The following is a 57,442-nucleotide window of genomic DNA, read 5'->3' on the forward strand; positions in this document are numbered from 1 at the left end:
GAGCTGAACATGTCCAGCAGCGAGCCGTGCTTGAGGTACTTGGTGGAGAAGGTCGCGAATGGGCCGAACAGCAGTACCTCCTTGCCATCGATGACCCGGGTGTCCAGGTGCGGGACCGACATCGGCGGCGCGCCTACCGAGGCCTTGCCATACAGCTTGGCCTTGTGGCGAGCCACCAGGTCCGCGTTGTCGGTCATCAGGAACTGACCGCCGACCGGGAAGCCGGCATAGCCCTCGGCTTCCGGGATACCGGACTTCTGCAGCAGCTTGAGCGCGCCACCACCGGCGCCGATGAAGACGAACTTCGCCTTGACCGCGGACTCCTTGCCGCCGTTGGCCAGGTCGGCCACCACCACCTTCCAGCTGCCATCGCCGTTGCGCACGATGTCGCGCACTTCGTGGCTCAGGTGCAGTTGCACGTTAGGGTTGCGGGTCATGGAGGCGAACAACTGGCGGGTGATCTCGCCGAAGTTCACGTCAGTACCGATGGCCATGCGGGTCGCGGCGACCTTCTGTCCAGGGTCACGACCTTCCATCACCAATGGCACCCACTTGCGGATCTGCTCGTGGTCCTCGCTGATTTCCATGCCACGGAACAGCGAGCTGTGCTGCAGGGCCTCGACCCGCTTGTGCAGGAAGGCGACGTTCTCGTCACCCCAGACGAAACTCATGTGCGGCACGTTGTTGATGAACGAACGCGGGTTGCTCAGCACGCCCTGCTCGACCTGGTAGGCCCAGAACTGCTTGGATACCTCGAACTGCTCGTTGACGTTGACCGCCTTGCCGATATCGATGCTGCCGTCCTTGCCGACGCTGGTGTAGTTCAGCTCGCAGAACGCCGAGTGACCGGTGCCGGCGTTGTTCCAGGCATTGGAACTTTCCTCGGCGACCTGGTCCATGCGCTCGTAGACGTCGACCTTCCAGTTCGGCTCCAGCTCGGTGAGGTAGGTCCCCAGGCTGGCACTCATGATGCCACCCCCGATCAGCAGGACGTCGACAGCCTTTTCTGGCTCCGCGGGTTTGGAGCAGCCGATGACGCTCAGGCACAGGAGCGTCAGCAGGATTTTTTTCATTAGCTCAATCCAATTGAAGTGAAGGACTGGCAGCCGTTGCCCCCGGTGTGCACGCCCGGTTGTTGTTGTGGTTGGCAGGGAGTCTCCTGGGATCGGGGCACGATCGCCTCGGGCCGTGGCCCGGGGCGCCCTAAAGCAGGGAGTGTGCCAGCACAGCCCTGACCACGGCCCGTGCCGCGCGCAGAGCATGCAGCCATCGAGGGGATGGCGACAATCCGCCACAGGTGCCTGATGCGGCAGGCGAATATGGCGGATTTCCCACCCTCAAAAGCATCGCGGGGCAAGCCCGCTCCCACGCCATCGCAGGAGCGGGCTTGCCCCGCGATGGCGATTTTCAAGCGCTCAGGCGGGAAGTAACCTCACCCAGCTGCCCCGACAGCCCATGCAGGCGCTGCCCGGCCTGTTCGGTGTGCTGCACCGCCTGCTGGTTGTCGGTGGCGATGCGGGTGATCTCGATCAGGTTGCGCGAAATGTCCTCGGCGACGCTGGTCTGTTCTTCCGCTGCCGTGGCGATCTGCCGGTTCATGTCGCGGATCGCTTCCACCGCCGTGGTGATGCGTTGCAGCATCTGCCCAGCCTGCTGGACCTGCTCGGCACCCTCCTCGCTGCGCTGCTGGCCACTCTCGATGGCCTTGACCGCCTCCAGCGCGCCCGACTGCACCGCTTCGATGATCTGGTGAATCTCAGCGATCGATGCGGCGGTGCGCTGCGCCAGGCTGCGCACCTCGTCGGCCACCACGGCGAAACCACGCCCGGCTTCGCCGGCACGCGCCGCCTCGATGGCGGCATTGAGCGCCAGCAGGTTGGTCTGCTCGGCAATGCCGCGAATCACCTCGAGCACCTTGCCGATCCGCGTGCTGTCGTTCTCCAGGTGGCGAATCACCGTTGCAGTGCCTGCGATCTCGCGGTTGACCACGGCAATGATATCGATGGTCTGCTGCATGACCTTTTCGCCGGCCTGTGCGCTGTGGTCGGCCTCGTCCGCCGCCCGCGCGGCATCCGCGGCGTGGCGCGCCACTTCCTGGGCGGTGGCGGACATCTCGTGCATGGCCGTGGCGACCTGGTCGGTACGCTGGAACTGGTCCTGGGTGCCATGGGCCATGTCGCCGGCGATGCTGCGCAGCTGCCCGCTGGCGTGCTCCAGCTCCTCGGCGTTGTCTTTCAGACGGCCAACCGTATCGGCGAGGAAGTCACGCAGGGTATTGGCAGCCCGCGCCAGACGCCCAAGTTCGTCTTCGCGGCGGCTGTCCACCCGCGCACCGAAACGCCCCTGGCTGAGCTGGGCGACATAATCGATCAGTTGGCGGATCGGCTCGACCAGGCTGCGGTTGACCAGCCACAGGCTGAACAAGCCGACCAGCATGGCGGACGCGAGCATCACCAGCACGCCCAGCCATACGGTGCGCTCGGCCCCCGCGCTGATCTGTTCCGCGCGCCCATGGGCCTCGGCACGCAACTGCTCGACCAGGGCGCTCATCTGGTCGCTGGCGGCACGGTCCACGCCCTTGACGGCCAGGTCGCCGGCCACAGGGTCGCCGCCCGCGGCAAGGAATGCCTGGCGCCCCTGCTCGTAGGCCGTGCCCAGTTGCCGGTGGCTGGCCTTGAGCTGTTCCAGAGGCGTCCTGAGCGCCGGGTCACTGCTGTCGATCAGTTGCCCCAACAACTGCTGCACCTGCCGCTCGCGGGCCTGGAACTGCTGCCAGTACTTGTCCAGCTCGGCCGGCTGGCGACCGCGCAGCAGCACGTTCTTCCACTCCTGCACCTGGACCTTGAACTGCAGGTTGGCCTCGTCGATCAGCTGCGAAGCGCGCAGTGGCCCGTCCACCAGCTCGGCATAGCCGCGCACGCTGGACGACAGGAACTGGAAACACACCAGGGCGATCAGCAGAATCGCCGCCAGGCTGCCGCCAAGCAGGGTGAGGATTTGCACTCTGAGGGATTTACGCAACATCGCGGATCTCGGAACAAGGAGTTGGGGAAACAGCGCAGGGCAGCGCCGCCGACAGACATCCTTGTCCTCGTTCGCAGGCCAAAAAAAAGCTGCCATCGATCGATAGCAGCCAGGTCGAGCACTTGCACAACAGTTGACCCAGATAGTCTCAGGCAAATGCTACAAAATTGTTACAAATCAGCGACGGCGCATGAGTTGCCCAGGATGCCCTGTCAGCCTGGGTTGAACTGCAGCGATGCCAGTCGCGCATAGAGCGGGCTTTGCTCGATCAGCTGTCGATGGGTGCCGAATGCCACGAGCCGGCCTTGGTCGATCACCGCGATACGGTCGGCATGCTGCACGGTGGCCAGGCGGTGGGCGATGACCAGGGTGGTGCGCCCGGCCATCAATTGCGGCAACGCCTGCTGGATCAGGTGCTCGCTCTGCGCATCCAGGGCGCTGGTGGCCTCGTCCAGCAACAGGATCGGCGCGTCCACCAGCAACGCCCGGGCAATCGCCAGGCGTTGACGCTGACCGCCGGACAAACCCACGCCGCCCTCGCCCAAGGGCGTCTGGTAACCCTGGGGCAACTGCACGATGAACTCATGGGCATGAGCGCCGCGAGCCGCCGCCTCGACCTCGGCCAGACCGGCGTCAGGGCGGCCATAGCGGATATTGGCCTCGACCGTGCCACGGAACAGCGCTGGCTGCTGGGCCACCAGGGCGAACTGGCGGCGCAGCTCGCCAGGCTCCAATCCGGTGATCGGTTGACCGTCAAGGCAGATGACACCTTGCTGTGGGTCGTAGAACCGCAGCAGCAGGTCGAACAGCGTCGACTTGCCCGCGCCCGACGGCCCTACCAAGGCCACGGTCTGCCCTGGCTGGACCTGCAGGCTCAAACCATCGATGGCCGGTGTCGCAGGGCGCGACGGGTAGGCGAAGCGCACCTCGCGCAGCTCGATGGCACCGCTGGCCCGCCCGCCCGGCAGGTTGTCCGGCCGCGGCGGCGCCAGGATCGTGGCCTGCGCCGCCAGCAGTTCGGCGATGCGCTCGGCGGCGCCGGCGGCCCGTTGCAACTCGCCGATCACTTCGCTCAGGGTGCCGAAGGCGCTGCCGACGATCAGGCTATAGAACACGAAGGCGGCCAGCTCGCCGCCGGAAATGCGCCCGGCGATCACATCCATGCCGCCGACCCACAACATCACCCCCACCGCCCCGAGCACCAGGACGATCACCAGGGTGATCAGCCAGGCCCGCTGGGCGATGCGTCGTCGCGCCACGCCGAACGCCGCCTCCACGGTCTCGGCGAACAGCGCGCGGTCACGCCCCTGGTGGTTGTACGCCTGCACCGTCTTGATCTGGCCGAGGGTTTCGGCGACGTAACTGCCCACGTCGGCGACCCGGTCCTGGCTCTGTCGCGACAGGCTGCGCACCCGCCGGCCGAACAGCAGGATCGGCGCGAGCACCAAGGGCAGGGCCAACACCACGATACTGGTCAGCTTGGGGTTGGTGACGAACAGCAGGATCACCCCACCCACCACCATCAAGGCGTTACGCAGGAACATCGACAGCGAAGAGCCGATCACCGACTGCAGCAACGTGGTGTCAGCTGTGAGCCGAGACTGGATCTCCGAACTGCGGTTGTCCTCGAAGAATCCTGGGTGCAGCCCGACCAGGTGATCGAACACGGCCTGACGGATATCCGCCACGCAGCGCTCACCGATCCACGACACCAGATAGAAGCGGGCGAACGTTCCCACCGCCAGGGCCATGACCAGCAACAGGAACAGGCCGATGGTCTGGTTGAGCTGGTGCGTCGAGCCGGTCATGAAGCCCTGGTCGACCAGCAGGCGGATACCCTGCCCCATGGACAAGGTGATGGCTGCGGTGACCACCAGTGCCAGCAATGCCAGCATGACCTGGCGACGATAAGGGCGGATGAAGCGCCAGCCCAGGTGCAAGGCTCGGCGCTGACGGGAGGAGACAGGATCAGGCATGGCGACCGTCGTTCGGCAGTGAGGTGAGCCAAGACTACCATTCGTCCCCTGCCTGGAACGCCTGGGAATGCGACGCCATCCCAAGACAGGCCGGGGCAGCAGTGCCTATGCCCATTCGATCTAACCGACGACTGGAGCTTTACCATCGATTCTGGTGGACTGTCCTGGTCGTGAGGCCGAAGGCGTTGTCACAGCCTGGTCACGGCAGCGCGATACCTTGAGCTTGAACCTGAAGAGGAGACAGGACATGAGCTTGCAGCACACCACCAATGCGCCCAAGACCCAGCAACACCCGCAACCTCAGGTCTGCGGCTCGATCATTGACGCGAAGGGCCGCGAGATCCCGATCACCGAGCAGATGATCCAGAAGGCCTGCAAGGACCTTGAAGACAGCCGGGTCGAGAAAGCCAGCAAGGCCTGACTCCAGAATTGCGTGCAACCCGGCGCTTGCGCCGGGTTTTTTATTTGCTTTTCTGCCTGGTGACTGGGCGTGGCAGCGGCGGTGCGCCACACCCACACTGAGGGTGCTTTTGCAGCCCCTCAGACCAGCACCGCACCCAGTGCACTGACCAGCTGCGTCAACTGCGGCACGTCCCCACGTACCCGCACCGGCAGGCCCTCGATCTCACGCCTTACCGGGTAGTGCTTGCGCAGCAGGTCGAACGCCGCGCGCTGTTCGGCCGGATCCTCGCTGAGGCTGCGACGAAATTGCGCATCGTCACGGCGTGGGTCGTAGACCGCCCGGCATAGGGTGGCCAGCACCCACGCCGGATCCGCACCCGCGTCAAACTCGATCTGCGCCAGGCCTGGCGCTGGCAGCAAGTCGGCCAGGTGCACCTGCTCGGGCTCTGCGCGCCAGCGGCAGAACGCCTGGTAGATCTGCGCCGTGCCGCGCTGCTTGCCGTCCAGGCTGTAGCCGGCGATATGCGGCGTGGCCAAGGTGCACAGGTCGGCCAGTTGCAGGTCGACCTGTGGCTCGCCTTCCCACACGTCGAGCACCGCGTGCACATCTTCGCGATCGAGCAGCAGCTCGCGCAGGGCCGCATTGTCCACCACCGGACCACGACTGGCGTTGATCAGCCAGGCCCCGACCCGCAGGCGCGCCAGGCGCGACTGGTCGAGCAGATGCCAGGTTGGATGCTCGCCCCCCCATTGCAGCGGCGTGTGCAGGCTGATCACGTCGCACTGCTCGAGAATCGTCTCGAGGTCGACGAAGTCGCCGCCCTCGCTGGCCTGGCGCACCGGATCGCACACCAACACCTTCCAGCCCAGGCCATGCAGCACCCGCACCAGGCGACCACCGACCTCGCCGGCACCCACCACGCCGTAGACCCGCGTGCCCAGGTCCGCCCCCTCCAGCTCGGCCAGGGTCAGCAGGCTGCCCAGCACATAGTCGACCACGCCACGGGCATTGCAGCCAGGCGCGCTGCTCCAGTGAATACCGGCTTGGGCGAAGTAATCGAGGTCGAGGTGATCGGTGCCGATGGTGCAGGTGCCGACAAAGCGCACCCGGCTACCTTCGAGCAGCTGCCGATCGACGCGGGTCACCGAGCGCACCAGCAGCACATCGGCGTCCTTGACGCAGGCGGCGTCGATGGCCCGGCCAGGGTAACGGCGGACCTCGCCGAAAGCGGCGAAGAAGGCATCGAGCAGCGGAATATTCTCGTCGGCAACTATCAGCATGGCGCTCTCCTGTCAGGGGAGCGCAGTGTAGCGCGATCGCGCACGGCTCAGTCGGCCTTCTTGCGGATCCAGTACAGGTAGGTGCCGGCCTCTTCCTGCTGACCGAGCAGTTCGTGGCCAAGGAAGATGCAAAACTTGGGAATGTCGCGGCGGGTCGACGGGTCGGTGGCGACCACCTTGAGCACACCGCCGGATGCCAGCTCGCGCACGTGCTTGTGCAGCATCATCACCGGCTCCGGGCAGTTCAGGCCGGTGGCGTCGAGGATCGCGTCGTGGGTGAAATCGGTCATGAAAGGCTCCGCAAAATGATCGTCATTGTGGCGCATCGGTCGCCGGGCTCCAAGGGGCTGCGCCGCAGCCCATCGCCGGCAAGCCGGCTCCCACGGCAAATCACAGGGCATTGGGAGCGGGTTTGACTGGCGATGGCCTCAGCGCGGTTTCAGGTCCAACCGGCGCAGATGGCAGGTCACTTCCTCACGGTCGTGGTACAGCTGCTTGCAGGCGATCGACACCTTGACCTTGCGCGCCTTGAATCCGGCCTCGATACGCTCGAGCAGCTTGCGCACCTCGGCATGGCGCTGCTTCATCGGCAGTTTGAGATTGACCACCGCCTCGCGGCACAAGCCTTCACCCAGCCAGGTTTCGATCAGCGAGGCCGTGCGGGCAGGTTTCTCGACGATGTCGCAGACCATCCAGTCCACCGTCTGCTTCGGCTTCCAGGTGAAACCATCCGCCATCAGGTGGGTGACCAGGCCGGTGTCCATCAGGCTCTCGGCCATCGGCCCGTTGTCGATGGCGGTCACCAGCATGCCGCGCTTGACCAGTTGGTAGGTCCAGCCGCCGGGGGCGGCGCCCAGGTCGACGCCGGTCATGTCGTCGTTCAGGCGCTGGTCCCACTGCTCGCGGGGAATGAACTGATGCCACGCTTCCTCGAGCTTGAGGGTCGAGCGGCTGGGTGCCTCGCGGGGAAACTTCAGGCGCGGGATGCCCATCGGCCACAGCGCCGAGTTGTCGGCCTCGGCAAGCCCCAGGAACACCCGCCGACCACTGATGAAGGTCAGCAGCAGGCGTGGCCGCCGGACGTCGTCCACCAGTCGCCCGGCCTTTTCCAGGGCCTTGCGCAGCGGCACCTCGAACTTGCGGCAGAACGTCGACAGCTCCTTGCCTTCATTGCTGTCGAGCACTTCCAGCCACAGGCTGCCGCACACCGGCAGTCCGGCCAGGTGCTCCAGCAACACGCTGATGCGGTCGGTTTCCGGCAGCTCGACGAAGGTGCCGCGCGCCCACTGGCGCGGGAAGATCAACTGCGAGAAACGCAGCGTCTGCATCATGCGCTCGGCACCGTCCGGTTCGCTGCAGACGAACTCGGCGCAGGCGCTCTGCGGCTTGCCCTTGGCGTAGCCGGCCACGCCCAGGTGGGCGGCGTGTTCGCTGATTTCGGCGCAGACCTCGCCCTCGAAGCCGGGCCGGCAATGCATGAACAGGGTATTCATTTCTCACTCCACATCACTGGCGCGGATGGCGCCAGGGCGGCGAATGATAAAGGAAGATCGGAACCTGCGACACGTCCCACCGGTCCAGAAGAGGGTCAGGTGGGCCAAACCGGTCTAACCTGACTGTTCGCCAGGTCCGTGCCGTGCGGACCGATCCAGAGCGGTGACACCGGCGAGCCAAGCGCAGTCGTCGGGCACCGGAGCACAAGGAGTTGTAAATGCCCTCGCTCGATAGCCTGAAAACCCTCAAGACTCTCCAGGTGGCCGACCGCGCCTACCACTATTTCAGCCTGCCCGACGCCGCCCGCCAGCTCGGCGACCTGCAGCGCCTGCCCATGTCGCTGAAGGTGCTGTTGGAAAACCTGCTGCGCTGGGAGGACGGCAAGACCGTCACCGGCGACGACCTGCGCGCCCTGGCCCAGTGGCTGCAGGAGCGCCGTTCCGACCGCGAGATCCAGTACCGCCCGGCGCGCGTGCTGATGCAGGACTTCACCGGCGTGCCGGCGGTGGTCGACCTGGCCGCCATGCGCGCGGCCATGGCCAAGGCCGGCGGCGACCCGCAGCGGATCAACCCGCTGTCGCCGGTCGACCTGGTGATCGACCACTCGGTGATGGTCGACCGCTACGCCAGCCCCGCCGCCTTCGCCCAGAACGTCGACATCGAGATGCAGCGCAACGGCGAACGCTACGCCTTCCTGCGCTGGGGCCAGAGCGCCTTCGACAACTTCCGCGTGGTGCCGCCGGGCACCGGCATCTGCCACCAGGTCAACCTCGAGTACCTGGGCCGCACGGTCTGGACCCGCGAAGAAGACGGGCGCACCTACGCCTTCCCTGACACCCTGGTCGGCACCGACTCGCATACCACCATGATCAACGGCCTGGGCGTGCTCGGCTGGGGCGTGGGTGGCATCGAGGCCGAGGCGGCCATGCTCGGCCAGCCGGTGTCGATGCTGATCCCCGAAGTGATCGGCTTCAAGCTCACCGGCAAGCTGCGCGAAGGCATCACCGCCACCGACCTGGTGCTGACGGTGACGCAGATGCTGCGCAAGAAGGGCGTGGTGGGCAAATTCGTCGAGTTCTATGGTGACGGCCTGGCCGACCTGCCGCTGGCCGACCGCGCCACCATCGCCAACATGGCCCCCGAGTATGGCGCCACCTGCGGCTTCTTCCCGGTGGACCAGGTGACCCTGGACTACCTGCGCCTGTCCGGACGCCCCGAAGAGACCGTGCAACTGGTCGAGGCCTACTGCAAAGCCCAGGGTCTGTGGCGTCTGCAGGGCCAGGAGCCGCTGTTCAGCGATACCCTGGCGCTGGACATGAACGACGTCGAAGCCAGCCTCGCCGGGCCCAAGCGTCCGCAGGACCGGGTCGCCCTGGGCCAGGTCGCCCAGGCCTTCGACCACTTCATCGAGTTGCAGCCCAAGCCGCTGGCCAAGGAGGTCGGCCGCCTGGAAAGCGAGGGCGGCGGCGGTGTGGCGGTGGGCAATGCCGACCAGGCCGGCGAGATCGACTACACCCACGAAAACCAGACTCACACCCTGCGCGACGGCGCCGTGGTGATCGCCGCCATCACCTCCTGCACCAATACCTCGAACCCCAGCGTGATGATGGCCGCCGGACTGGTGGCGAAAAAAGCCGTGGAGAAAGGCCTGCAGCGCAAGCCTTGGGTGAAGAGTTCGCTCGCCCCCGGTTCCAAGGTGGTCACCGACTACTACAAGGCCGCGGGCCTGACACCTTACCTCGACCAGCTCGGCTTCGACCTGGTCGGCTATGGCTGCACCACCTGCATCGGCAACTCCGGCCCCCTGGACGAAGCGATCGAGAAAGCCATCGGCAGTGCCGACCTCACCGTGGCTTCGGTGCTGTCGGGCAACCGCAACTTCGAAGGCCGGGTGCACCCGCTGGTCAAGACCAACTGGCTGGCCTCGCCGCCGCTGGTGGTGGCCTATGCCCTGGCCGGCAGTGTGCGTCTGGACCTGACCAAGGACGCCCTGGGTACCGGCAAGGACGGCAAGCCCGTGTACCTGAGCGATATCTGGCCAAGCCAGCAGGAGATCGCCGAGGCCGTACGCAATGTCGACACCCGCATGTTCCACAAGGAATACGCCGAGGTGTTCGCCGGCGATGCCCAGTGGCAGGCCATCGAAGTACCCCAGGCGGCCACCTATGTCTGGCAGGACGATTCCACCTATATCCAGCACCCGCCGTTCTTCGACGACATCGGTGGTCCACTGCCGGAAATCGGCGATATCCACGGCGCGCGCATACTTGCCCTGCTCGGCGACTCGGTGACCACCGACCATATTTCCCCGGCCGGCAACATCAAGGCCGACAGCCCGGCCGGGCGCTACCTGCGCGGCAAGGGCGTGGAACCGCGGGACTTCAACTCCTACGGCTCACGGCGCGGCAACCATGAGGTGATGATGCGCGGCACCTTCGCCAACATCCGCATCCGCAACGAGATGCTCGGTGGCGAGGAAGGCGGCAACACCCTGTACGTGCCCACGGGGGAAAAACTGTCGATCTACGATGCCGCCATGCGCTACCAGCAAGACGGCACGCCCCTGGTGGTGATTGCCGGGCAGGAATACGGTACCGGCTCCAGCCGCGACTGGGCGGCCAAGGGCACCAACCTGCTCGGGGTCAAGGCCGTGCTGGCGGAGAGTTTCGAGCGCATCCACCGCTCCAACCTGGTGGGCATGGGCGTGCTGCCGCTGCAGTTCAAGGCCGGGGACGACCGCAAGCGTCTCGGTTTGACCGGCAAGGAGCGCATCGATGTGCTGGGGCTCACCGATGCGCGGATCCGCCCGGGCATGAGCCTGCCGGTGCGCATCACCCGCGAGGACGGGCGCCAGGAGCAGATCGAGGTGCTGTGCCGGATCGACACCCTCAATGAGGTGGAGTACTTCAAGTCGGGGGGGATCCTGCATTATGTGCTGCGGCAATTGATCGCAGGGTAAGCCCCATCGCGGGGCAAGCCCGCTCCCACAATGCCTGATTTGCGAGCCCTGTGGGAGCCGGCTTGCCGGCGCTGGGCTGCGGAGCAGCCCCGGTAACCCTGACGGGCTTGCCCCGTGTTGGTGGTTTCAGGTGTCCCGAAGGCCAGACGAGGAGTCCTACCCTCCTCGGATTCACCGGCACTAAGGAAATGTCATGCCTCTTCCCCACTGGATCGCCCTGCTCCTGCTCGCCGTCGGCTATGCAATCGCCCTGGCCTACGGCAGCCTCGGCCTCGCCGCCCTGCCCGCCTTGCTCGCCCTGCTGGGCAGCGCCTTGCTCGTTCGGCGCCCGGTACGCTGGCAACAAAGCCTCGGCCATCTGCTGTTCATCCTGCTCGCCATCGCCCTCGCCCTGCACTGGCTGCCGGGCTTCAACGGCGCCAAGGTGATCGACAAGGCGGTGTTCAGCGAAGGCGCCGCGCCGTTTTCCATGTACCTCAACCTCGACAAGCCACTGATCGGCGTCTGGCTGCTGCTGGCTTGCCCCTGGCTGGTCCTGCTGCGCGGTCGTGGCCTGCTGCCGAGCCTCGCACTGATCCTGCCACTGACCCTGCTTGCCTGTCTGGGCGGCGCATGGGCTCTCGGCATGGTGGCCTGGGCTCCGAAGTGGCCCGACCAGGCGTGGCTGTGGCTGCTGAACAACCTGCTGCTGGTAAGCCTGACCGAGGAGCTGCTGTTCCGTGGCTACATCCAGGGCGGCCTGCAACGCCTGTTCAGGCATGAAGGCCTGGCGTTGCTGGCAGCCGCCCTGTTGTTCGGCCTGGCGCACCTGGGCGGTGGCTGGCAGTGGTTCTACCTGGCCACCCTGGCCGGCGTGGGGTATGGTCTGGCCTATCGCCATGGCGGACTGGCGGCGGCCGTGCTGTGCCATGTGTGCGTCAACCTGGCGCACTTCGCGGCTTTCACCTATCCGATGCTGGCCCATCCTTGAACAATCGGTCATGATCCGACCTATTCGTCATCATTCATAAATAAAACTGCAATATGGGTGGCAACGTCTGCGATCAGGCAGCCTTGCGTTAACCCAGTCAACCTGAGCGCACCTTGCGCCAGATCAACGCAGTCAAATATCCATTCAATAAAACCAGAGGCTTGCCGATACCTATCGAAAGCCTTGCGGATTGAACAGCCAATGCGTAACAACCAGCCGATTACCCAGAGAGAACGGACTTTCCCTGCCCAGCAGCGGTTGATCTCCACCACCAACGCCAAAGGCGTGATCACCTACTGCAACGATGCCTTCATCGAGATCAGCGGTTTCTCCCGCGAGGAACTGATGGGCGCACCGCACAATCTGGTGCGCCACCCCGACGTACCGCCGGCGGTGTTCGCCCACATGTGGCAGACCCTCAAGCAGGGCCTGCCGTGGATGGGCATCGTCAAGAACCGCTGCAGGTCGGGCGACCATTACTGGGTCAACGCCTACGTCACGCCGATCTTCGACAACAACCAGGTGGTCGGCTACGAGTCGGTCCGGGTCAAGCCCACCGCCGAGCAGATCCGCCGCGCCGAAGGCCTGTACCAGCGCATCAACCAGGGCAAGTCGGCCATCCCGAAACGTGACAAGTGGCTACCGGTGCTGCAGGACTGGCTGCCGTTCATCCTCGTCAGTCAGATCGGCTTCCTCATCGGCAACTGGCTCGGCCACTCCTGGGGCTTCGCCCTGGCCGCCGGCCTGTCGGTGCCGCTCGGCCTGCTCGGGCTGAGCTGGCAGCAGCGCGGCCTCAAGCGCCTGCTGCGCCTGGCCGAGCAGACCACCTCCGACCCGCTGATCGCGCAGATGTACACCGACAGCCGCGGCGTCCAGGCACGCCTGGAAATGGCCATGCTCAGCCAGGATGCACGGATGAAGACCTGCCTGACCCGCCTGCAGGACAGCGCCGAGCAGCTCAGCGACCAGGCCCGCCAGTCCGATGCCCTCGCCCACCAGAGCTCATCCGGCCTGGAGCGTCAGCGCGTGGAAACCGAACAGGTCGCCGCGGCCGTCAACCAGATGGCCGCCACCACGCAGGAAGTGGCCAATCACGTCCAGCGCACCGCCGACGCCACCCAGGAAGCCAATCGCCTGACCAGCCAGGGCCGCAACATCGCCGGTGAAACCCGCGATGCCATCGAGCGACTGTCCGCCGCCGTGGGCGAGACCGGGCTGACCGTCACCCAACTGGCCAAGGACAGCGACGAGATCGGTGGCGTGGTCGATGTGATCAAAGGCATCGCCGACCAGACCAACCTGCTGGCGCTCAACGCTGCGATCGAAGCGGCGCGCGCCGGCGAAATGGGCCGAGGCTTTGCCGTGGTCGCCGACGAGGTACGTCAGCTGGCCCAGCGCACCGCTGAATCCACCGGGCAGATCCACACCCTGATCGCCAAGCTGCAACAAACCGCCAACAACGCGGTGCAGACCATGGAGACCGGTCACCGCCAGGCCCAGGAGGGCGTCGAGCGGGTCATGGAGGCCGACCAGGCGCTGGTGGGCATCAGCGAGGCCGTGGCCAACATCACCGACATGGCGACCCAGATCGCCGCCGCCACCGAAGAGCAGAGCGCGGTGGCCGAGGAGATCAGCCGCAACATCAGCACCATCGCCGACCTCGCCGACCAGACCTCTGGCCAGGCCCAACGCTCGGCGCTGCTCAGCGAAGAGCTGACCAGCACGGCGGGCACCCAATACTCGCTGGTCGAGCGCTTCAACCGCTGAAATCTACGGACGCTATCGCGGGGCAAGCCCGCTGCCACAGGTCCAACGTACCGGCCCTGTGGCAGCGGGCTTGCCCCGCGATGCCTTTTACCAGTCGAGCTTCAGGCGGCTCTCGAAATAGCGCGCCTCGCCCGTCAACGGGTCGTCAAAACGCAGGCTGTGGGCCAACAGCTTCAGTGGCCGCGCGTAATCGTCCTGCTCATCGAGCAGTTGCGGATAGAACGGGTCGTTGCAGATCCCCGCGCCCAGCGCCGCCATGTGCACACGCAGTTGGTGGGTCTTGCCGGTAATCGGTGACAGGCCATAGCGCCACAGCCCGCCCTTCTTCTCCAGCACGCAAGCGTGGGTTTCGCTGTTGTCGGCCCCGTCCACCTCCTGCATGCGAAAGAACGGCTCGCCATGGGCCAGGCGGCTGCGGTGCACCAGCGGATAGTCATGCTGCGGCATGGCGGCGGCGATCGCCTGGTAGTGTTTGTCGATGCGCCGCTCGGGGAACAGGCGCTGATAGGCACCGCGGCTCTGCGGGTTGGCAGAGAACAGCACCAGCCCGGCGGTGTGTCGATCGATGCGGTGCAGCGGCACCAGATGCGGGTTGTCCAGGCGCCGGATCAACCGACGCAGCAGCGTCTGCTCGACGTACTCGCCGGTGGGCGTGACCGGCAGGAAGTGCGGCTTGTCCGCCACCACCAGGTGCTCGTCGACATGCAGGATCTCTTCCTGCACAGGGATCACTTTTTCATTGGGCACTTCACGGAAGTAGTGCAGGCGCATGCCCTGGCGATAGCGGGTGTCCGCCGCAATGGGCTGACCCTCGGCATTCAGTACCCGCCCTCGGGCGAAGCGATCGAGCCACTGCTCACGACCGATACCCTTGAAATGGTCGCACAGGCAGTCGAGCACGGTCGCCCAGGGCCCCGGTGGCAGGCATACGGTACTGGCTTGCTGGCGGGCGGGGTCGAAAGGCGTGGTCATCATCGGGCTCGATTCTGCGGGGCAGGCATTATCCCCTACCCCGCGCCCCTCAACCAGCCTCGCTGGCCGGTTCGCAGCGCGCCTTCAGCCAACGCAACACCTGCACCGCATCCCAGCGGCCCGGATCGTAGAGCGCGTAGCTCAGCCCCTGGTACCCCACCACATCCAGAGGGCGGTGGAAGCCGGCGCGCTGGAACAACGCCTCGATCTCGGCGAAGCAGGTGTTGAAATGGACTTTGCCGAACGGGGTTCGCTCATCGGTGACGATGCCATCGAGGCGCAGTTCCAGCACCGCCTCGCACACACGCTCGGGCGGCATGTGGTTGATGCTGTACTTGAGTTGCTCGACATTGAGCATGGCTTCACCTCGGATACTGTATTTATATACAGCATACGGAGCGAGCCGTCCCGCCGTCAATGCGCGGCTCAACCCAGGAAGGCCACCACCTGCTCGGCATCGAACGGCCAGGCCAGCTCGGCCCCGGTGTCACAACGGCGCAGCACCGGGATACTCAGGCCGTAGCGCTCGAACAGCGCCTCGCTGTCAGCGATATCGATCAGCTCGACCATCAGGCCATGCTCGACGAACGGCATGAGCAAGGCCTCGGCCACTTCACACAGGTGACACCCGACGGTGCCGAACAGTTGGGTTTCAGGGAGCATGCAGGCATCCGCAAATCGCATGAATGGATGCTCATTCTAGGTCCCTGTCCGCCACCGCGCACCTGACCTGGCTCAATCCTGACTGGTGGCGCCGATCCGATGCAGCGAGAGATCCGCGCCCTGGAACTCCTGCTCGTGGCTCAGGCGCAGGCCATGCAGCGCCTTGATCAGGCCGTACACGGCAAACCCACCGACCAGCGCCACCGCCACTCCTGCCAGACTGCCCAGCAACTGGCTGACCAGGCTGACCCCGCCCAGCCCACCCAGGGCTACCTGCCCGAACGCACCACAGGCGATGCCACCCCACACGCCGCACACACCATGCAGCGGCCATACCCCGAGCACGTCATCGATCTTCCAGCGGTTCTGCGCCGCCGTGAAACACCAGACAAACAGACCTCCCGCCACCAGTCCGGTGACCAGCGCCCCCACCGGGTGCATCAGGTCGGACCCGGCGCACACCGCCACCAGGCCCGCCAACGGGCCGTTGTGCAGGAACCCGGGGTCGTTGCGCCCGGCCAGCAACGCCGACAGCGTGCCACCCACCATGGCCATCAGCGAATTGATCGCCACCAGCCCGCTCACCCCCTGCAGGGTCTGCGCACTCATGACGTTGAAGCCGAACCAGCCGATGATCAGGATCCACGATCCCAGTGCCAGGAACGGAATGCTCGACGGCGCGAACGCCACCAGACGCCCGTCGCGGTAGCGGCCACGGCGCGCGCCCAGCAACAGTACCGCCGCCAGCGCCAGCCAACCGCCCATGGCATGCACCACCACGGAGCCGGCGAAGTCATGGAACGGTGCGCCGAAGCGCGCCTGCAACCAGGCCTGGAAACCCAGGTTGCCGTTCCACACCACCCCTTCGAAGAACGGATAGATGAACGCCACGATCAACGCCGTCGCGCACAACTGCGGCACGAAACGCGCCCGCTCGGCGATTCCGCCGGAAACGATCGCCGGGATGGCCGCGGCGAAGGTCAGCAGGAAGAAGCATTTGACCAGCGCATAGCCGTGATCGCTGGCCAGCACCGCCGCAGGCTGAAGAAAGCTCACGCCATAGGCGATCCAGTAGCCGATGAAGAAGTACACCAGCGCCGAGACGGCGAAGTCGCTGAGAATCTTCGACAAGGCGTTGACCTGGTTCTTGTGGCGCACGGTGCCGACCTCGAGGAAGGCGAACCCCGCGTGCATGGCCAGGACCAGGATCGCGCCCATGAGGATGAACAGAGTGTTGGAGCCATGGACCAGAGAGTCCATCGCGCTGTGCATGTTTTCCATGAAGTGGCAGACCTGCAAAAAGGCACCAGGACAGTTCAAGAACCGGCATCCCTGCACCTGATCGGTGCCAGGCCCCTGCCCTGTTTCGATGACCGGGCGGTACCTGCGTGGTTTTTTCTTGGGTTTGTCGTGGATTGGGTTAAGGTTTATCGGTATCTGCACTGGCAGCGCATGGTTTCGGCGCAAACCCTGGCGGACACGCACCGCTTTTTAGCAAGCGCCGTACCAACACATTCCGCTGAACCTTCCGCGCCCTTGATCACTCGAAATAGCCACATACATCCACAGGGAGAGGCCCACTCATGGCCAGCAAATCGGCAAAGACTGCACAAGACATATTGATGGCTGACTTCCAGGCCCTGGTCCGCGACACCGAAAAGCTGCTCGCCGACACTGCCAACCTGGCCGGCGACCAGGCCGATGAGCTGCGTGAGCAGATCCACGAGCGCCTGGTCCAGGCCCGCGAGACCCTGCAGCTGACTCAGGACTCGGTACGTCAAAGAGGCCAGGCCGCCCTCGGCAACGCCGAGCAGTATGTGCAGGAGAACCCCTGGCAGGCGATCGGCATCGCCGCAGGTGTTGGCCTGCTGATCGGTCTGCTGGCCAAGCGCTGAGGAACCTTCATGGACAACGACGCCATCGGCGCCAGCGCTTCCGGCAGGCGCCTGGGCGCGGCCGTGCTGGGGCTGCTGCACAGCCACATCGAACTGTTCGGCATCGAATTGCAGGAACAGAAGGCCCGGACCCTCAGCCTGCTGCTGTTCGCCGGCCTGGCGCTGGTGTTCGCCCTGCTGCTGCTGACCGCCTTGTCGGGATTGGTTCTGGTGCTGCTGTGGGACAGTTATCGGCTGGCCGGGATCATCGGCCTGTGCGTGTTCTACGGGATCGCCGCGCTGTATTGCGGCCTGCGCCTGAAGGCCGCGGTGTTCGACGAATCGTCGCCGTTCCACGCCACCCTCGAGGAACTGGCCAAGGATCGGGAGCGCCTGCTATGAGCCTGCCTGAACTGCCCGATACCCGTAACCCGCGGGAGCTGCGCAAGGCGTTGTTGCGCCTGCGCATGGAGATGCATCGCCAGCAGATCCGCCACGAATCAGGCCAACTGCTGGAACCGGTCCGCCGCCTGCGCGGCATGGGCAGCTCGTTCGGCGAAGGCATGGGGGTCAAGCATGGCTCGCTGTGGGGAATCGTCGGCGTCGTCGCGCTGGGGTTCCTCACCGGCAAAGGCGTGCGCAGCGGCAACCTGGTACGCCTGGTGCGCCTTGGCAGCAGTCTGGTGCCCTTGATCCGCCTGCTCCTTGGCAACACCCGCCGCCCTTGAAGCCTGGGTGCGTCCGGCGCTTGCGCCGGCGCGCCAGACACCGGAAGCTATCCCGATTCTACGATGGGAGAACAAGCCTTGGACTGGCAAACCCTGCTGACCCGCGAACGCCTGGGCAAGGCCCTCTACAGCCCTGAAGAGCTCGGCCGCAGCCCGTTTCACAAAGACCACGACCGCATCATCTTCTCGGGCGCCTTCCGCCGCCTCGGACGCAAGACCCAGGTGCATCCGGTTTCCAGCAACGACCATATCCACACCCGCCTCACCCACTCCCTGGAAGTCAGCTGCGTCGGCCGCTCGCTCGGAATGCGGGTCGGCGAAACCCTGCGTGGCCAATTACCGGATTGGTGTGAGCCCAGCGATCTGGGCATGATCGTGCAGTCCGCCTGCCTGGCCCATGACATCGGCAATCCGCCGTTCGGCCACTCGGGAGAAGATGCAATTCGCCACTGGTTCCAGCAGGCCGCGGGGCGAGGCTGGCTGGACGACATGAGCGACGACCAGCGCGCCGATTTCCTCAACTTCGAAGGCAATGCCCAGGGCTTTCGCGTCCTCACCCAGCTCGAATACCACCAGTTCGACGGTGGCACGCGCCTGACCTACGCCACCCTCGGCGCCTATCTCAAGTATCCCTGGACCTCGCGCCACGCCGATGCACTGGGCTACAAGAAACACAAGTTCGGCTGCTACCAGAGCGAACTGGGCCTGCTCGAACAGATTGCCGGCAAACTTGGCCTGCCACAGCTCGAGGACCAGCGCTGGGCGCGCCATCCGCTGGTGTACCTGATGGAGGCTGCCGATGACATCTGCTACGCCCTGATCGACCTCGAGGACGGCCTGGAAATGGACCTGCTGCAGTACGCCGAAGTCGAGGCGCTGCTGCTGGACCTGGTCGGTGACGACCTGCCGGAAACCTACCGCCAGCTCGGCCCCGGCGAATCGCGTCGACGCAAGCTGGCGATCCTGCGCGGCAAGGCCATCGAGCACCTGACCAATGCCGCCGCCCAGGCCTTCGTCGAGCAGCAGGATGCCCTGCTGGCCGGTCGCCTGCCGGGCGACCTGGTCGAACACATGCACGGCCCCGCGCAACATTGCGTTCTCCAGGCCAAGGACATGGCGCGCAAGAAGATCTTCCAGGACAAACGCAAGACCCTCCATGAGATCGGTGCCTACACCACCCTGGAGATTCTGCTCAATACCTTCTGCAGCGCGGCACTGGAGCAGCACGGTGGGCGTACACCGTCCTTCAAGAGTCGGCGCGTGCTGGACCTGATCGGCAACAATGCCCCCGACCCACAGGGCTCGTTGCATGCCGCCTTCTTGCGCATGATCGACTTCATTGCCGGCATGACCGACAGCTATGCCAGCGAAATGGCGCTGGAAATGACCGGGCGCTCCAGTTCCAAATGAACCTGTGGCGACGGCAGATCGATGTTTGCCGTCGCCCCACTATCTTGCAGGATTTTTCCCACAAACAGCTTCATTATCTAAACGAACAAGCATTCATCAGTTCGCAAAGTTACAAAAGCCTCATCTACCGTACATACTTTCCACACTCTTCGTAGCAGTATTTATCGCCAACCGTAAGCAAATTCCTATATCTGGTATTTGGCATAACCTTCCCTGCAAACCGCTATCCAACTGAGCTAATGTGCCGACTGCCTTAGCCTTGTTGCATGGAATGTTGAATATGTACTCAGTATTTATCGTTGACGACCACCCCGTTATCCGATTGGCCATCCGGATGCTGCTGGAAAATCAGGGCTACACGATTGTCGGTGAATCGGACAATGGCGTGGATGCCATGCAGATGATTCGCGAGGCCCGCCCTGACCTGGTCATTTATTTTTTCTAGACACAGGTACATGACACTGATTATTTTTCATATTTAACAATGAGATACTAAATTCCTTGACACCGCAATTTGACACCACACAATGATGGTCTAGCCTGAAGTGGGACTTAACTCGCAGAGGCTAGGGCTATGCTGACCTGCCAAATCACAGACAAGTCCCTCATATTCGAGTGGCCATCCGACTCTGCGGTCAAAGGCACAAAGACCCATACTTGCGCCCACTATGAAAAATACACCCCGGCACAACTTCGAGCTTTAGCTGAAAGCACAAAGTCCGTCTGCGCCAGAGCTTCAGCAAATAGCTATAATATTTTCTTCAAGGGACTGAGTGTTATCCTTAGCAAGTTAAACACTCACCAATGGCCAGCCCACAACAATCTGCCTGCCTGGCAAAACATCATCGTCACATTATTCGAAAAAACGATCCAGAACAAAAAAATCAAACTTGAATCTAGGGTTTCATACTGGAACGCTGCCGCCAAGATAATCAAAGAGCTATCCCGCTCTGGTGTAATACCAGTCTCTGTAGTTATTCCACATGCCAAAAACAACATACGGAGCAATGAAAACCCTGTTCCGCCTCTCGGATTTAAAAGTGAAAAGATTCCACTCACAAAGGCAATTGAGGATGTTCTGCCCAAAAAGTTTTTGATTGAACCTGACCTTGACAAGCCAGACGACTTATACTTAACCCAATTTAAGCAAGAGCTCGAAGCTAGTATTTCTCAAGTGACCAATGCCCTCACAGGCTATTGGAAAGAAATGGTCATCACGCAAAACATTGGAAAGGCCCTTATTGACAGTCTTCCCAATGAAGGTCGTGCCGAGATTGTTAAGGCCAACGGTATAGGGGCAGATGGAGTTCATGTATGCTCACCCTCTACCCCCAAATATATCGCGATAGCGTGGTTCCTGCTGCTGCTAAAGCATAATTATGAAACAGGACTAATCAACTCGGTTACAGCTCAAGAGGTTTTCAGAACTTCAACTGGCCTGAAAATGGGTCGCATCAACAAGTTATTCCAGATGCTGAAGAAAATTTGCCCTCAGCAGTACATGAAAGCAAAAGTATCCAACGAATACGCCAGTCGCCTCATCGGCCTTTTAAGTGTAGTGGATTGCAACGCAGCAATAGCCATACTTGTCATCAACAACCCAGTATTCACCTCAGAATCAATCGCAGAAGCCGACCTATATATGGAAAATGGTGACTGCTATGCTCAGATTGATACAGAGCAAGGATTAGTCCGATTCTCAATTTCGAAGCCAAGGGCCCTGAGCCGGAAAGTCGCCTATTTAAATAAAACCAGTCGGGAAATTCTTGCTAAGGTTGTTGAATGCACAAGCGCGACCAGGCAACTACTGAAGGCGAGGAAGCGCCCTACCTGGAAACGTTTATTTATATATTTATCATCAAGAGGCCCAGCTAGCAGGCCAAGCCAAATCAGCAACAACAACGAACATAAAAACTCGCTTAAGATACGGCTTGCTGCAGACCTGGTTTCTATCAGAGGAAAAGTTGACCTATCACCCACGGTTCTCAGGGCAACACAGGGCATTATCACTTTCTTAAGGACGGGCAGCCTCGCCATGACGTCTATGGTATTGGGTAATACCATTGCCGTCACCGAGTCCAATTACATTCCTAAATGGTTGGTTAAGCGATTCGCAAACCGGACACTTCGCATCTTAGCTCAGAAGATCATTGTAGTCGCAACACACGGCCATCCTTGGGCCTTAGCGGCAACAGATTTCACGACCACAGAACAACTCCACCGCTTCATTGTAAGAATTCTCACTGAAGCTACGGGAAATGATCCGTTCGCTGTAATCGCTCGTCGCCGTCTGCCGGATATTCAAAACAGCAAGTTGACCCCAACCACTAAGAGCGGCGACCTTCACTTACACATAGATAATAACATTTTAGCTGCGCTATATTCCTATGAAGCGAAAGTCGCACGCATGCCACTAGATGAACAAATAAGAATTGACTCTACAACCGGGCTCAGCCATCAAGCTGCCTGCAACATTCCTCGCCTAGCTAGGCTAACGGCAGAGCTGGATATAGATAATGCAAGCGAATCAGATTTCCAAATAGCAAATAGCTTTTGCGGGGATGCGCTGGATGAACTGAGAGCAGAGCACCAGCTAGCACTCGACCAGATAGCGTATTACGATTCATTATTTATTAATATCCAGCCCTCTCGATAAGTTAAAGGCATAAATCAGGAGACCTTCAATGCCAAGGAAAAAGCCCCCACACCTCACCGATGACGAGCACGTTGAAAACTTAATTAACAGAGCGCAAAAGCTAACACTCTCGGGTAATGAGCAGTTCGAAGCGGACTGGCTAGTATCTGGTGGCATAGGTAGCAACCAGTGGGTTGTGGTCGAAGACCACAATTCAAACTCAACATTGACCGTAAGGTTTGATGACTACCTACCGGACGGCAGCTTACTAACCGCCCCCCAAAACTCCCTTTTGTTAGAGCCAATTCAGAAAGCCGCGTTTCACCTAAGGATGGGTAACCTCCAATACTTCCATGGCTGGCATAAGCAGTGGCTGCGAGTCATCGACACTTCTGTGAATCTCGCAAGGTGGATGGTACTTAACTCATCAGTCTTTCAAACGCAACAGTTCGGATTCCAATTACTCACAGACGACCATCTCAAAGCTTATTTCCACGAGTTTGCCAGTGGAGGCATAGCGAATACACTTAAGCTCGATGATAGGCTCTTGGCAATCTTGCACGAGAAAACAAACAGCACCCTACCTCTATCAACAATATTTGCCAACAAGAATTGTCTAGATGAAAACTTTATTCAAGAATCGGCTGAGTGGCTGAACAGCCAAGGAGCCTACATCTACTCCAACCAGGTGAAAGCAAAAGTAGTCTCTAGGAAATACTTGGAGATCCTGCTGGGTTGCTCATCTCAGCTATTTGATCGCTACCCCATTGTAGCCAACGTTATCAACCAATTTGACATCCAGCATGACCGGTCGTCACCAGAAGCTGTAGTGCCAGTACCTGCAAACAAGCGCCGCATTGTGGCTACATCGTCGATAGTCAGAAAAACGATGTATACCCACCGAAAGGAAATTCGAATATTCACATCCGCTCATAACCTCGTAAGCGAAATTCCTTACATTTCCGACGCTGCATTCAAGGAACAGCACTTAGACAAGCTAGGACTCGACGGCCACACCAAGCTCTTACCACTTGAAATCGGGTTAGGTGCCGTTAATAGCGCAGCAGAAATGATCATATGTTATGGCGAGCAAATAGTTGAAGCCGCAGCAGCTTTTGCCGATGAGTACACGTATTTGAGGCAGGAGTATCACCAACCCCCATGCAACATAAAGATCAAAGATTTTTTCCAGAAAAAGAAGCTCGACTGGCCGTCAAACCCAGAGTTTGGCGGCATTCCCCTAATGGTACGGTACAACGTAGTTTCATTCACATCAAACAACCGCAATACCGTCAACGGGGAGATCACGTTTCTTACTCTGCAGGAAGCCTTCTATGGGGCTTGTGCCCTTTTGATTGGCATGTGCAAGCCGGTGCGCGATGGCGAACTACATCGACTGCCCCTTGAATGTTTGGATTGGGAGTTTGAAGGTGGTGGAGCTCTATTAGTACAGGAACTGGAAAAAAGTGGACTCTTAGAGCAGCGTCAGCAGATCAGCCGACCTATACCATCCCTGGTTGCATATGCCATCCAGCTACTTCAAGCACTCTCGACCAAGCTCAGAGCAATTTATCAAGACGTCAATGGCCCCCTCGTAGACCATCTTTTTTACATACCAAAACGATGCCTCTCCACACCAGTTGGGAAGGCTCTTGGCGAAACCCTGAACGCCGCGATTGACACTTTCTGCCTTATTAGCAATCTACCCAGAACCAAGGATGGCGAACCTACAAAAATAAGAATTCATCAAATGCGAAAATTTTTCTTGATCGTGATGTACAAACATCACGACAGCGCACTTCGCCGAACGCTTGGCTATGGAGCGGGTCATATCAAAGAAGGAAGCATTGATGAGTATACCACTTTCTCACACGATGACCCCGAAAGCGTGAAATACGAAAGCCAGTGCGTTAGTGACAGGCTGGTTGCCTTTGAGCTTGGCCAAATTTCACCAGAGGGCCACAGCGGGCTAAGTGCTCTGTACAGCCATGTTTGCACCCATTTTAACGTTCATACTCTTCAGGTTTTGAACAATCAAAGCTTTATTAATCTCCTTAATCATTTGCAGCGACACAATACATACAAAAGCACTGTATACACAATTGAAATAACTGGCCCAGATGGCGTACTTACAACTCTTGAATTCGCCATAAAATTTGAAGGGGAACAAGATGACGAATTCAACTGAAATGAATATTGATGCCCGGATTGACTGGCTTCGAAAGATCATACTTCATGAGTTAATAGCTACCGATGCTGAGGCAGCCATGCTATCCGACATGCGCAAATTCCTCGCATTAGAAATCAAGGGGTTATTCTCACAAAAAGCGTACAACACTATCAAATCGCATGCAGTTAAAAATAGAAGCATTACAACCCCCCACCACCATGCCAATACATGGGAATACATTAAGGAACTCCGCACTCAAGCACATCAAGAAAGTTTAGCTAAGGAAAGGCTTATAGAGGGAGAGAAGCACATAAAAGATCTAGAGAACCTTGCACTTCTTGAAGCTCATCTATGCGGAATGGCCTACATAGAGGCTTACGAATTTCTTAGATCACTGCTGAAAGAGCCCTCACTCTCCAACCTCGCCGAAGCAAAGATTAAAAATTTTATCTCAATCAGCCAAGCCAAATATTCACATATAACCTCCCATGGAACACGCGAGGGCGCCACGCTGCAGGTCATCCAAGGGGGTAAGAAGTAAATGGCACAGCTATATAGATTACTTACCAACGTAGAGTTACCTAGCGGCGCATCCCCCCTAACACGCACAAACCAGCACTACATAACCTACACAAAGCATACATCACTACCTCTAATGTTTTGGCCAAACGGTACTCCATGCCACCTTGTAAACTTATGGCTAACGGATATCGCAAAAGCAACAACTGGCAAAGAATCGACCAAAACCAGTGCAGCGCTCATAACTCATCTCGTCCGCTTTTGTTTCACCAGAGACATCTCATTTTACGATTTTAATGATTCATATTTTAAAATATTTACAAACGACCTTAAAAACGAACTAAAAACCAATAAGTTCGAAATCGATAGCCCTGCCCGCACTGGAACTCAAGTATTATCAATTCAGCACACTTGCCTGAAATTCTTACTATGGATTCAGAAAATTCATCCAGCATATGAACAGCTGCCTCTTATTGGCTTAGCGTTAGACCAGCCTCGCATAGTTATCGAATGGCGCTATACCCCTTATAGAAATAGCCCTTACATCTGGCACCCCGAGCTTGTCCAGCCTACTGCACCTCTCAACGACAAGTTTCCCATGCCTGAAAAACACATTGCAAAGCTGAGAAGCGCAGTCTATGCACGCTATCAAAATACATTAAAGACGCCGGGGCGATCACTAAGCCCTCACGCTATGGCAACCATTAAATATCTTTACAGCAGAAGAGTGTTCACCATCAACATGATGACAAATTTCGGCTTGCGACCTGAAGAATTACAGGAAATGTCAGTCGAAGAAAACTCCAACATTGTCTTTACACTTACAGTTATCTTACCAACAAAAAAAACCAGAGCCCCACAAGCCTCGCGCAGACTCAAGATCAATATGGGACTAGCAGTAAGCCTGCAGACCTACTTTGATGATAGAGCTGAATTCATAAAACACTTAGATGAACATGGATATACTACTTCACAAGCCAGCCAGATGCTATTAGGAAAGAACGGCCAACCGTTAGAAAAATCCTCACTAACAAAAGAATTTGATAGACTTTGCGAAGATGCCGGACTGAACAACAAAAAAGTATGCCTATCCATGTTTCGACACAGATTTATTAGTAGAGAGGTGAAAACCGAGCTACTACTACGATTCAAAAAAAAACCCGAACTTATGAAAGAAATCACCCCAGCACTTAGAGATACTGTTGCCAGAGAGGTAATTACAAAAACTGGACACCGCGACCCGAAATCCATCTGGACATATGTCGACGAGCAATACAAGCTCCTCACTACCCCAGACTCGCACGAATCCTTCCAAAGCATAAAAAACGACATTGAACAGACCAAGAACACACTCGAAGACTTGTTGTTCCGCCAGAACTTTAGTTCACAAGAACAGATTAGCGACGAGCTTAAAATCCTGCGTGAATACATCCAAGGATTAGAGGAACGACTTTATGCAGCCGAGAGAAAAATAAGTGACGATTAAAGAAAACTCACTCGTGGCTAAAGCGCATGGTTATGTCTACAGTCCTAATTGGTCACTTAAATCCCGCCCCTCCCAAAACATTAGTACTGGAGCGAGAACGTGCGCTGACCGGTTCGAAGCATGTAATTATCGCGAAAGCTGATGATCTCTCACCTCGCCCTCCTACAACCCGATGAGCCTGGCAATTACTGGAAGCAGCCCCATTAGGCCCTACGGGCTACCAATGAGAGGATCACATCAATCTCCATGCTCTACACGGGGCAGGCCCAGACCTTCCCGTCACTCAGCGCTCGCTCAGTCCTCTCTTCGCCCGCCACGATACCTGGAAACCCAAGGTTCAGACCATCAGGTACTCATACTTCAACGCGTCAATACTTGCGGCAGGTGATGCCACCACCTCCGTGCCAACATCTTTGGCCAGCGGCTGCAGTACGCCACTCATGTATCGATCTGCCCGGAAATAAGAGACGTAAGGGATGTAGAGGGCATGGATCAAGTCTACAAAATCACTGGCCTTAAGCTCTCGTCCATTCTCCCCCAGCGACTTTTGTAGCGAGGCGTAGAAGGCGCTGATGCAGACAAATAGGCCTGGACAGTAGCGCTCAATAAGTGAGGCGTCTTCACACAAAGGTGCCTCGGGCAACAGGCTCTTTAACAGGCGGTTCACGATGTCGAGCATCCCTGATCTCTTCAGCTTCGTCCAACGCTCGCCCCTGCCTCCCATCATTGCCTCGGCACGTTCAGCCTTCGGCAGTTGAATCATCTGATTGTTTAGGTCGTCAAGTGCGTGCTGGCAGCTGGCGAGAAACTGCTGCGCGGGTTTTCTTAGCCATTCCACAACCGATCCCAGCTGATGGTGGTTGTCCTTGTCATGTGGCGCTCGCATGATCAGCCGCTAAGGCCAGGTTCTCGTCACGTCGACCCCAAGCGCCCCGTCCGATGATCTGATCAATGAGGATAGGAACGCAGATTTCCTATGGGATTTCGACTCTGACCATGGAACATCGGAAGACGAACTGCACTTTGGTAAGAATCAACGTGGTGCATAACCACCTCGGGCCAACCCACCCTGCAGCTTTGCCACAGCGGCACAGATCAAATGGGCTTCGTCATCATTTACTGCGCACCCACGTACCTCATTCCAGCTGAGTCGCTTAAAGAATTGGGCAAGTGCCAACGTTTCCACATGACTCAACTCGGCATCCGCCTGTTGGCCGTCGATATCGAAAATCACGGTGACATCTGTGTACTGGGTCAACTTGCTCATGAGGAAGCTCCATTGTTGGCTTGCGCCAGTTTGGCGATTTTGGCTAACGAGGTTGCTCACTAGCTTAGATGACCATTTCCAGAGCCCGTAGACCAAGAGTATCTGCAGGGGTTGGAGAGTCACCCCGTTCACTGCCGCCGGGATGGGGCCGAATTCTTGTCCAGAAAGACTAGCAGCGACACGTCTCACGATTTTTTCCAAACGGAATTTGCGGGCCAGCAAACCTTGATCTACGGTCAATGTCACTGAAGTGCATGTTGACTGAGGATCAAGCCCGTGATCAATGCTGTCCTGCTCAAACGAGCCATGAACTACCTGCAACTCAGCGGCGTGGCCTTGGCCGACAAGGTGAGCGCGCTGCGTGAGGATGGCAAGCGCACAGCGCCGGAGACCATCAGCCGATGGCTGAACGGCACACGGCCAGTTGATCCTTTTCTCATGGGTTGGATAGCCGAGTTGGTGCGCTCCAAGATGATGAGCGAAGAGCGATCACGAGTCGTTCTACCCAACGGTAAGGTCGTGATTGCTGTAGCCAATCTAAAAGGCGGCGTCGGCAAGACAACACTGGCGAGGAATCTTGCTGCCATCGCGAAGTCCCTTCACCTCAAAAGCACCTTTTTGTACGCGGAATATCCCGAAGCCCGCCGCCGTGCTGGCTACGTGTTCTACGACCTCAAGCCACTCAACATTAACTGTCCTGAGCTGAGCCCGGAGGAAATCCTCGCTTACGAACCAGCCGAGGGTGAGGTGGTGGTCGTTGATGTCTGCAACAGCATCGCCCAAGACTCATTCTTCACCGCCCGTGAACGGGACGAGCCTTTGGAGCCAAATCCCAAAGGTTTCCTCACGCGCTTTACGCCGGACATCTATGTGATTCCCGGCGAGTTTGCCAGCAGCTTGGACAATTGGGGGGCGCACCGATTGATCGAGAGTAACGTCCTCCAGGCACCTGTGCAGCTCCTCCATCGACCGAGCTTGATGTGTATGGATTTCGCTAGCACAGCTAGCAAAGATGGCTTTGACGTTACTAGCGACATGTTCTGCCCTTTCTTCATCCCCCAGTCCGTGTCGACAAGCTCGCCCCTTCCCCGTGACTTCTTGAGCGATTGGCAAAACCTAGACCAGAAGCACCACCACCTCAGGCTCTTCGAACACCTGTTATCGCAGGTAGGCGGCGAGCTCATTGAAAGTTATCAAATGGAGCAAGAAATGAAGGGAGCGGGGCTGGAGGCACTGCTCGAATGGGCTGAGGCGTCTTAGCTTCAGTAGCGACGCAGGGAAGGTTTTCGAGCCGTGACGCAAGGGATGATCTAGAGCCATTCCAATGAACACGGTCTTTGCAGATGCAGTTTGCGATTATTTCCTCATGCGCACTGGCTGAATCAAGTACACCGGGCTACCGCTCTTCGGAAAGATGGCAGATAGCCATGTGATTCCCTTATTATTGAGAGCTGCGTAGGGAAACGCCAGCGTTCGCCAATTGGCCTCCCTACCCTCGCAAATTTTTGGTGATGGTGCTGGAGATTGTCTGATGGCTTTCGATGCTTCACCCTCCTGGAGCGGTTTCAACTACCAGGGCAAAGTCGCTCTGCATTATGCGCTGACGTTGATCAATGCTCAGCCAGTCGCTCATGATTTCTCAACAACAGAATTGATGCTCGAAGCCAACGAGGACTTTGAGATCGTGGTGAATGGAGCATCCGTCTCTTTTCACCAGGTCAAGGCATACAACTCCAGTACGTTTGAAGAATACTCAGATGCTCTATTTGGCCTAACAATTGAACTTCACAAGAAACCTGGCGTGCTAGGATACATCCACACCTGGAAACAAATTAATGACCGCCCGAAATTTACTGGCCTCCTAGCCTCGGTTAAAAATGACTTCACCGTCGTGCTAAATGAGTACATCGGCAGTAATCCCAAGACGGGGATCACCCTACTTGAAACCGCTGCCGCAGGTGGAACCAAGCTCAAGAAAAAAGCGTCAATTCTCAAAGCATCTTTACCAGGCTTAGATGCAGACGCATTAGCTAAAGTTATTGAAAACATTTCCAGCCAGAAAAGTGACGCCCTTAACCGGTTAGCAAGTTTCATTTATGACGGCAACGCATTCTGCGACCTCAGCGACATCAACAACAAAATAAAACATCAACTTTCCATCGCGCTAGCAAACCGGCAAATCGCAATAACCAATGACCAACTGGAAAAAGCATTCGACTACTTCCTAGGCGTCATCGACAACTATATTATTGAACGCCATAAGACCAAAACAGGCGCACTCGCCAGGCCTATAAAATTCGAAGAAATAATCAATATCCTTAGTTTTGACCATGAGGATGTGAGCAAACACTACATCGCTTGTCGGTTCAAGGATCGCTTTTCACGTTTGATCGACGAGTACTTGGGCGATCAATATGATTATCCGCAGCCAGCCCCAGAACCTTGCAATTTAAAGGCTGCGCAGAAGCTGCTCCTGTCGCTACCCCCATTGGAGCTATGGGAGCACTACAGGCATTTTTCGCCACAGCTTCATTTGGACAGTGGAAACAACACTGACAATGCTTTCAACGCATCCGACGAGGGCATTCGTTTCTGCTTATTGAAAATCCTACATGAAATAGATTTTTCACGACTGGCGCAAGAGGCAGAGCGCTATAGATTCTCATATAAATGCACAACTATCCCGCCACAAGGGTATCTTCCGACGACCATAACCAACGTTGGCAGAATCAGCAACACAATCCGGCAACTGAACACTAACCCATGCCTTGGCGAGCTACTCTACGAGGTTCGTAATCTCATCTATTGTGGCCAAGAGGCGCATCCATTCGCGCCGGATTTTGACAAAAGTACTACTGCACCACGGGCCGCAGGTGAAGATTCACGTGCCAAGCGTGACGACATATTGCCCTTGATTACCCTCCTCCCCCTGGAACAAGCTAAAGGTACGCTTGCAAAATGATAACAATCCTTAATAACATCATGGCAAGCAACCGATTCACTCTGGTGGATGTCGACCTGCCCAACCCATTACTTGATTTTAGTTTGTTCAAAGCCGAGAGCCGCCACAGAGAAGAGTACTTCTTAACCATTTACCTCGATAACAACAGCGACGAAACGCTACAAAATTTTCTTGATAATACTGCGCAAGAAATTTTTGAAGAGATCCAAAGCACGGGCAAGGTTGAACTGTACTTTGAAAAAAATTGCACCATGATCATTTGCCTTGACTCCCTAAATTTGAATCAGGATTTAGTACTAGCTCTCGAAGAAGACCCTTACAACTTCAAGAAAAATGTAATCAAGTACTCTTCGTCAGAGTTGGCAGCACTCAATGCTTACCTGGCCAGCAATGCCATCGAGGCGCTAACGAGCGATATCATCAACGATATTTTAAACGCCAACAACGGCGCAGATTTCTTGGCATTCAAGTACCAACATAGAAATCGACACCGCTTGTATGACCTGATCGTACGGGTAATGCTCAAACTATCTTTTCTTTCCTACAATCCTAAAGAGCAAAAGTTAGAGAACCTCACAGGGCAAATTGACGCTGCCTTACCCCCTGCCTTGACCGAAACGTTTGAGCGAATTTTAGCAGTCGAATGGGCAGACGATACGGTCATCGGGAACGTCGAATCGATCTGGGGAAATAAAGCATGATCACATTGAGCAAGGTGACGCTAAAAAATTTCAAGATCTATGGGGGCGAGCCTTTCACGATCAACTTCGAAAATAACCGCCTGGTACTACTGGACGGCCCGAATGGATATGGAAAAACAACGGTATTCGACGCCATTGAGCTTGCAATTACTGGTAGTCTTCGCAGGCTGATCGTGCTGGAAGGACGACAAAATCCTGCTGACATCGTTGTAGCCCATAATGGCCAGAGTGATGTCGAGATCACCATAGAGTTTCTGGGTGAAGATGGCAAAAGACGAACATTTCTCAGGAAACTAAAACGAAATATTGCAAACGCAGCAAGGCGTATCGGCAACTTTTCATCTCTCTGGGAAATCCACGAGATTGTTGAATCACAAACAAAACCTGTCGACAAAAGTGAGTTCGACCATCTATTCAACAGCAAAGACTTTGCGCGCGACTTTCTACTATTTCACTATATAGAACAGGAAGATACTTCTCGCTTCCTTAAGTCTAACAATGAGGCGCAGCGGGCTGAAAAATTAGCCAACCTATTTGGCGATACTTATGAGGCAGAACAGAAACTTCAAAAGCTTACGGACGTCAAGAAACGGCTTTTTACAGCTCGCAGAGACATCAACACCAAGATAGACAACATTCGAACCCTGCACAACCTGGAAGCCATCAATGATCTCTCGGCAGGAGAAACCGAGCAACACGTCTATGCTCTGCCTTGGCTGACCGGTGAAAATTCCCCATTCTGGGATCGCCCGACTATCACCCAGCTCAACGAAGATCGCATGACCAAGGCGATTGCTGAACTGCAAAAGATATCCAGTCTTTTTACGCATCGGGACTTTTTCCTGCGCTCACGACGGTATCAGCGGGCAGCACAAGAACGTGAGCTCATGGAGCAGTACGTGGGCTATGCAGGCACTTACCAAAATTACCAGCAAATCGAAACGGACTTTGGAGTTTACCAGTATGTCAAGCGATCACGCGACATACTCAATAGTGGTGACTTCAAAGTCATACAACAAAATCTGGAAACGACTAAGCTATTTCAGATTCTGAATCTCGACTCCGCTGACGCCTTCATCAATGACGTAGGCTTATTGATCGGCCTCGCAGAAAAGTTCAGGGGACTGACGTCCATTTATACTGAACTGATGAAACATCATACGGCAATGCATGAAAGTATGCAGGCACACCCGACCGAGACTAAGTGCGGTCTTTGTGGCCATGACTATTCAGCCCATGATGCTTTGGACAGAGCAATTACCGACCATGGGCATCTTTTGCGCAGTCAGCTGGGCGACCAAGACCGGGAATTGGTTACAGCGCGGGAAAGATTCGAGAACAATCAACTTAAGCCTCTGCTCAAGGTGTGCGACGATTTCCTACAATTGCGACAGCCTCCGTCACAAGACGAACTGTCGAGGATCGCGAAAGCTGCGGCCAACAAAGACCGAGTGGAACGTCTGCGCGGCTGGCTGGCAAGCGAAGGTATTGATGACTTAGACCTCATTGCGCCGGCATTCCCTGTACCTGGCGGACAGACCTATATTTCAGAGAAATCTGACTTACTATCTGAACGAATCCGAGGCCGGATTGGCCCATCACCCGATGGTTACACGGAGTCATTTAGCAGTGACATTTACGAGCGGATTTACTTAGATTACTTCCAGCGTGAAAGTGACAAACTTCGCAGCTTCGACATAACTCAGCTTGATAGAAAAGAGCGCTTCATTAAATCTCTATATTTCAGCTCGCTCACTGAGGTCGCAGCGCGACTTCTTAAACTCGAAGGTCAAAATACGCTTCTTGACCTGGCACTGCTTGACACCGGAAAACTCATAGATGTTATTGGCACCCAAATAGGACAATATCGAAAAAAACTGATTACCGACATTGAGATTCCTTTCTTCATATACTCGGGCAAAATACTTCAAAGCCATCAAGCTGGGGATGGGCAAGGTGTATTTATCAAAGACCCCCAGGGCAATGATGTACTCAAGAATGTGCGCTTGGTGTCAGATTGGTCAACAGATCACGACATTATAAATACCATGAGCTCTGGCCAAATCTCAGCGGTGGTCATCGCGCTCACTCTCGCCCTAAACCGCGTCTACGCCCGGCGATTCTCTACCATACTCATAGATGACCCAGTGCAGACAATGGATGACATCAATATGTCGTCGCTCGTGGAACTTCTGCGCAACGATTTCAGCGACAAACAAATCATCATGTCCACGCATGAAGATAAGGTTGCGCGATACTTTACATACAAGTACATCAAGCACAGTGGAAAGGTTAAAATAATCAATCTTATGCAGCGCAAAGAATATGAGCCGACCAACAGCTATGTGTACCGTGCGCTCGTAAAACCTCAAACCTCTAACCAGGCCCCGCAACCGAGGCGAGACTGATGCCGGTGAGAAGATTCGCTTGGACTGAAAGGAATTAAGCCGTTATCAGAACTCAGGAGACCCTGGTTAGTCAGCGCTTCCACTGAGATTCCAGCGAAGCGATCCCCATCCCGCCCAATGGGGCGGGATGGTCTAGTGCTCCTTTCTTGGCGTAGTCGATTAGCGCCTGTCCAGCCACAGCCTTCCACTCTGATGTTTGATGCCAACTCGTAACTGCAGGCGGAGAACTCTAGTGAATGCCCACGAGTGCGCCATAATTCCTACAACCCAGCCAAAAGCTCAGCAGTGAAAGATGCCCTAGTGTTAGCGACAGCACCACAATAGAGAATGCAATGGCGTTCGTCCCCTTCAAATGAATCAAGTGGTAAAAGACTCAAGCACCCTTTCGCGAATAATGCTAGACGTCTCCGGATCAGGTAATGGCATGTCAACCACCTCTCCAAAACTGTCAGGCAATAGACCCAGAGCTCTGGAGGTTAAGATCCACGTAACCTTAGGGTACTTTTCACTCAGTTCAAAGTGTTCCGCTTTGACCTGCGAACCGAAATCGGGGAGCTCGTCGAAACCGTCGAGAAGGACGGTCACCATTCCCGAAGAGAGAAGCCTCTTAAACGTCCGCGATGAACACCCCGAGGCCTTGTACACATGTTCATATATGGTTTGCAGGAGGCTTATATCGTATTTCCACTTCGCGAGGCGTAGTAGTACGACTACGCCCCCAGCAGTGTGGGCTTCCAAGTAACGCCTCGACATGTCTGAAGCATAGAGCTGGGCCCAGGTAGTTTTTCCCGAACCTGCTAAACCTCTGAGTAAAAAGCCCTGCCGCGCTCGACGTTCCAGCTCATCAAATCCAGGTAACCTGATTACATGGCCCAAATTCATTTCTAGTGAGGCGACAAGCGACTCACAGTACCGATATGCGGCTCTTCGATTTGGCATCAAAGCCGTCCTGACTCGAAAGGCCCCTAACGTTGGCAGGCGCGATAGGGCAGAGAGCTCGTTTGATCTTAACCTGCGGTCAACGAATATCAGTATGACCACACTGCCTATCAAGCCAGATCCGAGATTGAGCAGTAACCCTGCCCAGTCTGGGGTTGTTTGTAAAGAAAACCCAGTTGCAACCATCCCAATGGCTATGAGTGTCAATGTCAGGTAAAGCAAAAGGGATGGGTGCGACTCCTGAACGACGGCGAGCTCAGCATCTCGCTGCTTGGGCAATGGCGGTAAAGACATACCTGGACAACCTTATATATGATTTTCTCTGAATCGTTTCATGGTGACGCTGCACCACTATCACCTGACGTCCATTGTTAAGGCGGTTTGGAACCACCTGCTACATGGATTTAACTGACACCACCTCGACGTACCGGAGTTTCTTCCTGGCGGCTTTGACAGCATCTAGCTCAACCTGCAATTTGCTGAGCGTGTCAGCTTCGTGGATCAGCTCAAACGTTTTGCCTTCAAATTCATTGCCATCACGGGCGGTTACGCGGAGCCGGGGCGTGAAGGGCTTGGCTACTTTTTCTTGGGGGCCGGTGTCTTCGGCTTCTCGAATACGATCTTAGGAACGGGCTCTGCAGTTGGTGGAGCGGTGACTTGGGACGCGGGCGAAGGGATACCGAAGAGCGCTTGGCGCATTTCTTTTTCAGTGGGATCAGGGATCATGCAATTTCTCAGGGGAAGCTGTCCGCTACCGAATGCATTCTACTAGCACTGTTGCCTAGCGGTAACTTGTAGGTCACCGATAGGCCCTTGGCTGCCCCTTCCCTCGCAACCATCCAGGACAAAGCCATGAACAGCGTCGAGAAGGATTTGGAAGACATCAGAAGGTTGACCAGGATCGCCCTGCCGTCAAGCCATCGCTATGTGTGCAGCCTGGGCGTGGTGGTCTACGCCTTCGCCTCGGTCAGCGGGTTTATGGCTGAAGTGCTCTGCTACATCGATCCACTGCTGGATCGAAAATCTCTGGAGGCCAAGACAGGCGGGCAGCTCGCGGGAGCATTCAAGCAAGGTCTTGAAAAGATCGAACACTCGGCACCCGAAGCCCATGCAGCTGGACTGATCGCGCACGCGCTGTTCTCCACATTGAACGATGAGCGATCGGACGTCATCCATGCTTACCCCATCACTAACGGTTACAACCAGCAGATCCTGCATCGCCGCCTAGACGAGGCCCAAAGCCGGGGTAAACCACCGAAGTATTTTGAGGTCACTCATGAGTTCATGGATAACTTCATCGCTCGGCTGCACCAGGTGAACGACCATCTGTACTGTATCCGTTCGATTCTCAAACCCGAGATAAAAGCTCCAGGATCAGCCCCGCCCCCTCGGCCCAGCTAGGCAGCCCCGCCCCACACAACCAGCCAGCCCAGCAGCCCAGCTACATTGCGCCACAGTCAGAGTTGGCGCATCAGCTCCCGCACCAATCGCTCAAACTCGTCCACGGAAGAGGCCTTGGCATTCAAAGGGCGAATGCGAATGAGCTTCGTATTGGCGGCTCTGAAGATGGCGTCCTTCAGTTGGTCATTGACCTGCGCCTGTGGGTCATCATGAAAGCTACTATCCAGCTCAATGAAGTACTGAGGCACGTATCCACTGGCCACGTCGAACAGAACGTTGTCGACGATGCCCCGGAAGAAATAGGACTTGGCCTGCTCTGACAGCTGATCCTTGATGGCCTGGTAATCGAGGACACAGCTCAAGGCAACGTTCGGGTATGGATGGTGGGTAGGGAAAACCCGGCGTACCGCCTCGTAGAAATTCTGTTCCTGCTTGGATTTGAACAAGCTGATGGTCTTGGGCTTTCCGGGCTTCACCTCTGTGGCACGGACAGTCATGTTTTCCCTCAGACTTGCTGCAACCACTTCAGGCTTGGCATGCAGGAAGGACTGAATGATTTCCTTGGCAAGTGGACGGTGCTGGTGCGTCTGTGCATAGTTGAGGAGCGCCGAATGCTTGGTTGCTTGCATCAGCTTCAGCCGCTCATCAACAAATTGATCGACGAAACTCTGACTGAATCCATGCTGATTCAGCTCGATGATCAGATTGGTAGACTCAAACTGCCTGGAGCGCTCTGCAGGAGGAAGGGGTTCTGCGAAGGTAAAAAACTCGGTCTCAAAGTACCCGGTCATTAGTGTCAGATAGGGATCCTGCACCTTGGCCTTCTTCTTTTAATAAAGCAGCTTGCCAATCGCCTCCCAGTCCTTTTGCGCCAACAACGAAAACCAATGCTCTCTGTCTTCCATGACCGCGCTCCACGGTTACTGCCGTATGTCGCGCTAGCATAGGGCGCAGAAGGAAAATCGTGCAAGGTTAGGTGGAGGTTAAAGCCCCATGCCATGCGCCGTGGATACCCATCTCCTGCCCCTTTACCGACCTGCGACATCGCTAGATGAAACAGCCCTGACAGTCTCGGCCCTGCTCACTCGTTGTCCTCATCTGGCGTTGCCGTGATGAAGTATCCTCCGCCCCAAATCCTGCCAGCGTAGGCTGGATCATCATCGGGGGAATACGAATATTTCACACTGAAATAACTGCTCTTGACCCCGTATTTCTCACGCAGTTGCTCTGATAACGCCAACACGATCTCTTGGCGTTCACGTAGATCCCGCTTCCTGTCAAGTTCGTCCAGCGAGGCGAGGTAACGCCCCTTGTTGTTCGGCTTTACACGGCCAGCCCGCACCAATTTCCTGACGTACGGGTGGCTGTTGTCCTCGAACCAGAGCCAGCAGCCTCCATGTTCTCGCTCAGGTGCCCTGGCGGTCGAGTCCTCAAGCACAATAAGGTGGGTGGAGAAATCCATTGCAGCCAGGCCTGCCTTGAACGCCGGGACAGCCATACAGGATTTGAAGTCAAAGCATGCGCCAGAGAAAGCCGCATGCAACGCTTCCTCATCCAGCCCCTCTAGTGTTGCTGGCAACTGGTCGCAGACGAGGATGTGATCGAACTGCTCTTCGGATACCAATCCCTGATCGATCAAGGTCAGTACGTCGTATTGAAGTCTGCGGGCCGTCGCCATATCGGGCACCACGATACCCAGCCCAGACCACTTTTTCTGAGTGATCTTCAGCCCAGGGATGACATTGCCCTCAAAACCGTTCGCTTCGATCTTCTCGATGTTGCGGCGGTAGTTCCTGGGATATCGCCACCGCCATTCAGGGTGCATAGTCGGCTGGCTGGCCGCAGTCCCTTGATCATTGATGTACCGGTACTGATTGTCGACATCATCTCGCATCATTCCCTCAAGCGAAGACCCATCCAGCAGGCTAGCCTGGCCATTCGACCATTGGACGACCGGCTGAATACCACCCTTCAGAGCAGTCGATAGAGGGAACGTGATGGCGTACTGGGTGACCGCACCATTCTGAGTGGTGAAGCCATCGCGCACGGCGATGAGGTCAGACACACTGAAAGCTGTAAAACACACTGCGGGGTGCTCGCCTTGGATGGTTCGAATGCCGTCTCGAACTCCGTACGTAGGCCAGAGGTGATGCATCCGCACTGCGAGCCTGAGCAGGAGCTCACCCGACCACTCTTCATCATCGCAGTAGGAAGGGAATGATTCAGGGACAAACTCTGGGCACGATGTGCCTACTAGGTCGACAGCACGGAAGTAATGAGCGATACGAGGCACTGTGAAAGTATCATTTTTCTTCTTTGGCATTTCGATGTCTCCTACTCCACGTACTAGGTCGTTTCACCCATCAGAACTTGCCACTGGGAGTGAATAAAAAGCAACCATAGACACAGTTCCAAAACAATGCAAATAGCCTGAACACCTAATGAGCATACCAAAAATTGCATTAATAGATTTATTGACCCAGAAACAATATACAGCACCACACCCGAAACCCCCGCAAAAACCACCCAAAAAAAGCCACACAAAAAAATTATGCTGACTGCAGGGTCAACCAAATCGCAACATATTGATTAACCATTCAATAACACACTGTTTTTTCAGAGCTTTTTGCCAGAGCTAACCAGCGATTCAAAATTATTAAATTACTTTCCTAAGAATTGCTGAATAGTCAATTTTAGAACGCATCACAAATGAAGAACGACAAATCCACCACCACTATCTTGACACCTCACCAAACCTGACCTTCAGTACATAAGACAATCAATAGCCACATGATGAGCAGAAATGATCTACTCCAAGGTTCTTCGCGTCATACATGAGCAGCCCATGAATGAACATGGCCAAGAGGCGTACACTGTGTTCATTACTACTCACAACTTCAATCTAGATTTACAGCCTGGGGCCAGAGTATTAATTCAGAAATTCGCGGTGCTTTGGAACGACTGCGTCGACATGCGCATTGTTGCGATGATCGAGAGAGGCCTTATTCAAGGTGTGCTTCCCCCCCTCAAACTACTGGGCGTCACGGGGAGCTTCTTGAACGTTGTGTACGACTCCTCGATCAATGCGACAGCCTATATGCGCTTCGAACAAGCCTGGCGGGAGATTGCCTATAACGCGTGGGGTGACTCTTGGGTTGCGAACTTCGTTCGGGAGACGCAGATTCATGACACGAACGCTCGCGACCGTAGCTTCTGCATCGATGCTGACGGCATTATCTGGGGCCATGGACTTGGCATCTGGGAATTCGATGGAGACAGGCTGCACCACTTCAATGGTTACAGGCTAGCAAACTCACAGGCTTCAGCAGCTTGCGATGCCCTGCCTCAATCAGGCCCAGACCTAGATTTCAAGTTTGACGACGAACCGCCCTTCTAGGGCGCTCATCTGGAGGGTGCACTGCCCTCGCGGAAGACTCGCCACTTAGGACGGGTAATGAGATCACTGAAGCGTTGGCGATGATGCCCCAGCATGCGTAGCTGGTATTCAGAGAAAGCCTTCCAGAGTGACTCCCATTCTAGCCTCAAGCGCTCAATTTCTTCCTCGGGCCGGTTCGCCGCCATCGCCTCGTAGTAGAGCTTCAACGCCTCCAAGGCGCTGGCCGTCAGCGGGTCTTGGGCATCTAAAATCGGTAACAACGTCTTCGCCATCCTCTTGTCCTTCGATCCTCAGGGTCAGCTCGCCGTATCACGGGCGACCGTGATCACCGATTGGAACTGCCGGTGGTAGGTTTTCAAGAGCCGTGGCAAACAGGCTTTGCAAGCCATGCGGAAACACGTCCTCCTGAATGGATGCGAGTTCCGCTTCTGACCACCACCTTGCCTCATGAACGGCCTCCCGCTCCTGAACAGACCACAACCCCCTCGAACACAGCTCTGCTTGGACGCGAACCACGAAGTATTGCTCTGACGCGATCACCTGCTCACCATCCGGCATCTGCCAAGGAAACTCACGGAGAGCTACACATTGACCGACTGACTGAATCTGTATCCCCGTTTCTTCGTACAGTTCGCGAATAGCAGCTGTCTCAAATGTTTCGTCGTCCCGCAACTGCCCACCCGGTGTAGCCCAGTAGCATCTGCCTGCCAACACGCCGCTGCAATACCGTATGTTGAAAAGCAATAGCCGGTTTGCCTCGCTGATCAGCAAAATACGGGAGGCTAAACGGCGTCGTACCATATGCCAGCCCCTATCCAATCACGCCTAGTACTTCACTGCCCTGCATTCGCCGTACCTCCACTACGAAGTCAGCAATGTTCGGGACGGCGTAGTCGACCACCAGCTCAACAACCTTTTTCACTGGTTTGCCTGAACGGTTCACAGGGTAATCGGGAATTCTGCAGAAAATATCCCTACCGCGCCGATGCGGCATGGGCCAGGTGTTGCCTGAATTCATGTGGCATAGCCATATGCTTCGCGCATACGCCGGGATGAAAGACGCCGAGTCTAATGTCAGGACATCGTGCTCAAGCTTCCGGTAGTCACGCGCCCCCAAGAGATTGTGCAACCTAGTCTCTTCGGCCCAAAAAAATACCTTGTTGTTGATCAACTCATACCATTCTCGCGGCGTCGTCCCATCTGTGAGCGCCTGCAGCAACCGCCCTTCCGGCATAGGCTTCTGATCTCGAAGCACAATGTCCGAAGGATCGCCATGCCTCACATTCATCTTCTGGCCTCGGTGCTCGCTCTCGAACTGTGAACGCTCAACTCCCGTAACATCGAGGTGATCCAGGACTGCTGTAGCGCTCATCAGCCCGCGCTTGCGAATACTGTCCCAGGCGCCGCGCTCTGCCATGTGATAGACCCGAGGGTAAAGTTCGATTAGCTTGTTTACATCCATGTCTTACCTCCGCCCTGAGCGCCCAGTCCAATTGCGTCGATCGATCAAGGATCTCAGATCGCTGTGATCCGGCTCGCGGGGAAACCGGGTGTTTATCAAGGACACAGGCGCTTGCGCAACGCGCTCTAGCTCCTCAACGAATTTAATTGTGTCGGCATCAAGCTGTTCGAACCGCCTTGCATTACCATTGGTCGATTTGAGGTAATCAGCAAAGGTCAAGACGATGTCGGTTGGTGCATTTAGCGCGCATGCCTTTCGAAACTGATCCCACTCGAACCAGCCGACGCGCCGGTATCTGCGGGTAGTTGACGTCTTCTCCGCTTCGTTCAAGGCCTTTGCATCAAGGCCTGCCCGCTGTGCAATAACATCAAAAGTCGTCGCATGCTTCAGCGTTCCAGAGGTGTGACCTTTGTTCCCGTCAGGATCGCCCACACGGATAGGCATAGGACGGATAACCATCAATATTTTCCGTATCCTGCTGGGTGATATGCCTGCCTCTGCAATGCAACCCGCGACGTTAGTGTCTCTCGATGTCACGTGGGGGTAATCGCCGTGAAAAATGCTGAGCCCACTACCCTGGGTACCTTCGAGCAGAATGGACTGTCCGCTTCGATAGGATTCTTCCAGGCGATCTGAGGTGCAACCGTGGTAATTTCCGGGTATCCCGACGTAGGGTTCAAGCTCTTTCACATCCCGAGCGAACCTGATCTCCTTTCCTCTGTTCAAAATGCGCCGAGCAGCCGCTGCTCCACTTCCGCTACCAGTGGAGGCAATGGTAGAGACTAGATGCCCTCCCTTTTCTGTCTCGATATCCTGATCCTCAATAATGATGGCTTGAGGATCGATGAACAGCCTGTCTGCACCGATTGAGCATTCTTTGATCTCCGTCAGAAGTCCCGGCAGGTGGATTGTCATGCCAGGGCCCAGCAACAGACGCGCGCTTACATCACGCGCTCCCGAGGGTAAGTGGTGGTACGTGTAGGCGCCGGCAGAACTGGCCACTGTATGCCCCGCGTTTGGCCCACCTACGCGGACGATAACGTCATACTCACGGGCCAGGTAGGAGACAATGTTGCCTTTACCCTCGCTTCCATATTGACCACCGATGAGGACATCAACACATCTAATTTCGGGCGGGGTGTATAGATGTAGTCGAGCAGCAACGCGTACGAGCGTATCTTTCGCGTCGGAGCGGTCGGTGAAGATACGTACATCGGCATCTGCCTTCAGCGCGCTGATTTGCGCCTGATCCTTGAGTTGGTTGACTTCATCGTACGACAGGGTAGGAGCAGCATCAGGAGCGCGTGCCGCGAAACGTTCTCGCAGAGTGGGTTCACTGGCGTAAAGATGGACATGAATCAGGTTTCCGCCAAACGCCTGGCGGAACTGAATCACCTGTTCTAGTGAGTCCAGATGATCAACCACCAATGGCCGACCATCATGGCCATCCGCACAAATTGCTTTGGTGGCTTCCAGCATCCATTGCGTTTGTTCGCTTTCCCCCAGCTCCCGCCGCCGATCAATCAAACTGGTTTGAGGCGTGCTGAGGCTCCACTCGGCTGCTTGTGACACGCGACGTTCGCAAATCACCTCAAAACCAAATTCTTTTTCAAGCAAGCGTGCAAGGCCGCTTTTGCCGCTACACGCTTTGCCAGTGATCACAACGATCTGACGACTTTCCATGCGCTAATGCTCCCAGAGTTCCAGTATCTGATTGGCGATGTCAAAAAGATTGAGTTCCTCGGTGTTCACCACCTTGTCAGCGATACATTCGAGCGACCGCGCGCTCTGCTCATTGGGGTGGTTAACGCTGGATTGATACAGCGCAAGCTGATCGGCTCCGCGCTCAGCGTATCTACGCTGAAGAACCGACTCGGGTGCAGTCACGTGAACATGCCTTACCGCGTTTCTGAAGTGCAGCCTAAACAGCTCCACCTGACGGGCCTTGCGCACTGCATCCAGCAACCAACTCTCGGTATTTGGACGCGCGTCGATTGCTGGTCTGGCGACCGATTCAATTAGCCAGGAAAAATCTGTGGCGCTATCCAGTGCATCGCCAAGCTCCTGGAGGTTATGGCGGTCATTGGGCTCATCTCGGGCGGCCAGCTGCGCCCGAAGAAAGCTGCCGCTGCTTATTGCTTCGAACCCATGGTGTGCTTTCAAGCATTCGGAAACGGAGGTTTTGCCGCTAGCCATCGGGCCACTTAAAAGAAGTAGACGCTTCACCTGCGGGGATCCCTCTCCATAACACGCAATTTTTTGCTAAAGCGTAGCTGCTTTCTCACCTCACGATGGCTTTTTGACATGAAGTGCGAGCGGTGAGCGGTGACCTGGCTTCTCCCCGGATGGAAACAGCCATAAAAGCACCGCGCAGCCTACTGAGCCAGATCGGTATTTGCCTTAGGACTCCAAGGATATTGGAACAGTCAGCTTCGACCTCGCTGGCTGGAAAACTCACGGTGGCTTCCACCACCGCTCGGGGCAAAGCAACTTGGAGAATTCAACGCGTTTGCCTTCTAATTCAGTTGGAGCACCATACCCGGCAGCTCGTCCACTTCACTGACAACCTCGCCATCCAGCCCTGGCAAAAAATTGCTTTGGCCCCCTCCTTCCGTTGCAGAAGCAAACGGGGTCTGCAGCGTCACCGCCATGACGACGACCAAATTGCTTTTCGGCATTGCCACCAACAGCGCATGCCAATGCGTTTGGTCGCCCATCACCCTCGCCTCCGGCGCAACCTACCGTGCCATCTCGACGCAAAATGCTTTGCTTTAGCACCCTGAATTTGCATTGGATCGCAGCAAAAGGCGAGAAACACAACGTTATCCAATTAGCTTGGCAGCAGGCTCTGCCTCAATTGGTTACCAAACCGGTGCGACGTATAACGGAGCACCGGTTCGCGCGACCGTTTGCAACACTGCGAACCGTGCACGCTTGCCAAATCAATTGCCTAACTATTAATACTGGCGTAGCAAATTTCATTTCACAATGAACGCTGTGGCACGCATGGCGAGAATCAATAACCCATTTGGACGGCGGTCATGCATCGTGAGGCTGGCAGAATCGACGCATAGGCAATGACGCATACCACCTGTGACAACAGAAAATGTGTATCGCTTGGAATATACTTGGACGCGCAACAATCCAATTGGGTTTTTAGCATCTCAGCAAAAATCCGATTGAATGTTCAGAATTGTAAATGACAGCGCGCAAAATCAATTCGCAGCTAATAACAAAGATATTTCTTGCCCAGTGGTAGTAATTACCATCCCAAGCTGACGCTCTATTAATGGCCCGGGCGGGCGCACCACATCAATGAACGAAAATAAAGAAATAAATGCCCTTCGCCCGGGCGCGCCACACCTACAACGCATAACAATTATTTGCAAGCTCACTGACAGTGGATGGCTCGCCACAAAATGTGAGGAAACACCATCAAAAAGTGTACTTTTACACAATAAGTGGATCCGAGCCCTTGAAACTCGCGGCCTCTACCGATTTCTTGAAATTAGTGCTTGCCGAGCAGAGTTTTCTCGCTAGGATATTGTTCAAACAGCGTTCAATGGTTAGCCGACAGGCAGGCCTCGTCGCACCGGTAAAAAACTAATTGGGGAGTACTGCTAGTGGGTGAATGGTCGAAAAGTGTGGGGGAGCACGGTGAGGACATTGTCTCAGCGTTCTTGAACCTGATCGGTTGGAAGGCAGCGATTCAGAACATGGATGTGGCTTGCATCCGACCTACCCCACACCAGGTTTCAAGCTCCGCACGGTCTTCCCATGGAATCGACTTCGTGTACTCAGACCGCTCACCTCTGGAGGATGGAGTCTTCAAGCATTTTTGCATCTCGTCGAAGTTTTCAACACAAGCCTACCCCGCCTCTCCTACAAATCAGTTTAAAAGCCATTTCATCGACCTGGCCATGGCCATGGAATGTTTCAAGCGCTCACAGCAACGCAGGGATATCAACACTGGTAGGACAGGCATCAGCACCGAGGTGATATCAGGCGTCTTGTTCTGGATCAACGACAAAAACGCCAAGGATCACGACGTGGTATCTGAGGTGGCCAGCTGCCGGATGCTCGACGAATTCAATTACGGCACTATCTACGTGGTAGATAACAAGCGGGCCAGCTTCCTATACGAAGCCATCACCTTCATGCGCAATGCCTACGGTGCCGCCAGCGTCAAATTCCTGTACCCCGCGACAGGCAAGAATGTCGACCCATCCCAGCGGGTAACCTCGGGTGATGTGCTACCTGCTGAATATCTCACCAGCGGAATCATTCCCTTCTTCATCACCGATGGCGCCGCCAAGAAACTGGCTGTGTGCTGTGACGACACCTTCAGTGAGGAGGGTATGCGCCGGCTGATCGGGTATCTCAGCTCTGTTGCACTGGATTACCCACAGCAGGTGCTGATCTGCTTCCCTGACTACAACTTCAGCCAACACAGTCGCCAAGCCGCTTTGGCTAAAGCGTCGATTGCTAACAAAGACTTCGCCGACCTGGTGGAAGTGATCAGCTACCGTTCCGATTTCCGGAGTATTGTGTAATGCAGATTGATGATGAAAACGCCATCCTGCCCCAAGGGGAAAGCTTGCGCAGCTACTTGGTTCAGCCATTCGTATCCAAAGGTGATCTGAAAACCCTGCTCCGCCGACGTGGCGTTTTTACCTCGCTGCAGGACAAGGAGCAGAGCATTCCTGCATTGACGCTGTCGCTGCTCAAGCCTAGCGAATTTGTCGAGCTCCAGCAGCTTTACACCGCTAAGGAAGACAACCCGAAGATCACCACCCAGATAATCGAGTGGGCCGGTACTGAAACGTTGATTAGCAGCATCCCGGACGACCTTGACGTGAACAAGGTCTTGGATTTGGACTTCGAGAATTTCAAAGTTTTGAACGCCCCAAGCTTCTATCCGGTACCTGGCAGCCTAGATGCGATTCGGATGGATTTTGAAATTGAGCGTCTCGACCGCTCCAAAAGCTGGGCAGATTCACGCAAGCGGTTCAAGGCTTCGATCGAGATTCAAAAAAACAAGTCCAAGGACGAGCTGATCGTGATCAGCACCCACACAGCCCCTGAGACCAAACAGACGAACCGCGCCGTTACCAAGCATCTCATCAGCCACTTCAAGGAACACGGCCAGATCGCCCAAAAAGCCAAGGTTCGCCAGATTCGATTCTGCGATTTCACTAACGCCAAACGATTTGACTATCTATTGGGCCTGACCAGGGACAGCCGCTATGCAACCGTCTCGTTCGTGGAGGTTGTAGACATCGGCTTGGTGCCCGATGAGGAACAATCGTTACCTGAAACGCTGGGTTGGATGGAAGAGCGCATACGCGGCCTCGATCTGCGCGGGGTAGGCCTAGAGGACTCTGATTTCTTGGCCAACGCAAAATACCGGACGTGCTTGCTCATTCACCGCCTAGACGCCAAATTTCGCTTTAGCCTCCTCGGTTTAGATGGGAATTGCGTTATTTCATTGAGCTTCCCTGAATTCAACAACGGTCAAAACCGCGACAGCGAAATTGAACTGAGAATTAAAAACATCGATTTTGATGACCCCCGTCGAGGCTTAGACAAAAATGAGGCGAAGCAGATGATTTTGAAGGAGCTGGAGTTCGAGAAAATCGAGACGTTCAAAGCGCTATCAAAGCTCGAAGAATCCGCTTGAACGCGAAGGTTAGTCAATCCTTGAGCTGTGTTGGGCGTGCTGAATGCAGTCAAGCGGGTTGCGCTGACGCGTAACGCGCTTTGCCTGGCGTATCGCAGAAAAGCCCCGCTAAGCGGGGCTGTGAACGCTAATTATTGAATCCAGGATTCGACTTTGGCAACGCCGTACTTCGCTTTCCACTCTTTCAGAATTTTGTGATTACCACCCTTGGTTTGAATCACTTCACCGCTTTCTGGATTTTTATACTGCTTGACCTGGCGAGCCCGGCGCTGCGACTTCTCTGGAACAACAGCAGAAGCTGCATCACGTCGTCCCGACTGAGGATCCAGGATGTTAATGATGTCACGTAGGCTGTAACCATATTTACTCAACAGGTCACGTAGTTTGGTCTCAAACTCGATCTCTTTCTGAAGCTCACTGCTGCCTTTCAAAGCCTCCAGTTCAGCCAGCTGGGCGGCCAATTTTTGCTCAAGTTGACGAAACTCTGCAAGACGCGACATGTGAATGCTCCATAATGTGTAGATGGTCTTGAGAGAATCCTAACGCAGTTAAAGTTCAAACCCAAATGAAAATTCACGGCCACCAGTCATCGACTTGCTTACTGCTGCTCCAGTAGCCGTATTCTGAGTTTGGCAATTCAACGGACAGCTCAATGACTTTAGAAATATCCACTTTTAATGGATCAAGCAGCTCAACTTGTTGTGTAGCCCAGCTAACCCACATCGCCATTGCCATCTGAGTTGCTTCGTCCGGAGGCGAGCCTTCGACTGTCGCCCGGATGAACGCTCGCAGCCGCTGAGCGCGCTCCCAGCTTTCTAGATTTTTCATCAAATTCTGGCGCAGTTTGTCCAAGCGACGCTGCTGATCAATACCCTCTTTGCGCACCCGCTCCTCTTCGGCCCATCGGCGGCGACTTGCCTCATCGGATAATCGTTGGGCTTTCACGGAAGAGGCAATACGAACTAGACCTGTCAGGATTTGACCGAGCTTCGACTCAAGCTTTCCTGTCTTGCTGTCAGTCCAAGTTTTTTGAATCAGAACCTCAGATCGTGCATCGACGATGACGGAAAATATACCAGTTGGCTCCCACCCGAAGCGAGCGGCTCTCATCGCGGCAAAGTCAGGCTCCCATAGCTGTCCAGGCTTGAGAGGTTTGGGAGGGGGCGGTGGAATATCGAAGCGTTTTATGCGCTCCTGGATTGTGATCAGTAGCTCCTCCCCGTCGACTCGCACGAAACTACCTTTATTACCAACACCCCAGGAGTACCCCAACGACTCGCTGGCTTTGATCAAGCTGTCATAGAGAAGCGCGCAGCGATCCACCTCATTCCGGGATATGTGCGAGCTCAATACCTTTGTTTTGTCAAACACCAGTGCACCGTTGATGTCCTTGGCCTTGCTCGCTGCACCAAGCCATTTTTTTACCAACGGATGGGGGGCGGATAACTCCGTTGGCACGATCAACATCTTAGGGTCTTTGACTACATTCTCTGGCTTCAGCCTGGCAGCCTTCTCGACATTTAGAACATGAAACGTGATTGCCGTGGTAGAGGCTGGGGGCTTTGGACGACGCGGGCGTTTCGAGGCTGGCTTGGCCCAGTGGCCCCGGGTGGGCAACGTAATCCCCGCTTTGCGGCAGGCCTTCGAAAAGCCCACATCTGAAACACCAATTTCCTTAGCGATGATGAGGACAGGTCGCTCCCACACCATTTCAAAAAGCTGTTGAGGTGTGAAGGTCTTTTCGACGTACATTACTCATCCCTTGTGGCATCCAAAGCGTTGTACCAATCAGCGTATGGCGAAAGGTCTACCCGACATCGATTGTAGTCAGGGCTGCCGTCGTCCCACCAAACGGGCCCCCGCTCGCCCAGTTCCACTTTGGCGGCATTCACTCGCGCACGCGCAGATTTGAACATGCTCGAATCGTCAGCGCGCTTAGCCCTTTTGACATCTCGTCGAGCATCCATCAGGTCATGGACAAGGCGCTGCCGCTCGCATTCACTCAACGAAGGGTTCGTGCAGCGCCAGAGCTGACCTTTGACAACAAAATAGCGTCCGTCTGGTGTCGTTGGATGCATAGATTAGATCTCGTGAGCATTACACCAAGGACACCAGAGATGACTCAAAGGCTGCACGCTAGATGAATTCGGGCCGCTACTGCATCACATCTGGGGGGGGGAAACAAACGTTATGGCGTATAGCATCGCTAATGGTTGGGCTTGGCTGGGCCACCAAGGACGCGAAGCTGATAGTCAGTAACGGCCTGAAACTGATGTTCAGCGAGCAGCCGTAAACGCTCAAGCTCCGCCCCGGTAATACCTTCGGCTTGTGCTTGGTGATACCGTTTCAAAGCCTTTATAGCGTCCGAGTACATTGGATGGTCAGGAGGCAGAACGCTGTTGAGATCCTTCGCCATCATGATAGGCCTCTGCGTCTACGGGATTAGCTGTACCACAGCCTTAAATACATTAGCTACTGCGGCGGCGGTACGGGCTTACGGAGGTGAGATCTAACTAAGAACTGCCTCGCAATCGGGATTGCTAGGCGAACGGCCTGACGACGGCAATTTCCGGATTAGTGCACTGGTTCGCCTAGAGTACCGGCCTTGTGCAGTTGATAGTCAATCACGGTCTGGTACAGGTGATCCGCCTCAATGCGAAGGCGCTCAAGATCGGCGTCGTCTCGGCCTTGGGCCATTGCCTCGTTGTAGACCCTGATGGCCTCCAGCGCCTGCTTCAGTAGAGGTTCACCTGCCTCCGCCATTCCCAGCAGTGTTCGTTTCATCTGCTTGCCTCCGCACTCACTCAATGCCGCGCTCTAAGGTACAGCTTACAGCCCCTTCGGGGGGTTATGCGATGTGAAGCAGGCGAATGTACCCAATCGCTTCGCGCGCAGAAATTGGAAGAGCATCATTTACAGTAAACAGTCCAAAGCTCATCCACCCGGGTAGTGAAGCTCTGGCTCATCATCTCCCGGCGCATACCCCAGCCCGGATCGATAGGCACGCTCGCCAGCCGCATCGTACCCCTTCCCCACCTGTCATTCACTGCATCAAGCACGCCCATGTAGGCAAGGTTTGCTTGCCGCCCTCCCTGTTGATAGGACTACCGGGCATAGCTTGCTGAATGCGGCAAGGTAAGCGCCTACCACTTAGCTCGGCCTGCCCTTATCACCCGATTCAGCAGTAGAAGTGCCAGTAGTTTTTCCCTCAATTTTCCTTTCCCTCTTTTCCAGCGCAGGAATCAACTCAGGCTTCATTCCTCCACACTCCACAATTTGACGAGCCTCCTCAGGGTGGCCAAGATAACTCGTAAGGCTTCCGCCAATGAGCACCTCTCGCTCACGCAACGCCTCAACTTCTGATGAAGCACCTGATTTATCAACCAGGCCGGCATAAGGTGATGACATCATCTTCACGGCAGATAGCGTGAATGGATAGGTTACTTCTTCAAGATGATAGGCTTGATTTTGCGAAAGAAGATCATTGAGCTCGTTAGCTTCGGCCATCACACTAGGTGCGACCTTATGCCGACGCATGATCAGTGCCGAGGCAATAACTTGTGCTTTCATTGCCGATAAGCTTGGATAGATATAGCTACTTAGCGAATGGTAATACTCAAGCTGCTGGACAGCGGCAGACTTAAGGAGCTGCCTAAGGTTATCGGTAATGAGATGGTCACTCTGCTTTTTGCAGAAATTGAGCATATCTTTTCTATATACATCTTCATACGCAGCAGTTAGCGCACTAGCACGGCGCCCTTGGTGGTAATACGACCCAAGAATATCCACCATGCTCGTCATTTTTTCGAAAACCTCTGGATCTATGTCCAGAACAATCTTCTGCAGGTTTTCCCGCATGGCCAACAACTGCTTTCCCACTGGCATCGTGCAATAGTGGTCAAACTCGAAAGAGGACAAGAAAATATCTTTATCCATCTCATTCTGGCAGTTCGAGTAAGCTTCGCTTAAGCGATCATTTTGTTGAATAAATCTTTGCACCCCAACGCCAGTATCACCGTGAATTCGATTCGTTGCGGCGCGCTGATTTACGTATTCAAAGCCTCCGTAGCCACCCATTAAAATCAGGCTGAATAGGGCACCCGCCCGAAAGACCCAGTGCCAAGTGCTTGTCTTGGTGGCAGTATGAGGGTAATAGGATCTCTGGATCGTTTCATGCCTGCGAATGACATCTTCTATGGATTGCCATCCCCAGACCTCCACAGCAAATTCGCCTTTGGCCTGATGGGCTTGCGTGATTTCAAGAGCCCGGTCGCTAAGTCTTGTGTCGTCAGGTGAGCTCGTGAGGATCACAAAAAGATCAATTTTGAATTTAAAATCACGCGCTTTGTTTACCGCCTTGGTGACGTCGCCTGGGCTCAGGGCGGCACCGTATCCCCCATCCTTGCTTTTACTCTGAATGGCTATGAGTCGGCCATCGAGCGTGTAGGCGTAGGAGTCGATACCCCCCTGCCCTTGGCCGTTGCGCCCGTAGCTGTGGAAATCAATGCCGAAGTGAGCGCTTGCGACCGCTACGGATAGACGCTGAAATTGCTGCCAGTCGGCAGGGATACTGTACTGGGCAGCATGGTGGGCGGTCATACAACTCTCTTAACTGTACGCGGGCATTGGAACTGCGGCAGGGGGTCATCGTGAGCAGTGCTCAGGTGGCCAGAGCGGGCGATCCGATAGTTCAAACCTGCACCGGCTCGATTGAAGCAACTTCAAAATAGCGAAATTTCTTTTTTTTCGCCGCAGCTTTTGCCTCCGCTTCAGCGATCAAAGTGCTAAGGGTGTTGGCATCGTGGACGAAGACCTCTTCAGGGCCTTCAAATACTTTTGCTACGCGGAGTTTAACCCGTAGTCGCGTAGACAGCGGTTTTGACACAGCGGCTTTGGTAAGGGGTGATAGCGATGCCGCCGGTTGAACCCCTTGTCTTGAAGCCGCCCCAGCACTGCCGAAGAGCGCCAGGCGCATCTCTTGTTCACTCAGTGTCTCGCTCATTCCATTCATCTCTACGTTCACTGGGGACTAACAACGAGGGGGCACTGGGACGTCTTTCTCAGACACCAACATCACCCGCAAAAAGAGCATCCCTTAGATCGGGGGTTTCCTGCCGCTCCAGCACGATCCTGCGAAGCAGGTATTCGTGCAAGTGGGAACGAAGGCGAGCGCGGATCTCGACATACAAGTCAGATTGCCCTCCGCTATTGCTCGGCCAGCGACGACCTAAGGCCTGGGTCAACAACTGTAACCCCTCACGACCAACCGTGTTGTAGTGCACCCGCGTCAGCTCATCGAAGCCGGGTGATCGGTTGTAGCCAGCAAGTGCATCATCCAATACAAGGGCCAGGGAATCGCCGTAAACCTCCCAGGCCCTCTCCCATACGCGTTCTTCCACAGAACCGCCCACTCACAAACCTCAAACCGTTGGGAACAATTGGCCACAATCGCGCTCAGGATGCTGAAAGCGAACCAGGCGACGCCGTTGACCAGGATCTTCAGGTGAATTAGCCAACCTTACGGGCCAGTGCCAGAGCCTGAATCCTGCTGATCACCAGCGAGTCAATATACCGAAAAAGCCACCGCGTATGACTCGCCTGGCTCAAACTAAAATGCCGGCCACGTTCATCCACGCCTGTGTTGTACGAGGTTGGCAAAATCTAGGCGCACTGACCCTCCTCAAAATTTTCGTAAGTCAGTTCGCTTTTTGTGATCAAAGGCAAAGCAGTGGCCTCCGGCCCAAAAGACGATCTCCCGGCAGAGCCCTCGCCTCGCCTTTCGGCAAGGCGACTCAGGAGCGAAAAGCTTGAAAATCAAAGGCGACAAGCGAGGCCATTGCATCACATCAGAACCAGGCATTGCGGGGGGCCTGAGTGCGTAGCTTTTTTCTTGTCTTCAAATACAAGAACTCCGTCTCGCTTAAAAATTTTCAAGAGGGGGGGGTAGCCAAAATGGCGCGATTGAACAAACAGTGTCGCAAATAAACATTCTTTGTCTGAGCTTGTCCCGCGATCTCGGCTTCAGCGTTACGTTTGGCTCACGTAAGTGCTACCGCCAGGCCTGCACTCCTTCACTCCAATCAGGCCCCAATGCGCATGACAGATTCGCAGCCATATCCCGATCGACCTCATCATGAGTCAATCAAGTTAATGGTCAACACGACGTTGAGCTTGACCAGGACGCAGCCCAAGACAAGGTCGGAGATCCGAGACCTCTTCGTCCCATGGTGGACAGTTTGATGGCACACTGTGGTATTACTAAGAATGGTTTACCGGGGAAGATATGGACATTTGGGCAGCCGATAAGCTGATCCTGTTTATCGCATTTGTCATTCCGGGCTTCATCAGCATCAAGTGCTATCAGCTCTTCCACCCAGGGGTGATACGCAATGCGGCAGACCAGGTGGTCGATGCCATTGCGTACAGCTGCATCAACTACGCGCTGTTCCTCTGGTTGATTTTCGCGGTAGAGGAAAGCGCGCTGCGTACTGCACACCCAATGCTTTACGGGATGTTCTACGTGGTGGTTCTGCTGGTAGGCCCCGTGATCTGGGCGGTCATGTGGCGGTGGATGCGATCCTGGGAGGTGTTTCAGAGGAATGCCCCTCACCCTACTGCCAAGCCTTGGGATTTTGTTTTTCAACAGCGCAAGCCCTACTGGGTGATCGTGCATCTCAAGGGCGGCGGTACGATCGGCGGGCTTTACGGCGGACAGTCGTTTGCATCCAGCGCCCCGGCGACCGAGCAGATTTACCTTGAGCAAGAATGGATAGTTGAGGATGGTGGCCTGATCCGTGCTGTAGAATCCAGCGCAGGTGTCCTGGTCAGTGGTTCAGAGATATCTCACATCGAATTTCGACAATTCTGAGGGCAATAGCATGAGCGAGAACCGGCAGAGAATTGGTAATGGGTATCAGCCTGAACTCTTGAAAAAGGGTTACCAACCTATAGAGCATGCGCCGCTGAACCGCCCAGAGCCAGGGGCCGGGTACCAGCCGACTAGCCAAGGCGATAACCCTTCGAATACCCCTACTCCACCTAAAGGTCGCTGAGAATTGTAATTGTTCAAAGGATAAGTCGACGTCGATTCGAGGCCCATGGACGGGCACACGCTCGCTGAAAACTAAGCTAAAGCTTAGATTTCCTCGCGTCTCGCCTCTGCAACCGCCAAATCTAAGCTTTAGTTTAGTTTTCACAGGTGAAGCATGGAAATTACTGAAGTAGACGAGACCCATTGCGAGGGGCGCCAGCCATCCTGTGAGGACGTTACAGCAACAGCTCGACATGATTTGCCTCTATGTCCAAATCGGATGATCACTGCACTTGAAGCTGTCCGAGGCACAGGCTCTGCGCTAGAGCTGCTGCGCGAGCACCTGCACGTTCAAGGTCGGCCCGTCACTGGGCTGGCTCGTTTGACCGTTGATCTTGGCTTGAAGGAGTTCAGATGCTCATTTTGCTCGATCTAAACGTAAACGACGCCGAGGCTCTCTTGCGCCACTGTAAAGAGCACCAACCAAACAGTGACGATTTTCGAGAGGACGCCCGGGTCAGAGAGGCGCTGGAGACGCTCGAAACCGCGTTGGACAATGCGATGCGTTCGTCGCTGGGAAATGGCGAGTTGAAAGAAGCGATCGCCCCCCGCCTGCTTGATGCAGCAGCTGAGTTGTTTGGTGATCAGAACCTCGCGATTGATTGGCTATCGCGACCTTTGCGAGTCCTGGGCCAAAAACGCCCGATTGATCTGCCCGTCCAAGACGCCATCGAGCTGATTGGGCGCTTGGAAAATGGTTATGGCGCCTGAAAAACCTTCGGTCTTGATTGATCCACTAGTGAGAGACCGATGATACATCGACCAGACTGAGCCGAACCCAGCGTTGCGCCCCAAGGCTCTGGTCACACACTGTTAGCCCGGCCACCACTTGATCGCTTGAAATTTACCAGGGCATCAAAGGCCTCTTTGCTCGACATACCATCTTTCAACCGCGCCGCTAAAAATTCTGCATCCAGCGCAGCGGGGTCAAATTGCTCGCGGGCAAACCTTACAAGGTCAAGCCAGAGCCCCTGCGGTAGAGCTGTCCGCTGGCTGTCACAACACCCATAAGCAGGGAGACTGATCAGACGAGGCTCCAGGTTAGTTATCTCGTCACAAGCACGGCTTAAGACGCTGAAGAGTACATCGCTCATCTCGACTGGGGAATGATGCGGACAGCGCATGAAAATTTGGATGGGCGCATCAATATCGACCTTGTGAAGAGCGGTCAGGCGCTGCACTTCAATCTCAAAGGCCCCAGCCCCAACGGTTGCTACCAGCCGTTCAACAACTTCCAATTGGGATCGCTCACGATCCTCAAATCCACTAATCTGCTGCTCCATCAATATTGGCTCCAACCATCACGAATGCACATTGTAGTGGCCACCTTCTCAGTCGAGCACAGCCTTCTGGCTGGACTTCCGTCCCACCCTGGTAAATCGCAGCCCTTCGCTTTCACATGAGGCAACAGTCCACTTTCATCAGACATACATGCTCACGTTCATGCGCGTGAGCCGCCGTTGCCCCGGGAAGCGCATTCAGTCATCACCATAGGCATCATAGGCCTGTTTATCATCGTTGCAGAAACCCATGGTTGCGCTAACTTCGGTTGCTGATAGAAGCGCAAGCGACTCCCCCATGGGCAGCGGAGGAACGGTTGTACTTGCGTTTACGCGCTTTAACTTCAACTGCTCAAGCATCCACTGACCAGCTGCATCGAATTCAACCATCATGGTCGTGAACTCTTCTTCAGTCAGGGCCTTGAATGATTTGCCACCCATCATAGAGCCTCCGTTGGTGAGTCGGCCTCATCGCCTACCGCTCGCTGGACTGCCGCAGTTCGACGCACGATTTCTAATCTTTTACAGTGACATTCATTTAGCACTGGCAATGCTGGAGAGATCGCAAAAATCTTTACCCTTGAATCTATAGCCCGTCGGGCAAAACGGACGCTGGGCGGTGGACGCAAAGCCACACCCCCAAGCGCTGAACCACCCCGTATCCAAACCCTAAATGGACATTTCCGGCATGGCTAATCTACGTAACTCACTCCCTCCAGGACGAGAAACCTTCGCCCAAGACCCTTTTGCACACAGCGCACTAGGTGCGATGAAGTGGGAAACCGCGAGCTTGTATGCTGGCTATCCTCTCGATCCATCCATCACACCCTTGAGTGAGCAATTGAAGAACCCTGTGCTCTGGATGACCCAGGCGCATGCTATGTCTGAGGCGGCATCAGCAGTGCTTCTCAAGGAACAGCGATTTTCAGAGATGCCTCTTTCCGTCCGAGCGGTCTGTGAGAGCCAGTACTGCGCGATTGCTATGATGCTCATTGGCTACAGCCTTGAAGTGAGTCTCAAGGCGATGATCATCGTCGAGAAGGGGATCGAGGGTTACACCCAGATGGGCAAGAAAACTCTGCATCACCGGCTAGATGACCTTGCCTCGTTCCTGCCCGACCTCTCAAAGAAAGATAGAGCCATTCTTCGGGGGCTCAGCCACTTCGTCAGCTGGGCTGGTCGATATCCAGATCCAGGTACGGGGAAGGAGCATAAGCTTGAGGAAATTTTCGACTTGGGCGAAAAGCACCAAGTGACAGCTTTCGACCTCTTCAACGTGTCCAGTCGAGTGATGAGGCACGCGCAGACAGTTGTGAGTCAAGCCCTGGATTAAGAGCTGTGTGAGGCATCACATGGCTCTCGGCTGCGGCTCATCGGCTAAAATTTGTGCCATCTCAAGCAACGCATCACGCACGCGGTTTGGCGTTTGCTGGCCAAGAATGCGGTCGATGGAACGGAATGCGCGATCGCCAAAGGGGTTATGGGCGCGTTCGGTTAATCGATCAGCAGCTCGTTGACGGATTTCCTGAGAGGGTGCTCCGTCGCTAGCAAGCATCGCCCTGAGCTCGACCTGGAGGTTGGTCAGACTGTCCTCGCCTCCTTCGGCAAGCGCCAATGCTGTCAACCCCTTCACAGCGCTGTTCAGAATGTCCCATCCGGTTTCATGCCTGCCACCTTTCTTCCCCCACCCCATCAACAGCTTTCGGGACTGAGTGTAGAGCTCATCACCACCACGCCTAAAGCTGTTCCACGCAGACTCAAACAAGCATTCGGTAAGCGCGAAGTTTTCAACGAAGGTCACCGTCTCCCTGTCATCTGGAATCCACGAAAGCGTGGCCAGGAGCCAGTCAGCGTGGCGGATTAGTTCGTCTTGCAGATGTTCCGGGCAGGCCGGGGCTTCGGACAGGGCACTCAAGAGTGCCGAAATGTCGATAGCCCAGCCGATAGCATCAAAGGTGAACTGAGAACGGCTCTGCACAGCTGCTAGGAGAAGCTCCTTATGGGTAATGAAGATTTGATGGGCCCAGGTCTCGACATTGCCAATGATCCTTGCCGCCTGGTCGTGCTCCTGAGGCGCTGCCAATAGCTCGTTTACAAGGGCAGTAAGCTGACCCCTAAATGAAGCTACGCTGGCGCCCGAAAAATATGGCCCGAGCGTCATGCTGTGAATGGATGCAAGCCCCCCATCTACAGTTCCGAGATAGCTCTTCGAGACTGTCGCCACGGCAGAACGCAGCTTACTGACAAGCGCGCTTACATCACGGTCGCCCTTGACTAGAAGATCTAGGGTTATGGTGGCGAGCTGCTCGACGCCAGTCAGCGTGACAGGTTGGTGGCTGGCCTTCACAACCCCCACCAGCGAGAAGATGCCGATTTTCTCCACTAAAGTACCGATGTCGCTGGAGGGCACGTGTTCGAGAGCCACGGCTGATGCTTTACCCATTATTCGAACGCCTTGCATCATCAGATCAGGCATCTCGTGAGCTGCGACAGATTCAACTGCCGAAGCCAAATAGGTTGCGGCA

General features: G+C 55.9%; 54 protein-coding genes and 3 pseudogenes (2 of these 57 only partly in view). 24 read left to right on the forward strand and 33 right to left on the reverse strand.

What is annotated here, in order from left to right; translation table 11 throughout:
* From mqo to N7422_RS10635, 3 genes are all read right to left on the reverse strand, one after another.
* Positions 1-1,073, reverse strand: partial view of a malate dehydrogenase (quinone) gene (gene mqo / locus N7422_RS10625; RefSeq protein WP_279806478.1) — the 5' portion only. The gene continues 493 nt to the left of window position 1, outside the view; only the first 1,073 of its 1,566 coding nucleotides appear in the window; it begins with the start codon at positions 1,071-1,073; the stop codon falls past the left edge of the window.
* A 334-nt stretch (positions 1,074-1,407) separates the two neighbouring features.
* On the reverse strand, positions 1,408-3,024 hold the full coding sequence (locus N7422_RS10630; protein ID WP_279806479.1) for a methyl-accepting chemotaxis protein: 1,617 nt from the start codon (positions 3,022-3,024) through the stop codon (positions 1,408-1,410).
* Positions 3,025-3,236: 212 nt separating this feature from the next.
* Complete coding sequence (locus N7422_RS10635) at positions 3,237-5,000, reverse strand: ABC transporter transmembrane domain-containing protein (protein WP_279806480.1); 1,764 nt, start codon at positions 4,998-5,000, stop codon at positions 3,237-3,239.
* A gap of 247 nt (positions 5,001-5,247) precedes the next feature.
* Here N7422_RS10635 and N7422_RS10640 point away from each other — a divergent pair, with 247 nt between their 5' ends.
* Positions 5,248-5,421, forward strand: a complete 174-nt coding sequence (locus N7422_RS10640) for a PA1571 family protein (protein WP_279806481.1) — start codon at positions 5,248-5,250, stop codon at positions 5,419-5,421.
* 119 nt (positions 5,422-5,540) lie between these two features.
* Here the strand turns inward: N7422_RS10640 and pdxB are convergent, their stop codons facing one another.
* The 3 genes from pdxB to rlmM form a co-directional block, all read right to left on the reverse strand.
* Positions 5,541-6,683: a 4-phosphoerythronate dehydrogenase PdxB gene (gene pdxB / locus N7422_RS10645; RefSeq protein WP_279806482.1), complete on the reverse strand. Its 1,143-nt coding sequence runs from the start codon at positions 6,681-6,683 to the stop codon at positions 5,541-5,543.
* A gap of 47 nt (positions 6,684-6,730) precedes the next feature.
* The gene (gene tusA, locus N7422_RS10650; protein WP_279806483.1) at positions 6,731-6,973 is read right to left on the reverse strand and encodes a sulfurtransferase TusA; all 243 of its coding nucleotides are present in this window, start codon (positions 6,971-6,973) and stop codon (positions 6,731-6,733) included.
* Between the two features lie 138 nt (positions 6,974-7,111).
* Positions 7,112-8,176 carry a 23S rRNA (cytidine(2498)-2'-O)-methyltransferase RlmM gene (gene rlmM / locus N7422_RS10655; protein ID WP_279806484.1) on the reverse strand — a complete coding sequence of 355 codons (1,065 nt, stop codon included), beginning with the start codon at positions 8,174-8,176 and terminating at the stop codon, positions 7,112-7,114.
* Positions 8,177-8,394: 218 nt separating this feature from the next.
* On the opposite strand from rlmM, the gene acnA reads away from it, so the two are divergent.
* From acnA to N7422_RS10670, 3 genes are all read left to right on the forward strand, one after another.
* Positions 8,395-11,136 (forward strand): aconitate hydratase AcnA, encoded by a 2,742-nt coding sequence (gene acnA, locus N7422_RS10660; RefSeq protein WP_279806485.1) that lies wholly within the window; start codon positions 8,395-8,397, stop codon positions 11,134-11,136.
* A gap of 193 nt (positions 11,137-11,329) precedes the next feature.
* On the forward strand, positions 11,330-12,106 hold the full coding sequence (locus N7422_RS10665; protein WP_279806486.1) for a CPBP family intramembrane metalloprotease: 777 nt from the start codon (positions 11,330-11,332) through the stop codon (positions 12,104-12,106).
* A gap of 201 nt (positions 12,107-12,307) precedes the next feature.
* Positions 12,308-13,873, forward strand: a complete 1,566-nt coding sequence (locus N7422_RS10670) for a PAS domain-containing methyl-accepting chemotaxis protein (protein WP_279806487.1) — start codon at positions 12,308-12,310, stop codon at positions 13,871-13,873.
* Between the two features lie 87 nt (positions 13,874-13,960).
* Here the strand turns inward: N7422_RS10670 and N7422_RS10675 are convergent, their stop codons facing one another.
* From N7422_RS10675 to N7422_RS10690, 4 genes are all read right to left on the reverse strand, one after another.
* Positions 13,961-14,845 (reverse strand): pseudouridine synthase, encoded by an 885-nt coding sequence (locus tag N7422_RS10675; protein ID WP_279806488.1) that lies wholly within the window; start codon positions 14,843-14,845, stop codon positions 13,961-13,963.
* 49 nt (positions 14,846-14,894) lie between these two features.
* Positions 14,895-15,203 (reverse strand): transcriptional regulator, encoded by a 309-nt coding sequence (locus N7422_RS10680; protein ID WP_279806489.1) that lies wholly within the window; start codon positions 15,201-15,203, stop codon positions 14,895-14,897.
* Positions 15,204-15,271: 68 nt separating this feature from the next.
* Positions 15,272-15,508, reverse strand: a complete 237-nt coding sequence (locus tag N7422_RS10685; RefSeq protein ID WP_279806490.1) for a glutaredoxin family protein — start codon at positions 15,506-15,508, stop codon at positions 15,272-15,274.
* Positions 15,509-15,580: 72 nt separating this feature from the next.
* Positions 15,581-16,789 (reverse strand): ammonium transporter, encoded by a 1,209-nt coding sequence (locus N7422_RS10690; RefSeq protein WP_279806491.1) that lies wholly within the window; start codon positions 16,787-16,789, stop codon positions 15,581-15,583.
* A gap of 302 nt (positions 16,790-17,091) precedes the next feature.
* Here N7422_RS10690 and N7422_RS10695 point away from each other — a divergent pair, with 302 nt between their 5' ends.
* From N7422_RS10695 to N7422_RS10735, 9 genes and pseudogenes are all read left to right on the forward strand, one after another.
* Positions 17,092-17,403, forward strand: a complete 312-nt coding sequence (locus tag N7422_RS10695) for a YqjD family protein (RefSeq protein WP_279806492.1) — start codon at positions 17,092-17,094, stop codon at positions 17,401-17,403.
* Between the two features lie 9 nt (positions 17,404-17,412).
* A complete protein-coding gene (locus N7422_RS10700; protein ID WP_279806493.1) occupies positions 17,413-17,784 on the forward strand; it encodes a phage holin family protein in 372 nt (123 codons plus the stop codon).
* Complete coding sequence (locus tag N7422_RS10705; protein ID WP_279806494.1) at positions 17,781-18,110, forward strand: hypothetical protein; 330 nt, start codon at positions 17,781-17,783, stop codon at positions 18,108-18,110. Before N7422_RS10700 ends, N7422_RS10705 begins: the two co-directional genes overlap by 4 nt.
* A gap of 78 nt (positions 18,111-18,188) precedes the next feature.
* Positions 18,189-19,520: a deoxyguanosinetriphosphate triphosphohydrolase gene (locus N7422_RS10710; protein ID WP_279806495.1), complete on the forward strand. Its 1,332-nt coding sequence runs from the start codon at positions 18,189-18,191 to the stop codon at positions 19,518-19,520.
* 280 nt (positions 19,521-19,800) lie between these two features.
* Positions 19,801-19,953 (forward strand): annotated as a pseudogene (locus tag N7422_RS10715) (response regulator); the annotation flags it as partial.
* Between the two features lie 141 nt (positions 19,954-20,094).
* On the forward strand, positions 20,095-22,176 hold the full coding sequence (locus N7422_RS10720) for a hypothetical protein (protein WP_279806496.1): 2,082 nt from the start codon (positions 20,095-20,097) through the stop codon (positions 22,174-22,176).
* A gap of 28 nt (positions 22,177-22,204) precedes the next feature.
* Complete coding sequence (locus N7422_RS10725) at positions 22,205-24,343, forward strand: hypothetical protein (RefSeq protein ID WP_279806497.1); 2,139 nt, start codon at positions 22,205-22,207, stop codon at positions 24,341-24,343.
* Positions 24,327-24,866, forward strand: coding sequence for a hypothetical protein (locus N7422_RS10730; RefSeq protein WP_279806498.1), 540 nt, complete (start codon positions 24,327-24,329; stop codon positions 24,864-24,866). The genes N7422_RS10725 and N7422_RS10730 overlap by 17 nt, the downstream gene beginning before the upstream one ends.
* Entirely contained in the window at positions 24,867-26,330 is a 1,464-nt protein-coding gene (locus tag N7422_RS10735) for a hypothetical protein (protein WP_279806499.1), read from the forward strand.
* A gap of 337 nt (positions 26,331-26,667) precedes the next feature.
* On the opposite strand, the gene N7422_RS10740 is transcribed toward N7422_RS10735, so the two are convergent.
* Entirely contained in the window at positions 26,668-27,216 is a 549-nt protein-coding gene (locus N7422_RS10740; protein WP_279806500.1) for a hypothetical protein, read from the reverse strand.
* Between the two features lie 147 nt (positions 27,217-27,363).
* Complete coding sequence (locus N7422_RS10745; protein WP_279806501.1) at positions 27,364-27,597, reverse strand: hypothetical protein; 234 nt, start codon at positions 27,595-27,597, stop codon at positions 27,364-27,366.
* Between the two features lie 276 nt (positions 27,598-27,873).
* On the opposite strand from N7422_RS10745, the gene N7422_RS10750 reads away from it, so the two are divergent.
* The 4 genes from N7422_RS10750 to N7422_RS10765 all read left to right on the forward strand — a co-directional run bounded on the left by N7422_RS10750 (position 27,874) and on the right by N7422_RS10765 (position 33,668).
* Positions 27,874-28,857, forward strand: coding sequence for a ParA family protein (locus N7422_RS10750; RefSeq protein ID WP_279806502.1), 984 nt, complete (start codon positions 27,874-27,876; stop codon positions 28,855-28,857).
* Positions 28,858-29,128: 271 nt separating this feature from the next.
* Positions 29,129-30,559: an ABC-three component system protein gene (locus N7422_RS10755; protein WP_279806503.1), complete on the forward strand. Its 1,431-nt coding sequence runs from the start codon at positions 29,129-29,131 to the stop codon at positions 30,557-30,559.
* 44 nt (positions 30,560-30,603) lie between these two features.
* Complete coding sequence (locus N7422_RS10760) at positions 30,604-31,260, forward strand: ABC-three component system middle component 1 (protein ID WP_279806504.1); 657 nt, start codon at positions 30,604-30,606, stop codon at positions 31,258-31,260.
* Positions 31,257-33,668, forward strand: a complete 2,412-nt coding sequence (locus N7422_RS10765; RefSeq protein ID WP_279806505.1) for an AAA family ATPase — start codon at positions 31,257-31,259, stop codon at positions 33,666-33,668. Before N7422_RS10760 ends, N7422_RS10765 begins: the two co-directional genes overlap by 4 nt.
* A 1,333-nt stretch (positions 33,669-35,001) precedes the next feature.
* Here N7422_RS10765 and N7422_RS10770 read toward each other — a convergent pair.
* Positions 35,002-35,333: pseudogene (locus tag N7422_RS10770) on the reverse strand (hypothetical protein).
* 126 nt (positions 35,334-35,459) lie between these two features.
* Between N7422_RS10770 and N7422_RS10775 the strand changes: the two are divergent.
* On the forward strand, positions 35,460-36,008 hold the full coding sequence (locus N7422_RS10775) for a hypothetical protein (protein ID WP_279806506.1): 549 nt from the start codon (positions 35,460-35,462) through the stop codon (positions 36,006-36,008).
* A 56-nt stretch (positions 36,009-36,064) separates the two neighbouring features.
* Here the strand turns inward: N7422_RS10775 and N7422_RS10780 are convergent, their stop codons facing one another.
* Together N7422_RS10780 and N7422_RS10785 are read right to left on the reverse strand one after the other, a co-directional pair.
* Positions 36,065-36,823 (reverse strand): DUF2726 domain-containing protein, encoded by a 759-nt coding sequence (locus tag N7422_RS10780; RefSeq protein WP_279806507.1) that lies wholly within the window; start codon positions 36,821-36,823, stop codon positions 36,065-36,067.
* 266 nt (positions 36,824-37,089) lie between these two features.
* The gene (locus tag N7422_RS10785) at positions 37,090-38,331 is read right to left on the reverse strand and encodes a DUF4427 domain-containing protein (RefSeq protein ID WP_279806508.1); all 1,242 of its coding nucleotides are present in this window, start codon (positions 38,329-38,331) and stop codon (positions 37,090-37,092) included.
* 480 nt (positions 38,332-38,811) lie between these two features.
* Here N7422_RS10785 and N7422_RS10790 point away from each other — a divergent pair, with 480 nt between their 5' ends.
* On the forward strand, positions 38,812-39,405 hold the full coding sequence (locus N7422_RS10790; protein WP_279806509.1) for a hypothetical protein: 594 nt from the start codon (positions 38,812-38,814) through the stop codon (positions 39,403-39,405).
* 5 nt (positions 39,406-39,410) lie between these two features.
* Here N7422_RS10790 and N7422_RS10795 read toward each other — a convergent pair whose 3' ends face one another.
* The 6 genes from N7422_RS10795 to N7422_RS10820 all read right to left on the reverse strand — a co-directional run bounded on the left by N7422_RS10795 (position 39,411) and on the right by N7422_RS10820 (position 43,584).
* The gene (locus tag N7422_RS10795) at positions 39,411-39,677 is read right to left on the reverse strand and encodes a hypothetical protein (RefSeq protein WP_279806510.1); all 267 of its coding nucleotides are present in this window, start codon (positions 39,675-39,677) and stop codon (positions 39,411-39,413) included.
* A gap of 37 nt (positions 39,678-39,714) precedes the next feature.
* Entirely contained in the window at positions 39,715-40,206 is a 492-nt protein-coding gene (locus N7422_RS10800) for an NUDIX domain-containing protein (protein WP_279806511.1), read from the reverse strand.
* A gap of 10 nt (positions 40,207-40,216) precedes the next feature.
* A complete protein-coding gene (locus tag N7422_RS10805) occupies positions 40,217-40,867 on the reverse strand; it encodes a hypothetical protein (RefSeq protein WP_279806512.1) in 651 nt (216 codons plus the stop codon).
* Between the two features lie 3 nt (positions 40,868-40,870).
* A complete protein-coding gene (locus N7422_RS10810; protein ID WP_279806513.1) occupies positions 40,871-42,550 on the reverse strand; it encodes an adenylosuccinate synthetase in 1,680 nt (559 codons plus the stop codon).
* A 3-nt stretch (positions 42,551-42,553) separates the two neighbouring features.
* Positions 42,554-43,093, reverse strand: a complete 540-nt coding sequence (locus tag N7422_RS10815; RefSeq protein WP_279806514.1) for an AAA family ATPase — start codon at positions 43,091-43,093, stop codon at positions 42,554-42,556.
* A gap of 290 nt (positions 43,094-43,383) precedes the next feature.
* A complete protein-coding gene (locus tag N7422_RS10820) occupies positions 43,384-43,584 on the reverse strand; it encodes a hypothetical protein (RefSeq protein WP_279806515.1) in 201 nt (66 codons plus the stop codon).
* Positions 43,585-44,658: 1,074 nt separating this feature from the next.
* On the opposite strand from N7422_RS10820, the gene N7422_RS10825 reads away from it, so the two are divergent.
* Complete coding sequence (locus N7422_RS10825; RefSeq protein WP_279806516.1) at positions 44,659-45,420, forward strand: hypothetical protein; 762 nt, start codon at positions 44,659-44,661, stop codon at positions 45,418-45,420.
* The gene (locus N7422_RS10830) at positions 45,420-46,547 is read left to right on the forward strand and encodes a hypothetical protein (protein ID WP_279806517.1); all 1,128 of its coding nucleotides are present in this window, start codon (positions 45,420-45,422) and stop codon (positions 46,545-46,547) included. Before N7422_RS10825 ends, N7422_RS10830 begins: the two co-directional genes overlap by 1 nt.
* A 131-nt stretch (positions 46,548-46,678) precedes the next feature.
* Here the strand turns inward: N7422_RS10830 and N7422_RS10835 are convergent, their stop codons facing one another.
* The 9 genes and pseudogenes from N7422_RS10835 to N7422_RS10875 form a co-directional block, all read right to left on the reverse strand.
* Entirely contained in the window at positions 46,679-47,047 is a 369-nt protein-coding gene (locus tag N7422_RS10835) for a histone-like nucleoid-structuring protein, MvaT/MvaU family (RefSeq protein ID WP_279806518.1), read from the reverse strand.
* Between the two features lie 73 nt (positions 47,048-47,120).
* Positions 47,121-48,299 (reverse strand): hypothetical protein, encoded by a 1,179-nt coding sequence (locus N7422_RS10840; RefSeq protein WP_279806519.1) that lies wholly within the window; start codon positions 48,297-48,299, stop codon positions 47,121-47,123.
* Positions 48,299-48,625, reverse strand: coding sequence for a hypothetical protein (locus N7422_RS10845; RefSeq protein WP_279806520.1), 327 nt, complete (start codon positions 48,623-48,625; stop codon positions 48,299-48,301). Before N7422_RS10845 ends, N7422_RS10840 begins: the two co-directional genes overlap by 1 nt.
* Before the next feature lie 128 nt (positions 48,626-48,753).
* Positions 48,754-48,963 (reverse strand): hypothetical protein, encoded by a 210-nt coding sequence (locus N7422_RS10850; protein ID WP_279806545.1) that lies wholly within the window; start codon positions 48,961-48,963, stop codon positions 48,754-48,756.
* A 158-nt stretch (positions 48,964-49,121) separates the two neighbouring features.
* The gene (locus N7422_RS10855; protein ID WP_279806521.1) at positions 49,122-49,331 is read right to left on the reverse strand and encodes a hypothetical protein; all 210 of its coding nucleotides are present in this window, start codon (positions 49,329-49,331) and stop codon (positions 49,122-49,124) included.
* Between the two features lie 125 nt (positions 49,332-49,456).
* A pseudogene (locus tag N7422_RS10860) lies at positions 49,457-49,612 on the reverse strand (DUF4113 domain-containing protein); the annotation flags it as partial.
* Between the two features lie 85 nt (positions 49,613-49,697).
* Entirely contained in the window at positions 49,698-51,146 is a 1,449-nt protein-coding gene (locus N7422_RS10865) for a hypothetical protein (RefSeq protein ID WP_279806522.1), read from the reverse strand.
* Positions 51,147-51,237: 91 nt separating this feature from the next.
* Positions 51,238-51,549, reverse strand: a complete 312-nt coding sequence (locus N7422_RS10870) for a hypothetical protein (protein ID WP_279806523.1) — start codon at positions 51,547-51,549, stop codon at positions 51,238-51,240.
* A gap of 58 nt (positions 51,550-51,607) precedes the next feature.
* Positions 51,608-51,946 (reverse strand): hypothetical protein, encoded by a 339-nt coding sequence (locus N7422_RS10875; protein ID WP_279806524.1) that lies wholly within the window; start codon positions 51,944-51,946, stop codon positions 51,608-51,610.
* 884 nt (positions 51,947-52,830) lie between these two features.
* Here N7422_RS10875 and N7422_RS10880 point away from each other — a divergent pair.
* Together N7422_RS10880 and N7422_RS10885 are read left to right on the forward strand one after the other, a co-directional pair.
* Complete coding sequence (locus N7422_RS10880) at positions 52,831-53,415, forward strand: DUF6338 family protein (protein ID WP_279806525.1); 585 nt, start codon at positions 52,831-52,833, stop codon at positions 53,413-53,415.
* A 576-nt stretch (positions 53,416-53,991) separates the two neighbouring features.
* The gene (locus tag N7422_RS10885; protein ID WP_279806526.1) at positions 53,992-54,348 is read left to right on the forward strand and encodes an antitoxin Xre/MbcA/ParS toxin-binding domain-containing protein; all 357 of its coding nucleotides are present in this window, start codon (positions 53,992-53,994) and stop codon (positions 54,346-54,348) included.
* 92 nt (positions 54,349-54,440) lie between these two features.
* Here N7422_RS10885 and N7422_RS10890 read toward each other — a convergent pair whose 3' ends face one another.
* Together N7422_RS10890 and N7422_RS10895 are read right to left on the reverse strand one after the other, a co-directional pair.
* Positions 54,441-54,920, reverse strand: coding sequence for a hypothetical protein (locus tag N7422_RS10890; RefSeq protein WP_279806527.1), 480 nt, complete (start codon positions 54,918-54,920; stop codon positions 54,441-54,443).
* 195 nt (positions 54,921-55,115) lie between these two features.
* Positions 55,116-55,361 (reverse strand): hypothetical protein, encoded by a 246-nt coding sequence (locus N7422_RS10895; protein ID WP_279806528.1) that lies wholly within the window; start codon positions 55,359-55,361, stop codon positions 55,116-55,118.
* A gap of 244 nt (positions 55,362-55,605) precedes the next feature.
* Between N7422_RS10895 and N7422_RS10900 the strand changes: the two genes are divergently transcribed.
* Positions 55,606-56,250: a hypothetical protein gene (locus N7422_RS10900; protein WP_279806529.1), complete on the forward strand. Its 645-nt coding sequence runs from the start codon at positions 55,606-55,608 to the stop codon at positions 56,248-56,250.
* A 15-nt stretch (positions 56,251-56,265) separates the two neighbouring features.
* Here N7422_RS10900 and N7422_RS10905 read toward each other — a convergent pair whose 3' ends face one another.
* A protein-coding gene (locus N7422_RS10905; RefSeq protein ID WP_279806530.1) for a hypothetical protein crosses the window boundary here: on the reverse strand, positions 56,266-57,442 show its 3' portion. Its footprint extends 1,070 nt past the window's final position; only the last 1,177 of its 2,247 coding nucleotides appear in the window; its start codon lies beyond the right edge, outside the window — the gene reads right to left on this strand; it ends in the stop codon at positions 56,266-56,268.

Origin of the sequence: Pseudomonas sp. GD04091 (assembly GCF_029836165.1) — a bacterium.
Taxonomy (GTDB): domain Bacteria; phylum Pseudomonadota; class Gammaproteobacteria; order Pseudomonadales; family Pseudomonadaceae; genus Aquipseudomonas.

What these genes read in the sequence shown, in the direction of transcription:
- N7422_RS10630 (WP_279806479.1), bottom strand. Translation starts at nt 3,024, where the DNA reads ATGTTGCGTAAATCCCTCAGAGTGCAAATCCTCACCCTGCTTGGCGGC.
- N7422_RS10635 (WP_279806480.1), bottom strand. Translation starts at nt 5,000, where the DNA reads ATGCCTGATCCTGTCTCCTCCCGTCAGCGCCGAGCCTTGCACCTGGGC.
- N7422_RS10640 (WP_279806481.1), top strand. Translation starts at nt 5,248, where the DNA reads ATGAGCTTGCAGCACACCACCAATGCGCCCAAGACCCAGCAACACCCG.
- pdxB (WP_279806482.1), bottom strand. Translation starts at nt 6,683, where the DNA reads ATGCTGATAGTTGCCGACGAGAATATTCCGCTGCTCGATGCCTTCTTC.
- tusA (WP_279806483.1), bottom strand. Translation starts at nt 6,973, where the DNA reads ATGACCGATTTCACCCACGACGCGATCCTCGACGCCACCGGCCTGAAC.
- rlmM (WP_279806484.1), bottom strand. Translation starts at nt 8,176, where the DNA reads ATGAATACCCTGTTCATGCATTGCCGGCCCGGCTTCGAGGGCGAGGTC.
- acnA (WP_279806485.1), top strand. Translation starts at nt 8,395, where the DNA reads ATGCCCTCGCTCGATAGCCTGAAAACCCTCAAGACTCTCCAGGTGGCC.
- N7422_RS10665 (WP_279806486.1), top strand. Translation starts at nt 11,330, where the DNA reads ATGCCTCTTCCCCACTGGATCGCCCTGCTCCTGCTCGCCGTCGGCTAT.
- N7422_RS10670 (WP_279806487.1), top strand. Translation starts at nt 12,308, where the DNA reads ATGCGTAACAACCAGCCGATTACCCAGAGAGAACGGACTTTCCCTGCC.
- N7422_RS10675 (WP_279806488.1), bottom strand. Translation starts at nt 14,845, where the DNA reads ATGACCACGCCTTTCGACCCCGCCCGCCAGCAAGCCAGTACCGTATGC.
- N7422_RS10680 (WP_279806489.1), bottom strand. Translation starts at nt 15,203, where the DNA reads ATGCTCAATGTCGAGCAACTCAAGTACAGCATCAACCACATGCCGCCC.
- N7422_RS10685 (WP_279806490.1), bottom strand. Translation starts at nt 15,508, where the DNA reads ATGCTCCCTGAAACCCAACTGTTCGGCACCGTCGGGTGTCACCTGTGT.
- N7422_RS10690 (WP_279806491.1), bottom strand. Translation starts at nt 16,789, where the DNA reads ATGGAAAACATGCACAGCGCGATGGACTCTCTGGTCCATGGCTCCAAC.
- N7422_RS10695 (WP_279806492.1), top strand. Translation starts at nt 17,092, where the DNA reads ATGGCCAGCAAATCGGCAAAGACTGCACAAGACATATTGATGGCTGAC.
- N7422_RS10700 (WP_279806493.1), top strand. Translation starts at nt 17,413, where the DNA reads ATGGACAACGACGCCATCGGCGCCAGCGCTTCCGGCAGGCGCCTGGGC.
- N7422_RS10705 (WP_279806494.1), top strand. Translation starts at nt 17,781, where the DNA reads ATGAGCCTGCCTGAACTGCCCGATACCCGTAACCCGCGGGAGCTGCGC.
- N7422_RS10720 (WP_279806496.1), top strand. Translation starts at nt 20,095, where the DNA reads ATGCTGACCTGCCAAATCACAGACAAGTCCCTCATATTCGAGTGGCCA.
- N7422_RS10725 (WP_279806497.1), top strand. Translation starts at nt 22,205, where the DNA reads ATGCCAAGGAAAAAGCCCCCACACCTCACCGATGACGAGCACGTTGAA.
- N7422_RS10730 (WP_279806498.1), top strand. Translation starts at nt 24,327, where the DNA reads ATGACGAATTCAACTGAAATGAATATTGATGCCCGGATTGACTGGCTT.
- N7422_RS10735 (WP_279806499.1), top strand. Translation starts at nt 24,867, where the DNA reads ATGGCACAGCTATATAGATTACTTACCAACGTAGAGTTACCTAGCGGC.
- N7422_RS10740 (WP_279806500.1), bottom strand. Translation starts at nt 27,216, where the DNA reads ATGCGAGCGCCACATGACAAGGACAACCACCATCAGCTGGGATCGGTT.
- N7422_RS10745 (WP_279806501.1), bottom strand. Translation starts at nt 27,597, where the DNA reads ATGAGCAAGTTGACCCAGTACACAGATGTCACCGTGATTTTCGATATC.
- N7422_RS10755 (WP_279806503.1), top strand. Translation starts at nt 29,129, where the DNA reads ATGGCTTTCGATGCTTCACCCTCCTGGAGCGGTTTCAACTACCAGGGC.
- N7422_RS10765 (WP_279806505.1), top strand. Translation starts at nt 31,257, where the DNA reads ATGATCACATTGAGCAAGGTGACGCTAAAAAATTTCAAGATCTATGGG.
- N7422_RS10775 (WP_279806506.1), top strand. Translation starts at nt 35,460, where the DNA reads ATGAACAGCGTCGAGAAGGATTTGGAAGACATCAGAAGGTTGACCAGG.
- N7422_RS10785 (WP_279806508.1), bottom strand. Translation starts at nt 38,331, where the DNA reads ATGCCAAAGAAGAAAAATGATACTTTCACAGTGCCTCGTATCGCTCAT.
- N7422_RS10790 (WP_279806509.1), top strand. Translation starts at nt 38,812, where the DNA reads ATGATCTACTCCAAGGTTCTTCGCGTCATACATGAGCAGCCCATGAAT.
- N7422_RS10795 (WP_279806510.1), bottom strand. Translation starts at nt 39,677, where the DNA reads ATGGCGAAGACGTTGTTACCGATTTTAGATGCCCAAGACCCGCTGACG.
- N7422_RS10800 (WP_279806511.1), bottom strand. Translation starts at nt 40,206, where the DNA reads ATGGTACGACGCCGTTTAGCCTCCCGTATTTTGCTGATCAGCGAGGCA.
- N7422_RS10805 (WP_279806512.1), bottom strand. Translation starts at nt 40,867, where the DNA reads ATGGATGTAAACAAGCTAATCGAACTTTACCCTCGGGTCTATCACATG.
- N7422_RS10810 (WP_279806513.1), bottom strand. Translation starts at nt 42,550, where the DNA reads ATGGAAAGTCGTCAGATCGTTGTGATCACTGGCAAAGCGTGTAGCGGC.
- N7422_RS10820 (WP_279806515.1), bottom strand. Translation starts at nt 43,584, where the DNA reads ATGGGCGACCAAACGCATTGGCATGCGCTGTTGGTGGCAATGCCGAAA.
- N7422_RS10830 (WP_279806517.1), top strand. Translation starts at nt 45,420, where the DNA reads ATGCAGATTGATGATGAAAACGCCATCCTGCCCCAAGGGGAAAGCTTG.
- N7422_RS10835 (WP_279806518.1), bottom strand. Translation starts at nt 47,047, where the DNA reads ATGTCGCGTCTTGCAGAGTTTCGTCAACTTGAGCAAAAATTGGCCGCC.
- N7422_RS10840 (WP_279806519.1), bottom strand. Translation starts at nt 48,299, where the DNA reads ATGTACGTCGAAAAGACCTTCACACCTCAACAGCTTTTTGAAATGGTG.
- N7422_RS10845 (WP_279806520.1), bottom strand. Translation starts at nt 48,625, where the DNA reads ATGCATCCAACGACACCAGACGGACGCTATTTTGTTGTCAAAGGTCAG.
- N7422_RS10850 (WP_279806545.1), bottom strand. Translation starts at nt 48,963, where the DNA reads ATGGCGAAGGATCTCAACAGCGTTCTGCCTCCTGACCATCCAATGTAC.
- N7422_RS10855 (WP_279806521.1), bottom strand. Translation starts at nt 49,331, where the DNA reads ATGAAACGAACACTGCTGGGAATGGCGGAGGCAGGTGAACCTCTACTG.
- N7422_RS10865 (WP_279806522.1), bottom strand. Translation starts at nt 51,146, where the DNA reads ATGACCGCCCACCATGCTGCCCAGTACAGTATCCCTGCCGACTGGCAG.
- N7422_RS10870 (WP_279806523.1), bottom strand. Translation starts at nt 51,549, where the DNA reads ATGAGCGAGACACTGAGTGAACAAGAGATGCGCCTGGCGCTCTTCGGC.
- N7422_RS10880 (WP_279806525.1), top strand. Translation starts at nt 52,831, where the DNA reads ATGGACATTTGGGCAGCCGATAAGCTGATCCTGTTTATCGCATTTGTC.
- N7422_RS10885 (WP_279806526.1), top strand. Translation starts at nt 53,992, where the DNA reads ATGCTCATTTTGCTCGATCTAAACGTAAACGACGCCGAGGCTCTCTTG.
- N7422_RS10890 (WP_279806527.1), bottom strand. Translation starts at nt 54,920, where the DNA reads ATGGAGCAGCAGATTAGTGGATTTGAGGATCGTGAGCGATCCCAATTG.
- N7422_RS10895 (WP_279806528.1), bottom strand. Translation starts at nt 55,361, where the DNA reads ATGATGGGTGGCAAATCATTCAAGGCCCTGACTGAAGAAGAGTTCACG.
- N7422_RS10900 (WP_279806529.1), top strand. Translation starts at nt 55,606, where the DNA reads ATGGCTAATCTACGTAACTCACTCCCTCCAGGACGAGAAACCTTCGCC.